Source organism: Microcoleus sp. D3_18a_C4 (assembly GCF_036702415.1).
Classification (GTDB): domain Bacteria; phylum Cyanobacteriota; class Cyanobacteriia; order Cyanobacteriales; family Microcoleaceae; genus Microcoleus.
The window spans coordinates 1-54,538 of sequence record NZ_JAUBTI010000038.1 but is presented as its reverse complement, the minus strand read 5'-3'; the positions used below and the strand labels follow the sequence as shown (position 1 = coordinate 54,538).

General features: G+C 44.9%; 49 protein-coding genes. 24 read left to right on the top strand and 25 right to left on the bottom strand.

Going from position 1 to position 54,538, the window contains the following annotated elements; genetic code table 11:
• Positions 1-686: 686 nt before the first annotated feature.
• Genes ltrA through iscB form a run of 3 tightly spaced genes read left to right on the top strand, consistent with a single transcriptional unit; the run spans position 687 to position 3,646 of the window.
• Entirely contained in the window at positions 687-2,315 is a 1,629-nt protein-coding gene (gene ltrA, locus QUB16_RS17990; RefSeq protein WP_333318105.1) for a group II intron reverse transcriptase/maturase, read from the top strand.
• Position 2,316: 1 nt separating this feature from the next.
• A complete protein-coding gene (locus QUB16_RS17985; RefSeq protein WP_333318109.1) occupies positions 2,317-2,400 on the top strand; it encodes an HNH endonuclease in 84 nt (27 codons plus the stop codon).
• Positions 2,387-3,646, top strand: coding sequence for an RNA-guided endonuclease IscB (gene iscB, locus QUB16_RS17980; protein WP_333318108.1), 1,260 nt, complete (start codon positions 2,387-2,389; stop codon positions 3,644-3,646). The genes QUB16_RS17985 and iscB overlap by 14 nt, the downstream gene beginning before the upstream one ends.
• 76 nt (positions 3,647-3,722) lie before the next feature.
• Here iscB and QUB16_RS17975 read toward each other — a convergent pair whose 3' ends face one another.
• From QUB16_RS17975 to QUB16_RS17960, 4 genes are all read right to left on the bottom strand, one after another.
• Entirely contained in the window at positions 3,723-4,775 is a 1,053-nt protein-coding gene (locus QUB16_RS17975) for an RNA-guided endonuclease InsQ/TnpB family protein (RefSeq protein ID WP_445251132.1), read from the bottom strand.
• Between the two features lie 31 nt (positions 4,776-4,806).
• Positions 4,807-5,403 (bottom strand): IS607 family transposase, encoded by a 597-nt coding sequence (locus tag QUB16_RS17970; protein ID WP_333318102.1) that lies wholly within the window; start codon positions 5,401-5,403, stop codon positions 4,807-4,809.
• Between the two features lie 233 nt (positions 5,404-5,636).
• Positions 5,637-6,338: an alpha/beta hydrolase gene (locus tag QUB16_RS17965; protein ID WP_333318101.1), complete on the bottom strand. Its 702-nt coding sequence runs from the start codon at positions 6,336-6,338 to the stop codon at positions 5,637-5,639.
• 339 nt (positions 6,339-6,677) lie between these two features.
• Positions 6,678-6,821 (bottom strand): hypothetical protein, encoded by a 144-nt coding sequence (locus QUB16_RS17960; RefSeq protein WP_333318100.1) that lies wholly within the window; start codon positions 6,819-6,821, stop codon positions 6,678-6,680.
• A 46-nt stretch (positions 6,822-6,867) separates the two neighbouring features.
• On the opposite strand from QUB16_RS17960, the gene hpsL reads away from it, so the two are divergent.
• Entirely contained in the window at positions 6,868-8,532 is a 1,665-nt protein-coding gene (hpsL, locus tag QUB16_RS17955) for a hormogonium polysaccharide biosynthesis protein HpsL (RefSeq protein ID WP_333318098.1), read from the top strand.
• Positions 8,533-8,673: 141 nt separating this feature from the next.
• Here hpsL and QUB16_RS17950 read toward each other — a convergent pair whose 3' ends face one another.
• The 4 genes from QUB16_RS17950 to QUB16_RS17935 all read right to left on the bottom strand — a co-directional run bounded on the left by QUB16_RS17950 (position 8,674) and on the right by QUB16_RS17935 (position 12,117).
• Complete coding sequence (locus QUB16_RS17950; RefSeq protein WP_333318097.1) at positions 8,674-10,050, bottom strand: DPP IV N-terminal domain-containing protein; 1,377 nt, start codon at positions 10,048-10,050, stop codon at positions 8,674-8,676.
• A 68-nt stretch (positions 10,051-10,118) separates the two neighbouring features.
• Positions 10,119-10,565, bottom strand: a complete 447-nt coding sequence (locus tag QUB16_RS17945; protein WP_333318095.1) for a hypothetical protein — start codon at positions 10,563-10,565, stop codon at positions 10,119-10,121.
• The gene (locus QUB16_RS17940) at positions 10,562-11,434 is read right to left on the bottom strand and encodes a ParA family protein (RefSeq protein ID WP_172192852.1); all 873 of its coding nucleotides are present in this window, start codon (positions 11,432-11,434) and stop codon (positions 10,562-10,564) included. The genes QUB16_RS17945 and QUB16_RS17940 overlap by 4 nt, the downstream gene beginning before the upstream one ends.
• Before the next feature lie 137 nt (positions 11,435-11,571).
• Positions 11,572-12,117, bottom strand: a complete 546-nt coding sequence (locus QUB16_RS17935) for a hypothetical protein (protein ID WP_333318093.1) — start codon at positions 12,115-12,117, stop codon at positions 11,572-11,574.
• Between the two features lie 160 nt (positions 12,118-12,277).
• Here QUB16_RS17935 and QUB16_RS17930 point away from each other — a divergent pair, with 160 nt between their 5' ends.
• On the top strand, positions 12,278-13,444 hold the full coding sequence (locus QUB16_RS17930) for a tetratricopeptide repeat protein (protein ID WP_333318091.1): 1,167 nt from the start codon (positions 12,278-12,280) through the stop codon (positions 13,442-13,444).
• A gap of 56 nt (positions 13,445-13,500) precedes the next feature.
• Here QUB16_RS17930 and QUB16_RS17925 read toward each other — a convergent pair whose 3' ends face one another.
• The 4 genes from QUB16_RS17925 to QUB16_RS17910 form a co-directional block, all read right to left on the bottom strand.
• Positions 13,501-13,767: a Txe/YoeB family addiction module toxin gene (locus QUB16_RS17925; RefSeq protein ID WP_332967907.1), complete on the bottom strand. Its 267-nt coding sequence runs from the start codon at positions 13,765-13,767 to the stop codon at positions 13,501-13,503.
• Positions 13,767-13,988, bottom strand: a complete 222-nt coding sequence (locus QUB16_RS17920; RefSeq protein WP_333318089.1) for a hypothetical protein — start codon at positions 13,986-13,988, stop codon at positions 13,767-13,769. The genes QUB16_RS17925 and QUB16_RS17920 overlap by 1 nt, the downstream gene beginning before the upstream one ends.
• A gap of 102 nt (positions 13,989-14,090) precedes the next feature.
• Positions 14,091-15,881, bottom strand: a complete 1,791-nt coding sequence (gene typA / locus QUB16_RS17915; protein ID WP_333168526.1) for a translational GTPase TypA — start codon at positions 15,879-15,881, stop codon at positions 14,091-14,093.
• A gap of 62 nt (positions 15,882-15,943) precedes the next feature.
• Entirely contained in the window at positions 15,944-16,165 is a 222-nt protein-coding gene (locus tag QUB16_RS17910) for a hypothetical protein (RefSeq protein WP_333318087.1), read from the bottom strand.
• Between QUB16_RS17910 and QUB16_RS17905 the strand changes: the two genes are divergently transcribed.
• The 3 genes from QUB16_RS17905 to QUB16_RS17895 are packed head-to-tail and all read left to right on the top strand — an operon-like array spanning position 16,154 to position 19,104.
• Positions 16,154-16,498, top strand: coding sequence for a type II toxin-antitoxin system RelE/ParE family toxin (locus tag QUB16_RS17905; protein ID WP_333293801.1), 345 nt, complete (start codon positions 16,154-16,156; stop codon positions 16,496-16,498). The two genes, QUB16_RS17910 and QUB16_RS17905, sit on opposite strands and share 12 nt — an antisense overlap.
• Entirely contained in the window at positions 16,470-16,856 is a 387-nt protein-coding gene (locus QUB16_RS17900) for a transcriptional regulator (protein WP_333318085.1), read from the top strand. The genes QUB16_RS17905 and QUB16_RS17900 overlap by 29 nt, the downstream gene beginning before the upstream one ends.
• 58 nt (positions 16,857-16,914) lie before the next feature.
• Positions 16,915-19,104 (top strand): pentapeptide repeat-containing protein, encoded by a 2,190-nt coding sequence (locus tag QUB16_RS17895; RefSeq protein WP_333318083.1) that lies wholly within the window; start codon positions 16,915-16,917, stop codon positions 19,102-19,104.
• A 33-nt stretch (positions 19,105-19,137) separates the two neighbouring features.
• On the opposite strand, the gene QUB16_RS17890 is transcribed toward QUB16_RS17895, so the two are convergent.
• Positions 19,138-19,578: a hypothetical protein gene (locus tag QUB16_RS17890; protein WP_333318082.1), complete on the bottom strand. Its 441-nt coding sequence runs from the start codon at positions 19,576-19,578 to the stop codon at positions 19,138-19,140.
• 248 nt (positions 19,579-19,826) lie between these two features.
• Between QUB16_RS17890 and QUB16_RS17885 the strand changes: the two genes are divergently transcribed.
• The 6 genes from QUB16_RS17885 (at position 19,827) to QUB16_RS17860 (ending at position 24,049) form a co-directional block, all read left to right on the top strand.
• Positions 19,827-20,039: a helix-turn-helix transcriptional regulator gene (locus QUB16_RS17885; RefSeq protein WP_333102589.1), complete on the top strand. Its 213-nt coding sequence runs from the start codon at positions 19,827-19,829 to the stop codon at positions 20,037-20,039.
• Positions 20,040-20,109: 70 nt separating this feature from the next.
• Positions 20,110-20,331, top strand: a complete 222-nt coding sequence (locus tag QUB16_RS17880) for a helix-turn-helix transcriptional regulator (RefSeq protein WP_333102590.1) — start codon at positions 20,110-20,112, stop codon at positions 20,329-20,331.
• A 225-nt stretch (positions 20,332-20,556) separates the two neighbouring features.
• Entirely contained in the window at positions 20,557-21,384 is an 828-nt protein-coding gene (locus QUB16_RS17875; protein ID WP_333318080.1) for a M15 family metallopeptidase, read from the top strand.
• A 226-nt stretch (positions 21,385-21,610) separates the two neighbouring features.
• Positions 21,611-22,189 carry a pantetheine-phosphate adenylyltransferase gene (gene coaD / locus QUB16_RS17870; RefSeq protein WP_333318078.1) on the top strand — a complete coding sequence of 193 codons (579 nt, stop codon included), beginning with the start codon at positions 21,611-21,613 and terminating at the stop codon, positions 22,187-22,189.
• Positions 22,072-22,758 carry a DivIVA domain-containing protein gene (locus QUB16_RS17865; protein WP_333318076.1) on the top strand — a complete coding sequence of 229 codons (687 nt, stop codon included), beginning with the start codon at positions 22,072-22,074 and terminating at the stop codon, positions 22,756-22,758. Before coaD ends, QUB16_RS17865 begins: the two co-directional genes overlap by 118 nt.
• Before the next feature lie 238 nt (positions 22,759-22,996).
• Positions 22,997-24,049 (top strand): acyltransferase, encoded by a 1,053-nt coding sequence (locus tag QUB16_RS17860; RefSeq protein ID WP_333318074.1) that lies wholly within the window; start codon positions 22,997-22,999, stop codon positions 24,047-24,049.
• A 14-nt stretch (positions 24,050-24,063) separates the two neighbouring features.
• Here QUB16_RS17860 and QUB16_RS17855 read toward each other — a convergent pair whose 3' ends face one another.
• Positions 24,064-24,795: a TIGR04283 family arsenosugar biosynthesis glycosyltransferase gene (locus QUB16_RS17855; protein WP_333318072.1), complete on the bottom strand. Its 732-nt coding sequence runs from the start codon at positions 24,793-24,795 to the stop codon at positions 24,064-24,066.
• 222 nt (positions 24,796-25,017) lie between these two features.
• On the opposite strand from QUB16_RS17855, the gene ubiG reads away from it, so the two are divergent.
• From ubiG to QUB16_RS17830, 5 genes are all read left to right on the top strand, one after another.
• On the top strand, positions 25,018-25,866 hold the full coding sequence (gene ubiG / locus QUB16_RS17850) for a bifunctional 2-polyprenyl-6-hydroxyphenol methylase/3-demethylubiquinol 3-O-methyltransferase UbiG (RefSeq protein ID WP_333318070.1): 849 nt from the start codon (positions 25,018-25,020) through the stop codon (positions 25,864-25,866).
• Positions 25,867-26,352: 486 nt separating this feature from the next.
• Positions 26,353-26,679, top strand: a complete 327-nt coding sequence (locus tag QUB16_RS17845; RefSeq protein WP_333318068.1) for a cupin domain-containing protein — start codon at positions 26,353-26,355, stop codon at positions 26,677-26,679.
• A gap of 162 nt (positions 26,680-26,841) precedes the next feature.
• Positions 26,842-27,360, top strand: a complete 519-nt coding sequence (gene fldA / locus QUB16_RS17840) for a flavodoxin FldA (protein WP_333318066.1) — start codon at positions 26,842-26,844, stop codon at positions 27,358-27,360.
• Between the two features lie 170 nt (positions 27,361-27,530).
• The gene (locus tag QUB16_RS17835; RefSeq protein ID WP_333318064.1) at positions 27,531-28,268 is read left to right on the top strand and encodes an alpha/beta hydrolase; all 738 of its coding nucleotides are present in this window, start codon (positions 27,531-27,533) and stop codon (positions 28,266-28,268) included.
• A 545-nt stretch (positions 28,269-28,813) separates the two neighbouring features.
• Positions 28,814-29,722, top strand: a complete 909-nt coding sequence (locus QUB16_RS17830; RefSeq protein WP_333318061.1) for an alpha/beta hydrolase — start codon at positions 28,814-28,816, stop codon at positions 29,720-29,722.
• Between the two features lie 81 nt (positions 29,723-29,803).
• Here the strand turns inward: QUB16_RS17830 and QUB16_RS17825 are convergent, their stop codons facing one another.
• The 5 genes from QUB16_RS17825 to QUB16_RS17805 all read right to left on the bottom strand — a co-directional run bounded on the left by QUB16_RS17825 (position 29,804) and on the right by QUB16_RS17805 (position 35,876).
• Positions 29,804-30,247 carry a DUF4079 domain-containing protein gene (locus tag QUB16_RS17825; RefSeq protein ID WP_333288570.1) on the bottom strand — a complete coding sequence of 148 codons (444 nt, stop codon included), beginning with the start codon at positions 30,245-30,247 and terminating at the stop codon, positions 29,804-29,806.
• A 194-nt stretch (positions 30,248-30,441) separates the two neighbouring features.
• A complete protein-coding gene (locus tag QUB16_RS17820; RefSeq protein ID WP_333318059.1) occupies positions 30,442-31,236 on the bottom strand; it encodes a WecB/TagA/CpsF family glycosyltransferase in 795 nt (264 codons plus the stop codon).
• A 440-nt stretch (positions 31,237-31,676) separates the two neighbouring features.
• Complete coding sequence (locus tag QUB16_RS17815) at positions 31,677-33,047, bottom strand: O-antigen ligase domain-containing protein (RefSeq protein ID WP_333318057.1); 1,371 nt, start codon at positions 33,045-33,047, stop codon at positions 31,677-31,679.
• Between the two features lie 107 nt (positions 33,048-33,154).
• Complete coding sequence (locus QUB16_RS17810; RefSeq protein WP_333318056.1) at positions 33,155-34,276, bottom strand: glycosyltransferase family 4 protein; 1,122 nt, start codon at positions 34,274-34,276, stop codon at positions 33,155-33,157.
• Between the two features lie 439 nt (positions 34,277-34,715).
• Entirely contained in the window at positions 34,716-35,876 is a 1,161-nt protein-coding gene (locus QUB16_RS17805; RefSeq protein ID WP_333318054.1) for a glycosyltransferase family 4 protein, read from the bottom strand.
• A 1,069-nt stretch (positions 35,877-36,945) separates the two neighbouring features.
• Here QUB16_RS17805 and QUB16_RS17800 point away from each other — a divergent pair.
• Entirely contained in the window at positions 36,946-37,206 is a 261-nt protein-coding gene (locus tag QUB16_RS17800) for a hypothetical protein (protein WP_333318052.1), read from the top strand.
• A gap of 12 nt (positions 37,207-37,218) precedes the next feature.
• Complete coding sequence (locus QUB16_RS17795; protein WP_333318106.1) at positions 37,219-37,452, top strand: ATP-binding protein; 234 nt, start codon at positions 37,219-37,221, stop codon at positions 37,450-37,452.
• Between the two features lie 28 nt (positions 37,453-37,480).
• On the opposite strand, the gene QUB16_RS17790 is transcribed toward QUB16_RS17795, so the two are convergent.
• The 3 genes from QUB16_RS17790 to QUB16_RS17780 form a co-directional block, all read right to left on the bottom strand.
• Positions 37,481-38,161 (bottom strand): CPBP family intramembrane glutamic endopeptidase, encoded by a 681-nt coding sequence (locus tag QUB16_RS17790; RefSeq protein WP_333318050.1) that lies wholly within the window; start codon positions 38,159-38,161, stop codon positions 37,481-37,483.
• A 280-nt stretch (positions 38,162-38,441) separates the two neighbouring features.
• Positions 38,442-38,987, bottom strand: coding sequence for a hypothetical protein (locus QUB16_RS17785; RefSeq protein WP_333318048.1), 546 nt, complete (start codon positions 38,985-38,987; stop codon positions 38,442-38,444).
• Between the two features lies 1 nt (position 38,988).
• On the bottom strand, positions 38,989-40,323 hold the full coding sequence (locus QUB16_RS17780) for an AAA family ATPase (RefSeq protein ID WP_333318046.1): 1,335 nt from the start codon (positions 40,321-40,323) through the stop codon (positions 38,989-38,991).
• Between the two features lie 74 nt (positions 40,324-40,397).
• Here QUB16_RS17780 and QUB16_RS17775 point away from each other — a divergent pair, with 74 nt between their 5' ends.
• Together QUB16_RS17775 and QUB16_RS17770 are read left to right on the top strand one after the other, a co-directional pair.
• Positions 40,398-41,987 carry an Hsp70 family protein gene (locus QUB16_RS17775; RefSeq protein WP_333318044.1) on the top strand — a complete coding sequence of 530 codons (1,590 nt, stop codon included), beginning with the start codon at positions 40,398-40,400 and terminating at the stop codon, positions 41,985-41,987.
• A gap of 73 nt (positions 41,988-42,060) precedes the next feature.
• Positions 42,061-42,888: a YwqG family protein gene (locus tag QUB16_RS17770; RefSeq protein WP_333318042.1), complete on the top strand. Its 828-nt coding sequence runs from the start codon at positions 42,061-42,063 to the stop codon at positions 42,886-42,888.
• 349 nt (positions 42,889-43,237) lie between these two features.
• Here QUB16_RS17770 and QUB16_RS17765 read toward each other — a convergent pair whose 3' ends face one another.
• From QUB16_RS17765 to ftsH3, 3 genes are all read right to left on the bottom strand, one after another.
• Positions 43,238-43,759 (bottom strand): L,D-transpeptidase, encoded by a 522-nt coding sequence (locus QUB16_RS17765; protein WP_333318040.1) that lies wholly within the window; start codon positions 43,757-43,759, stop codon positions 43,238-43,240.
• 101 nt (positions 43,760-43,860) lie between these two features.
• Entirely contained in the window at positions 43,861-44,499 is a 639-nt protein-coding gene (locus QUB16_RS17760) for a bifunctional 4-hydroxy-2-oxoglutarate aldolase/2-dehydro-3-deoxy-phosphogluconate aldolase (protein WP_333318038.1), read from the bottom strand.
• A gap of 979 nt (positions 44,500-45,478) precedes the next feature.
• Positions 45,479-47,317, bottom strand: a complete 1,839-nt coding sequence (gene ftsH3, locus QUB16_RS17755) for an ATP-dependent zinc metalloprotease FtsH3 (RefSeq protein ID WP_006633639.1) — start codon at positions 47,315-47,317, stop codon at positions 45,479-45,481.
• A 509-nt stretch (positions 47,318-47,826) separates the two neighbouring features.
• Between ftsH3 and QUB16_RS17750 the strand changes: the two genes are divergently transcribed.
• A complete protein-coding gene (locus QUB16_RS17750) occupies positions 47,827-54,126 on the top strand; it encodes an FkbM family methyltransferase (protein WP_333318036.1) in 6,300 nt (2,099 codons plus the stop codon).
• The last annotated feature ends 412 nt before the right edge of the window (positions 54,127-54,538 follow it).

Sequence of the window (54,538 nt, the reverse complement as noted above, 5' to 3'; positions counted from 1 at the left end):
TTAAGAATTGTTTTATAAAAAAAAACTGATGCACAAATATGATTTTCTGTCAACTTAATTTAGATGCGTTTACCCTGACCCGTTTACAATCATTGCGCGACGTAGTTAAGCTACGTGTTATGAGTGGAGAGCCTTCTCTCCCAACGGATTTCGTCCCGTTGTCCCCACGTAAAAGGGTCACGCTACCCCGGTCACGTTAGTAGTAAATAATGAACCTAATGGAATGCAGACCACGAAAGTAGCCTCATCTAACAGCCTCGCGTTGGAAAGGAGCAAGGGGAAGCACGAAAGGGTTAATCACCAGTAACCATCGTTTGTACACTTCGTGATGAATAAAGAGTGAAATAAGGCTGAAACACTCTCACCAAAAGGTAAGTGGGTAGAACTAGAGTTGATGATTCTCTAGTTCGACGAAATATAATCCCACCGGAGCAGAGATGGAACCCGACCCGTGACGAATCTCAAACACATAGAACTGCGGAAAGCCCTATAGGTTCTCAGTACAAGTCGAAGTCTGAGTAAGCCAACCGTAAGGAAAGCAGAATACTTAGAGGGTAAAGGATGCCAGAAAAAGCGAATGCTGTGGGTAATGCCACAGATAGGAGTTCAAGATTTGCTCCAACTCAAAGGAAGCCAAATTCTGGCAGGTATTTAACGATAAACCAATGTAAGGAAATCAAACTTCTGTGAAAGATAGATTCGGTAACGAAATCGGAACAGACGCATTACCTGAGAAATGGGTAGACCTGAATTGGAAAGCTGCTACAAAGGTGGTGAGAAATCTCAGACAGAGGATTTATCGTGCGACTCAGAGGAATGAGTGGAATCAGGTCAGGAGCCTTACTCTACTCATGTTAAAAAGTATGTCCAACCTGCTACTTGCAGTTAGACGGGTCACTCAAACTAACCAAGGGAAGAAAACAGCAGGAGTGGATAACCAACTTGCTCTCAACCCTCAGATGAGAATCCAACTAATACACGAAATCCTGAAGCTGAACCCTTGGAAAGCAAAGCCTGCTAAAAGGATATACATTCCAAAAGCAAATGGTAAAAAGCGTCCTTTGGGGATACCAACTCTCAAGGATAGAGTGATGCAAGCAGTGGTCAAAAACGCACTGGAGCCGAGTTGGGAAGCCTTATTTGAAGCCAACAGCTATGGCTTTCGACCAGGGCGAAGCTGTCACGATGCAATAGAACAAGTTCATACCCGATTACGAAAGGGAGGCGATGAATGGATTCTAGACGCAGATATTAAAGGAGCATTTGACCACATCAGCCACGAATACGTACTCAATGCTATTGGAGAAATTCCTAGCAAAGAACTAATCAAACAGTGGCTAAAAGCAGGTTACGTGGAGGCTAACAAGTTTAACCCAACAGAAACAGGCACTCCCCAAGGCGGTATCATTAGCCCACTTCTGGCTAACATCGCCCTAGACGGACTGGAAGGAGAAGTATTATCCAACCACCAGAAAGTCAAACAGAGCAAGAGTGGGGAATACAAAGGCAAAACCTACTACACAAACAGGTATTATCCTAGATTTGGGTACATCAGATATGCCGATGATTTCCTTGTCACAGCCGAAACAAAGGAAGACTTGGAAGCCGTTATGCCTGAAATAAAGGAATGGCTGAACAAGCGTGGACTAGAGCTAAACGAAGAAAAAACCCGAATCGTAAATAAGCGAGATGGGTTTAACTTCCTTGGTTTTACAATCCGAAGCTACTCAGACGGAACGACGCTCTGCAAACCTCAAAAGGATAAGATGATTGCCAAACTCAGAGAAATTAGAGGATGGCTCAAAAGACACAAAACGGTAAAACCGGAAGAAGTCATCAAACATCTAAACCCTATACTAAGAGGATGGGCGAACTATTACAGGCACTGCTCCAGCAAGGAAATCTTCGCTACATTCAACCATAGAATGATACAAATGCTATGGCAATGGTGTAAAAGACGACACCACCAGAAACATCTCAAATGGGTAAAGAACAAATACTTTACCGTACTGGGAAATGACCACTGGACATTCTTTGCCGACACCAAGGATAGAACAGGAAAAAGAAAGAGACTTTATCTCCTGGATGTAAGTGACATCCCAATCCTGAGACATACAAAGGTTGAAGGCACAGCTAGTCCAGATGACTCAACCAAAGTAGATTACTGGAAGAAACGCCAATCAAAACTGGGTAGTAGCGTATGGGCTAAAGGCTCAAAGCTCTACAAAGTGGCTCAATTCCAGCACTGGAGATGCACGCTCATGCGGAGACTACCTGCTAAACGGAGAACAAATCCACACTCACCACATAACTGAAGTGACAAATGGAGGCACAGATGAAATCGACAATCTTATACACCTTCACCAAATTTGTCACAGGAAGGTTCATGGTACTAAATAACCTCGGAGTCCAAGAATGCCAGAGCCGGATGATGCGAAAGTGTCACGTCCGGTTCGTTGGGGAGGGGGATACGGCGACGTATGCCCTCTTACCCGACCTGAAAAAATCAGTCAATGATCTACCAAGACCAATCGAAATTCGCATCGATCCTGGTAGCAAAACTACTGGCATAGCTTTGGTTCAGGAAACCCAGGTCATTTGGGGTGCTGAACTTATCCATCGGGGTCAAGCTATCAAGTCTCGACTTGAAACCCGTCGGGCTGTCCGACGCAACCGCCGTAATCGTAAAACTCGTTATCGCCAGCCACGATTCTTAAATCGTGTTCGTCCGAAAGGTTGGCTGCCTCCGAGCTTACAACACCGAGTATTAACGACTATGACGTGGGTTTCTCGCCTTCGCAAACTAGCACCTATCCAATCAATTGCTTTCGAGTTGGTAAACTTTGACACTCAAAAAATGCAGAATCCAGAGATTTCCGGCGTTGAGTATCAACAAGGGGAATTGCAAGGTTACGAGGTTAGAGAGTACCTACTCGAAAAGTGGAATCGGAAGTGTGCTTACTGTGGTAGCGAAAACTTACCATTGCAAGTTGAGCATATTAGCCCACGCGCCAAGGGTGGCACTCATCGTGTTTCCAACCTTTGCTTGGCTTGCGAAAAGTGCAACATCAAAAAAGGGACTCAAGACCTTAAGGATTTTCTTAAGAAAAAGCCCGAAATTATTAAAATAATAATGAGTCAAGCTAAAGTATCGTTGAAAGATGCCGCAGCAGTTAACGCAACCAAGTCCGCTTTGTTCCAAGCTTTAAAAACTACAGCGATTGAACCTATTTATGTAGGGCGGGGTTCTTTAACTAAGTTCAATCGGACTAATCTGAAGTTTCCAAAAGCTCATTGGATCGATGCTGCTTGCTGTGGAGATGTAAGTCAAGGTTTAACTTTAACTATCAACCAACCGTTGCTAATTAAGGCAATGGGTTGGGGTAGCCGTCAAGTCGTACAGACTGATAAATATGGGTTTCCGCGTCCGGGGTATAAACCCAAGAAAAAGGTCAAAGGTTGGAACAGTGGCGATATTGTTTCAGTGATTGATGGAAAGCATCAGGGAGTTAAATGCAAAAGAATTAAAACCACTAGGTTTAAAGGTAATTTTGATATTCGGGTGAACGATAGTGTGATTAGCGTTTCTCGAAATCAACTTAAACCTGTTCATCGCAACGATGGGTACAACTACTCGTTTGCGTGAGATTGTAGGGAAATGTCCGAGAAAACAGTGAGAGTTTTCACAAAAGTCCTAACCGACACTTTTTTGCTAACAAATGCTAACAAAGGCATAAGTTAAGAGAATCTCTTAACAAAGGCGTGTCAACCAATGCCTCGCCCGTGAAAATCCCGCGAGCACCATTTAGATCCCGATCCATCTTCAATCCGGTGGCTGCGGACTTGATAGTTCTAGCGCCACCTAGATTTTTGACAATTTCGCCCGTCCACGACACCGTTTTTGAGGTATAAGCTTCGTTGCAGTCAATCACGAGTTTGGAATTTTCCCAAGCTTTCCACTTGAGGAAATTCTTAAATTCGTAATGGCTTAGAGTCAACATTTGTCGCACCGTTTTGTTTCTCAACTTACGGTGTGACTTCGATACCATTTGAGAAGTCTCGAACGTAGGTAGTAAAATTACATCAAAATTATCAACTAAAAACTTAGCTACTTTGTGATGTAACTCTCTGCTCAAGTTCTTGATTTTGCAACGAAGCCTACTGGCTGCTTTCTTGAATCTTCTTTTCTGCCGACTGGGAGCTTTAGAAATTTTTGATACCAATTTGTCCAACCGAAAACACAGTTTCTGGATGTACAAATTAGAATCATTTCCAAGCCAGCCATAGGAATCTTCAGAAAAAAACGTCATGAACGTGCGGACACCGGGGTCTAAGGCAACGACGCGACCTTGTTTATCGGTCTTGGTTGCTTGCACTTCTTCAGAAACAATTAGGTAGTATTCTCCGTAAGTAAGAGTCAACCTCCCATCGCTGAAATTCGTAGGCAAGGATTCTGTTAATTGACACTTACCTAGAATCGAATGGTAAACACCACAATTTTTTACAGCCGACTTCGGCACATAAATAGATTGCTTGGTATCTTTTCTGCTGCGAAATTTGCATTTGCGGAGTTGACCATCTTTCTTGAAACCCTGCTTAGCAGCCTTAACTGCTGAACAGGCATCTTTGATGGCAATCGATTTGATCTGGAAAGGTACAGGTTTTGCCCATTCTGGCAAACTGTTAAGTATTCCAGTTTTGATTGTCATCCAGTTAGCTTTTGCACCGCGTTCTTGGAGGTATTTTATGGTCGTGTTGTAGACAAAACGACTCACTCCAAACCACTGCTTGATTAAAGCTTTTTGCTCAGGATTTAGGAATAGCCGGATCTTCCTTGATTTTCTTGCTGTAACTCCTGAGTCCGTGCATTCTGCAACTGAAGACGTGAAGGATGGCAAGAAGATCGCTTGTGAGTTCGGTCTCTGGGCAGTGAACAGTTTTGTCAAGAACCATGATTTGTCCACCGTTTTGTTGAACCATGAACTCGAACAATTCAAATCCAAATCTACACAATCTGTCGCGACAGGCAACAACAATCGTGAGCTGTTCGCCGCGCATAAATCTGACCAGTAGGGCTTGCAGTCCTTTTCTTTTGAAGTTGAGTCCCGACCCGACATCTTGGATGATTTCGGAGTCGGGGTACTGCTGTCGCAGGTCGTCAACTTGTCGAGCGAGGTCGTCTCGCTGTTTGGGGGAACTGACGCGACATTCGCAAACAACGGTAGTTCTAGTTGCACCGCGCTGGTAGGACTCGACATCGTAGAGTCGTTGCCCTGCTTCGTTTTTGATGCTTTTGATTTTCCCGGAGTCTGCATATTTTCTTAATGTATGTGGATGCAAGCCCAGAAATTCGACTGCTTTTCTGAGCGGAATGTATGCCATGTAGCTAATAGTAGCATACATTAATAAATATAAGCAAATACTTTACTGTGCGTCAACCCTCTTGGGGGTTGGGATAGGGGTAGGGCGGGGGCGGGTTTGGTCTCATATCATTTCCGGTTACACCGGAATGAGGTTGACGGTTGACGGTTGACTCGATTTTATGATTCTGATGCAACCGGAAACGATATCAAAAGTGTCTGCAGAATGCCACAACAGCCGCTTCAACCCGCCTTTAGGCCATTTTTATGATTTTTTTACCAAAGCCCTCTGACAGGCGTCACCGGCTGCGGTGCGGGTGCTGGCAAGGGGGCGGCGCGGCGCGGCGCTGGAGGCGGAGTTGTGGGCTGCACGCTGCGGCGAGGTTCGATCGGACTTTCGGTGGGAGTTGTTTCAGTTGTACGAGTTGTCGATCGCGTCACATCTTCAAGCAGGCTTCGCAGAGTTCCAGCTATACTCTGAACTTTCCCAACAGTGGTGCGAAGGCTGGCAACATCTACGTAAACCTCGTTGAGAGGATACTTTTTCAGGATTTCTAGCAGCGATACCTTACCGTCGTCCCCGGCTGCCAGCATCACCGCTGCCCGCAAAGCTTTCCCGCTTTCTGTGCGGCGCTGAGTCCGAATTGCTTGACCGATGTCGTCAGTGATTTTTTCTCCTGGGGTGCTGTAAACTACCCTCGCCAGATTAGCAGGCTTTAAACCAATTTCTAAACCCATGAACCCCCGCAGCATTTGCGCGTCCATTTTGGAGAACCGGATAATTTGTTGGAGGGTTGGCGTCGTCGTGCCGTTTTTAGCAAAGTCTTCTAAGTCGCTGATATTGATGCCTTGTCTGATCGGGCCAAATGTGAGGACAACTTTTTCTGCCCCTAATGCTCTACTGCTGCTAGATAATATGCTCCCGCTTGCTCCTAAAACTAGGGCAATGCCGATCGATACAAATTTTGTTAATTTCATATTCACCGCTAGATTAAAATTATTTTTTCGAGATTTGTACATTATAGATGGCAGCAGTTATATTCTACAAGGTCGCCCGTCTAATTTGTGCCCGCGTCACACCCACAATCTCGACCGAGACTTTTTCTCGATCGTGACTTTAAAAATAAGTTACCACATCTGCCGAAATCTGTTCGCTTCTATTCCTTCTGCCTTCTACCTTCTACATCTCCAGCCTTCTATATCTGAGTGTCTTCCGCCTTCTACATAAGTGTTTTAGAAAAATTCTAGGAACCGCCCTGACGGGAGGACGTTCTTAATTGCACAAACATAAGGACTCGATTGCTTCTTCTTTGTCTCTTAGGCAACTAAATCCCTCTTCCTTCTTCCCTCCTTCTTCCCTCCTTCTTCCTTCTTCCTTCCATCTGTTACATCCGTTACATCCGTTACATCCGTTACATCCGTTACATCCGTTACAAAATCCGTTGCCGAACTTTCTTCCATCCGTTACATCCCGTACATTGCTCGTTGCCGAACTTCCTTCTGCTATATGTTGAAAACCCAGGGCAAATCCAAAAAATCCAAACACAAGCATAGCGAAAAAACAACAGCGCTAAGCAAAAAAGAAGTAGCAGCACAAAAACGCAAAACTTCACAAAAGCGCAATGAATTGGTGCAGGCGATCGCCATAAGCTGCTTAGTCACCGTTGCTCTCAGCATTCCCCTGTTTTTCGTAGCCGGCCCTAAGATTGCTATTGCAGGAGGCGCAGCCGCAGCCATCTTGCTGCTTTCCTACAAATACCCCCGTCAAGCTTTGTGGACTTTTCTAATTTACCTGCCTTTCAGTGGTACAATTACCTACGCAATTGGCGGCGGCAATCCTGCATTTCAAGTAGCCAAAGATGCTTTCTACATACCAGCTCTCATCGCCCTAATTCAAAGCTGCAAAAAGAAACAGTTGCCCCTGTTCATTCCCAAACAAATGCTTTCTACCTTCAGCATCCTGTTGATGATGGCAATGCTGACTTTAATTTTTGTCAACGGGGAGATGCAGCTCAACCCTAGGGGCGGCGACAAACCAATTCTGCAAGGAATTCTCGGCTTAAAAGTATTGATAGGTTACATACCGCTGATTGCTTGTACCTATTATCTGCTCCGCACTAAGAAGGATTTGGTGTTTTTTAGTCGAATGCACATCGTTTTGGCGATCGTTTGCTGCCTTCTAGGTTTGATTCAGTACCTCTTGCTGCAAAGTGGAAAGTGTGCGGGAACCAGAGGCATGATCGGACAAGAATTATATAAAGCAACGCTGGAAGCTAGATGTTTTGTCGGCGGTTCTTTGGTGTTCAGTCCCGAAGTCAAGTTTATCCGCTTGCCCGGAACTTTTGTCGCGCCTTGGCAGTGGGCGTGGTTTTTAATTTCTAATGCTTTTTTAACCTTTGCCTCTGCCTTTTGCGACCCTTCATTCTGGTGGCGAGTGATCGGTTTATTTGGCATGGCATTAGTATTTGCCAATGCAGTTATTTCCGGTCAAAGAGCTGCTTTAGTTATGGTTCCCGTTGCTACGGCAATCCTGCTAGTTCTCACCGGTCAATTAGTTAATTTAAAACGATTTATTCCCATCGGTGCAGGACTGGCGATTCTGCTATTTGTCGGTGCAGCTCTTAACCCGGGAATTATCGAGCAGCAGCGGGAGAGTTTTGTTAACCGCTGGAATGCTGCACCGCCCCAGCAGTTTCTCTTTAATCAGTTCCAGCAGAGCCACAATTTTATCATTGACAGACCTCTCGGTAGAGGTGTGGGACGAGCAACTAATTCAACGCGAATATTTGGTGCTACGCAGCTAATTGAAACTTTCCAACCTAAGTTGATCTACGAACTCGGTTATCCGGGAATGATTGCTTTTCAAATCATGGTTTTACACTTGGCTTTTCTAACTTTTAGAGCTTACCGTTCTGTAAAAGACAAAAGTTTGCGGAGTTACGGAGCTAGTTTTTGGGTGTTTGTTGGATTTATTACGATCAATACTCAATACTATCCGCTGGATGTAGATCCCGTGTCCGTGTATTATTGGGTTTTAGCTGGGGCGATTTTAAAGTTGCCAAAAATTGACAAACAGGTGCAGGATGAAAAACACCAGGAACTTGAGTCAAATGATTTGCCAGTTCACCAGCCATTAAAGGAGAAAAAAATTATTGCATCTTCCCCAATTTGAGAATATTTTTGAGTGTTGAGTTGGGTGGATTCTTTCTTGTTCAGTAACCCGCTTTCGCTCCAAGGCGATCCAAAGATAGCCCGCCCTTCTGGGTTTATCTGTGCTAAAACTCACCCCTACAGCATATTTGGGCTCTTAACTTTACTGCGGTTGCCAAACCGGATGGCTAGCATTCAAATCCTTGTCGTTTGTCAATTTAGTCAATGCCGAACCGTCCCGATTAATTACATACAAGTTGCTTTTGTCGCCTTCGGTTTCATTAAATATAAAAGCGATTTGCTGGCTGTCAGTAGACCAAGCTAATTCGGAAATTTCCGACGGTTTTAGCCGAGTAGCTAGTTGATTTAGCTGGTTCCCGTCAGCAGTGATTGTGTAGAGTTTTTGATTGTTGAAATCTCCGGCGACGAAAGCAATAAATTTGCCATCCGGCGACCACGAAAGTTCGTCGTAGTTTCGGGGTTTTTGGGTGAGGTTCTTGGCTGTCCCCCGGTTAATGTCGAGCAGGTAAATATCTTGCTGTTCGCCTGATGAATCGCCGGGTTTATTGTAATAGTAAGCAATGCGACTGCTGTCGGGCGACCACAATAGTTTGCCGTTGTAAACCTCATTTTGCGGGTTGTTTGTCAAATTTTTGAGGTTGGTTGCATCGGCATTAATTGTGTAAATTTGCTGTTTGGGATAAGCGCCGAACAGGAAAGCAATTTTTGTGCGATCGGGCGACCAAACAAGTTGACTGCCGCCAGATATATATTCGCCGGCACTTTTAGTTAGTTTGGTCATTTCCGATCCGTCGGCATTCATTTTGTAGATATTTTTATCCTTGACAAATGCTACCTGCTGACCGTCCGGCGAAAGGTAAAATTGTGATGAAATTTCCTTTTTAGGCGGCTCTCCTCCTACTTCCAAATTCCTAACTAATTGAGTTCCTTGGATGCCAGAAGTGTCGCTTGTATAAAGTGATTGGCTGCCGGGAGAATCAGAGGTAAAACCGTCGCAAGAACGGGCAAAAACAAGTTTCTGGCTGTTGGAAAACCAAGCTATTTCAAAATGAGCTGCTTTGCAAGCATCCCCAGCAAACTGTTTAGTTAGTCGAGAACCGTCAGCATTGACTGTATAAATGTCGGTATCGCCACTCACGAAAGCCAGTCGCTGACCGTTGGGCGACCAAACTAGGGTATAGCTAACATCTATGTTTGGGGCAAGTTCGCGGCGGGAGGAACCGTCAGCATTGACCCCAAATAAACTTGTTCTAAACTCGCTGCCGCGCATCTGGAGAGCCACAAACGCCAGTCTGCTTGGTTTTTGGGCGGCGGTTGTCGGAGGGCTTTGAAGGCTCAAAAACAAGGCGATTGAGAGTGTTAGGGAGATGAGGCCGATCGCACTTATCGGCCATAATTTATGGAAGGTGAAAAGTTGCAGAATTTGCCACAAGCTTTTCAGGGGCGGCCAAGATGCCCAACCCCTACTCCCCGCACTCAACTTAAACTCTTGTGGAACAAGCTTTTGTGGAACGGGCATCTTGCCTGTTCCATATCTCAGGGGGAAATGCAAGTTAAAACGCATTTTATCGATTCCTCTGCTAATTTTCAAAGTGTTTGTCTGTCTATATGCCGCGACAGCCTCAAACTCTGTTTAATTCTGCCAATAATTAGCTCAAACATTTTTTTGCGGGACGGATTCTTGCTGCTGGGCGGCATCCCTAACTCGCAACACATCAAGTTCAAGTCAGTTGCACTCATTGCCAACAACTTTTGCCTCACCTCTTCTTCATTACCCTTCTTAGCTTGTAAACGCAGTTCTTCATAAACTTCTAGAACATTGGCAGCCGATAAATTAGCAGGTTTATTAACATCAGCACCCGTGGGAATATCCGAAGTTTTTGAGCCAGCAGAAATCACTCCCCGCTTGACTTGAGTCTCAAGCCTGGTTAATTTTCGAGCAACGTCCCGCAAGATTTCCTTAAGTTCGCCAATTTCCTCAACTAACCCCCCGCTTGCTTGTTCGGAAGCAGCCAAAATTTCTTTTTTACTCATTTCAGATACTCCTCACACTCGCGCCATAGTTTTTCAAATTCTCTCACTAATTCTCGCGGCAGTTCTCCCTCATTAATCGCCCGTTTTAGCCCGACGCTTTCCCGAATCGTCGATTCTAAAAATCTAACTTCTATGTTATTATCTTTTGATATCTCATCGCAAAGTCTCTTTACTTCTCTCATGTAAAACTGAACTTCATTTGTCAGCAATCCTCCATAGGTTTTAGCTTTATTCATAAAGACTGCTATCTTGGGAAACGGATAAGGCTCAATCCGTTTCTGAAGCGAGTTTAAAACTAAACTCAATCCCCTAGAACCAAAATAATCGGGATTGACGGGAATTAATATTAAGTCGCAGCAAGAGAGTACGCTGTAGGTGAGGAGACTGAAGGAAGGCGAACAGTCAAAAAGCATCAAGTCGTATTTGGGGAGATTGGCAGAGTTGGCGATTTTGCCGATGAATCTGCGGATGAAGTCTTTAACACTTTTCCCCTCAAATCCATCGATATCCAACCAATACAATTCTTCAACTGAAGGGACAAAATGTAACTGTTCGTCAATCTGATAAATGGTGTCGAAACCAACGGGAAATTTAAAATTCTGTCCGGCTTTTTTAAAGACTTCTAGAGCGTCGTAAATTGTAAGTCTATGCTTGAGAGATTGTTCGTACCACTTACCAAACTTATCATCTAAATGACCTGTATTTTCGTTAAGTCCGATCGCCTCTGTGAGCGACATTTGCGGATCTAAGTCTAACATCAAGACTTCTAAGTCGGTTCCTTGGGATATAATATTTCCCAGACTCCAAGTGACGGTGGTCTTTCCGACACCGCCTTTGAAGTTGATTACGGCTATTGATTTAGGACTCATGGCTGGCTTTATTTGGATTTTGCTCAATTTTTTATTAAAACATAACGATCGCCCAATTAGCGTTTGCTAAGTATTATTACTCGAATAATGGCGATCGCCTTGAGTAGGCGATCGCCAGATTAACAGCGAGTCTCTTTTTAGAAAAGAACGTCAGGAAACTTGAAAACGTGACTAGCAATATTCCGCACCTTTGCTAATGGAACAGGTAATCCAGTTACACTGTAGCCTCGATTTGGTACTACTTTCTGCGGGAGTTCTGGCTGTTGCTGCAAAACTAACAACCTGAATTTACCCGGTTCGACGACCAATATCTCCTGTTGAGGAATGAAAAATATCCAGAGATCGGCTTGCGAAGTCAATCCCCAACAGGGACGGTTGCGATCGTCAAAAGCTTCAAAAAACAAGTTTCCAGTTTGCTTGGCTTTTAAATCGGTCTTATACTCAGCAGTTGCAGTTGAACCGTTTGGGCGAATTAGTACGCGGTCAATACCTGCTTTCTGATACTGTGGCAAATCTGAGACATCCTCAATGCGATAGCCATGAATCTGCAACCACTTGTCTACGATCGCCTCTCCTGTCTTTCCTACTTTCTTTTGAGTTTGGAAGTCGTATTCCTGTTTTTGGGAAAACGGGGGTAGTGGCTGGGAGAATTCGGCTTCGTTGTGCTGATTATTCTTGTACATGATTAATTCCGTCAGCTAAGTTTTGAGTAGTGAATCACTACATCCCTAGCTTCGCAGTCACACTTTTAAAGTTCAGCCTAAGTAAGGGATGACTTTGGTATGAGTTGGATATAATTTTTAATAGCATCAGCTAAAATGGTCACGAATAGGTAGTGAGACTATGGCAAACAGACCGCGGGCAAAGAGATCGCTCATAGCATCTGTAGCAGGCATCGAACAAGCCAGAATAGCTTTGACACACAAGGCTTGGGCTTATGAGAATTTGCAACAGGAATTAACCATAAGCCGTCAGCCTGTTGTAAATTTTTTTACTGGCAAGACCGTTGACCGCAAAATTTTTGTTAATATTTGTCTAAAGTTAGACTTAGATTGGCAAGCAATAACAATAGTCGATTCTCCTATCAGTCCACCTGAATCGAAGCTAGAACAGAAAGAATCAAGGAACACACAACCTGCAAATCCTGAACCCGAGCAAGTTGAGGAAGTGCTGGACAACTTTTGTGACGAGGTTGTGGTCGAGAGGGTGCGCTCGCACTCTCCTCTCTGTGCTGAGGATTTCAATAAACTGGGAATAAAAAAGGCTGAGGAAGGAGATTTTGAGGGAGCACTTGAAAATTTCGATCGAGCAATTAAGCTCAATCCTAATTATGCAGATGCCTACAATAACCGGGCTAATGTTCGCCATGAACTAGGAGACGATGCCGGAGCAATTGAGGATTACACAGAGGCGATATTGCTCAAGCCTAATTGTCCAGATTTTCACAGAAACCGCGGTCTTATTTCTTGTAAATTAGGTGATTACCGAGGAGCACAGGCAGATCACAGCCGAGCAATTCAACTAGCTCCTAGCAATGATCAAGTCTACAATAGCCGAGGTTTTACTCGTTTACAAATGGGGGACGTGCCAGGAGCACTTAAAGATTTCACCCAAGCAATTGAACTAAATCCTGATTATGCCCTTGCTTGGAATAATCGAGGCGATGTCTACTTCTTGGAATTAGACGATCTGCAAAGAGCGCTTGATGATTACACCCAGTCAGCTTGGCTGAACCCCCATAATGAAAAAACCTTCTACAACATGGGGGTTATTCACTTTAGGTTGGGGGAAAAAAAGAAAGCGTGTGAGGATTACACTCAGGCAATTCAGCTTGAAGGGAAATTTGCTGAAGCTTATCACAACCGAGGCATTGTCTACGGTCAGTTGGGAAATTACGAAAAAGCAGCTCTGGATCTTCACCACGCTAAAAATTTATATCATGTACAGGAAAAAGAAGAAAATTATCAAGAGGTACTTGATCTAATAGAAGAACTTCAGGAAGAATATTGAGAGCGATCGCCTTTAGTAAAGGGAGAAAAAAAGCGATATGTACATTGCTTAAAGCTTCATTCACTGTAATGATTCTTACAAGCTGCGATCGCAATTTCGACCTCCGTAACTTGGTAAACCAAACGATGTTCGTTATCAATGCGCCTCGACCAAAAACCACTTAACTCGTATTTGAGAGGTTCAGGTTTGCCCAATCCTTCAAAGGGCGATCGATCTATATCTTTAATCAATTCTACAATTTTGCGATAAATCTTTTTGTCTAATTTTGCCCATTCATTAAAATCTGCAAAAGCAGAAGATTCAAAAATAATTCTTCTACTCATTACAAATCCTGTAAATCGACTTCAACTAAATTTTGTCTGTCTTTAACATTTTCAATAGCTTTCAACAGTTTGGTTTTATTGACTTCCGATTTCAAAAGATATTCGGTTTGATCGCATTCTGAGACAATTATTTCAATCTCTTTATCTCCAAAAATCGCTTTAATTTGTTCTAAAAAGTTACGATCTAGTTCACTGGCTTTTAAACGATAAACTGTTGACATCGTTTTTACCTATTTTTGATTTCGATAAAAATTAATATTGCCTTTAAATACAGTTTGAAGTTGACACTAAGGGCTGGCCAAATTGCCAGCCCTTAATTTGTTTTAGCGTTTGACCAACTTCTTAGAAACCTTCCGCAAGCGAATTGATTGTGGCGTTACTTCCACCAATTCATCCTGACCGATGTACTCCAAAGCACGTTCCAAACTCATATCGACTGGTGCTTGCAATTGCGCCAATTCTTCACCGCCAGATGCGCGGTGGTTTGTCAACTGCTTCGACTTGCAAATATTCAGCTCCATGTCATCATCTCGGTTGTTTTCTCCGATAATCATCCCTCTGTAAACCTTGGTTCCGGGGGTAATGAAAAACACGCCGCGGTCTTCAGCATTTTTCAGTGAATAAGTAGTTGCAACTCCTTCTTCAAAGGAAATCAATACTCCGTTGCGACGGGCGACAATTTCTCCACCGAGAGGGCGATAGTCGAGGAAGCTGTGGTTCATAATTCCAGCGCCGCGAGTCAAGCGCATGAACTCGCCTCGGAATCCAATCAAACCGCGAGCGGGGACTGAAAATTCGATTTGGGTGCGACCGGTGCTGCTGACGTGCATATCTTGCATTTCTGCTTTCCGCTGACCGAGGCGTTCGATGCAGCCGCCGACTGCTTCTTCGGGTACGTCTAACACCAAACATTCAAAAGGTTCGCAGGGACGACCGCCGACTTCGCGGAAGATTACTTGCGGTTGAGATACTTGGAATTCGTATCCTTCGCGACGCATATTTTCGATCAGGATTCCGAGGTGGAGTTCGCCACGGCCGGATACGAGGAATTTGTCGGGAGAGTCGGTTTCTTCGACGCGCAAGGCGACGTTGGTTTGGAGTTCTCGCATCAGCCGATCGCGAATTTGTCGAGATGTCACCAAACTTCCTTCTTGACCGCAGAACGGCGAATCGTTCACAGAGAAAGTCATCTGCAAAGTTGGTTCGTCTACCTTGATTAAAGGCAGCGCTTGCGGGTCGTTGGGGCAGGTAATTGTCTCGCCAATATAGGCATCAGCAAAACCGGCAACGGCGACAAGATTACCAGCAGAAGATTCTGGGATATCAATCCGCTTCAGGCCTTCAAAGCCCATCAATTTGGTAATTTTTGATTTGACAAGCGCGCCACTTTCTGTGATTAAGACTGCTTGTTGACCAATTCTAATCGTGCCGTTGTGGATGCGACCGATGACGATGCGACCGACGTATTCTGAGTAATCTAAGGTGGTTACTTGCAGTTGCAGCGGCTTGTTGGGGTCGCCTACGGGGGGCGGTACGTGGTCGAGGATTTCTTCAAAGAGGGGCTTCATATCTACCCCTTCGTCTTCGAGGTGTTTTTTGGCGTAACCGCTTAAGCCGGAACCGAAGAGATAGGGAAATTCGCACTGATCGTCGTCAGCACCTAGTTCGAGGAACAGATCCAAAACTTTATCGACGGCTTTGTGGGGGTCTGCTCGCTCGCGATCGATCTTATTCACAAAGACGATCGGGCGCAAGCCTTTTTCTAGGGCTTTTTTGAGCACGAAGCGGGTTTGCGGCATCGGGCCTTCGTTGGCGTCTACGATCAGCAGACAGCCGTCAACCATGCCGAGAACTCGTTCGACTTCTCCGCCGAAGTCCGCGTGTCCGGGGGTATCGACGATGTTAATCAGGGTTTCTCCGTACCTGACGGCGGTGTTTTTGGAAAGGATGGTAATGCCACGTTCGCGCTCGATGTCGTTGGAGTCCATGACGCAATCTGGGATTTCTTCCCCTTCGCGGAAGATCCCGGACTGTCTGAGGAGAGCGTCCACAAGGGTGGTTTTGCCGTGATCGACGTGAGCAATGATGGCGACGTTGCGAATGGGAAGACTCATAATGCGTCTGGAACGTTAAACGGATCTAACTAAAGATTTCTTAATAATTGTAGCGCATCGAGTCAAGGGCCGATCGAGCGCGGCTGTAAGATTGGAGTGCGATCGTCGGTAAAATCAAGATTATGGAAGCGCAACCGAGAGAAATGTAGCGTTACACTACCCCTGACGGCAGAGTTCCTTTCGATCGGCGATTTTGAGTTTGCCCTGGTGAAGAAGCTTTGATAGGGGGCGATCGCCGATATTAAGATGAGGGTGCAAGTTCGATCGACTTTATGGAAGTACAACCGAGGGAAATTCAGCGTTATATCAGACAAAATGGCACAGTTCCCTTTGCAGAATGGTTTACAACCCTGCGGGATGTTAACGCTAAAATTAGGATTGATAAAAGGCTTCAGCGGGTTAGCGGTGGCAACTTAGGAGACTATCGCTCAGTTGGCGCAGGAGTCTGGGAATTAAGGATTGACTATGGCCCGGGCTACCGAATCTACTTTGGACAAGCGGGATCTACGATTGTTCTTATCCTGTGCGGTGGAGATAAAAGCACTCAAGACCAAGACATTGTTAAAGCTCAGGAATACTGGAGAGATTATGAAAGACGCCAAAGTGCCGACGAGTGATAGTTATCATTCTTTTAAAATTTCCAATTTCAAAGACCCAAATTATGCTGCTGCTTACCTCTCACTGATCTTTGAAGAAGAGGAAGAAGGCGATTTAGAGATGGGAATAATGCGAAAATCGCTTCGAGATGTATTTGAGGCTCTGGGCGAACCAATTATGTCTGATGAGGAGGCCTCATTGCATCTGGAAAAATTAGATGTTTTGTTGTCGGGAGAAGGAAGTGCGACAATTTATGCTTTGGCAAGTTGGCTGAATGCTCTGGGATTGAAGTTAACTGTTGCGGTTGATGAAGGGGATAAAGGGGAAGAGGAAGATTCTGTTGGCGCTGCTGAATTGGCGGAAGTTGGTAATGTTTGATGAGATGCCCATTTCCCAAACATGGCTTTTTAAGTTTTTTTGATTTTAGGGGAGCACTATGTCAGAAACCGAACTAGATTTAGTATCAATAGCCACGAGAGTATTGCAGCTTGAAGAAGAGCAAGTTATTCTGAAAAAATATCTAGCCAAACTTAAGAGGCAGTTAGAGGCACAGGAACAGCGATTTAACGATCGCCCTGAACCGCAAATGCTAGAAAGTTTGACTGCTGAAATTGCGTCCCTGCAACAGCCGTGTGATTTGGGAAATGGCGATAGGTCGGTCAGTGCTGAGCAGCCCATCGAGCTTGACACCGAGACACAAAAGCAAAAGTCAGACTTTCAGTATCAGTTAGTATGCGATCGTCCCAACAGTCGCGCTGTGTTGATGGAAGCCCTATCACTAGCTCAAGAGCGGTTGATTATTGTTTGCCCTTGGCTCAATTGTAACAGCATTAATGATGAATTGCTGCAAAAATTTAGAGAGTGTTTGAACCGAGGATGTTTGATAAATATTGGGTGGGGTTATCTGGGAGACAGGCAAAAAATCGGCAAGGGATGGCGCTACAATGCTTTGGCAGATTTGCAAGAATTAGCCAGCGAATATCCCGATAAATTTTGTCTCTCTTTATTGGGAACTCACGAAAACTTTTTAGTCTGTGATTCTATTTTTGCCATGTTGGGCAGTCATAATTTGCTGACTAACAGCGACCAAAGTGCAGAAAAAGAAGTGGGGATTCGCACGAATGACTGCCAAATTGTCAAGCAATTAATTGAGCGATTTGACAGCAGCGAAGTATTAAATGAGGAGGATATAGAAAGGCGGTTTCTAGCGAGTTCGGATTACCTGGATCGAGCCGATTATTTGGAAGGATTAGCGGTGGAGGCTGAAGATATTGCTTTAGAGGATAGCTGTGAGGATGTGGAGGATGAATCTGAGGAATGTCTGGAACCTGTTGTTAGTGTTGAGGATTTTTGGCAGCGTTACAGTGAGGGAGAAAGAGATTTTACTGGAATTAATTTAGCGGCTGCTGATTTCAGGGGTAAACGTCTAGATTCTGGTGTTAATTTGAGTAATGCTAATCTGAATAAAGCTAATTTGATTGGTACAACTTGGCAGGCTGTAAATCTTAGTGGGGCAATTTTGAAGGGAGCAGATATGAGGGATGCACGTTTTGATGGCACAAATTTTAGTCAGGCTAATTTATCAATGACGAATCTCTCGAATACAAATTTATCCCGCACCAATCTGCATCAGGCCAACTTAGTCAACGCCAACCTTTCTCAGGCTAATTTATCTAGTGCCAATCTGCATCAAGCCAACTTGGTAAATGCCAACTTGTCTCAGGCTAATTTATCCAGTGCCAATCTGCATCAGGCAAATTTAATCAATGCCAACCTCGCTCAGGCTAATTTACAATCAGCTAAACTAGAAAATGCAAAATTGAGCAAGGCGAGTTTAAGAGGAGCAAAACTAGAAAATGCAAATTTTAGTGAAGCCGATTTGAACGGTGCAAACCTCAGCGGATCTCACGTTAGCCAACATCACACACGACCCAAATTCACAACTGCAAACCTGGCTGAAGCTAACTTGAGCGGGCTATACTTGAGGAAAGTAGACCTAAAAAATGCTGATTTGACAAATGCAAATCTGAGTAATTCTAACCTTTTAGAAGCCAACCTCGATCGAGCAAATCTCAAAGGAGTTCAGCTTCAAGGAGCGATTTACAATGAAGCAACTTTATTTCCTACTGATTTCGATCCCGTGAAAGCGGGCGCTTACTTAATTGCTCCTTATGTATCGCTGCCAAATGTCGATCTAACTGGTAGGGACTTGAGCAGTGTTAACTTGATGGGAGCCAATTTACAAGGTGCTAATTTGATTTCTGCACAATTGAATAGTTCTAATTTGAGAGATGCGAATTTGAGTGGGGCCAAACTTCAGGGAGCAAACCTAGAGGGCACAAATTTGAGCCGATCTAATTTAAGACAAGTTAACTTGAACGATGCAAGATTGTCTCAGGCTGATTTAACCACAGCAGACTTAACTGAAGCTGACTTGCGGCAAGCTGATTTATACGGTGCAAAGCTGGGTGGTGCTGATCTAATTTCAGCAGACATCCGTGCAGCAAGATTAGACTATGCAGACTTATCTGGCGCTAACTTAACGGGTGCAAAAATAGGAGGAGCAAACTTGGGAAATGTTAAACTCACTGGTGCAATTATGCCAGATGGAGCTACTCACGAATAAAATTAGTTAAGGGGTTTGCTCAACAAACTCTACTCAACAAGCCTCAATACACTCTTTCACCACACAATAAATATTCCGCAGCCCCTCTACCTGGGATGCTAACAACCCTTGCTTAATCTTACCTACTAATTTGCCCCAGTTGTAGAGTTCTTCCACACTACGAGACTGGCGAAATTTCCCCTCATAAAAATCTACCCAAAATATCGGTGCTTGATGTTGGCTGCTTCTCCAGCGTTTCCGCCACCGAATGCAATCTTGCAGCGTCGGCGGTTCGACTCCTAAAATTGGGGGCATATCTCCGTAGCTGACAAACCGACTAATCCCAACTCCGACAACGTGGATGACGTAAGCCCAGCAGCGAATGTCCCGAATCTGTTCTGGCTTGACTTTCAAGACTTTGGCAACTGCTTCTTTGGTTACAAAGCGAGAGAGTGGATTTATTTGCTTGGCTTCTGAGTTTTGTTTTGGTATCATGGTTGGTGAATCCGACTTTTTTGGGGTGACTCCGACTTTTGTGGGTGAATGCGACTTGATTTTGGGTGAATCCTACTTTTTGTTGGTGAATCCTACTTTTTGTTGGTGAATCCTACTTTTTGTTGGTGAATGCCAAATTGTCGGTCATTTGAATAAATAGCTGTTCGCTCTTCAGTTTTCGAGGCCGGGGGGCGATCGCTATTTATGATGTAAATATTTTAAGGCCAATACTGGCCTATTGTCAAGAAATGGGATTGGTTAAGTTGCGGATTCGAGAGCTGGCGGCCGAGAAGGGTTGGACTTTGACAGAGGTTTCTGAGCGATCGGGAGTTCACTACAGCACGCTTAAGAATTATGCTCGTTCGCCGGGGTTAGCAACGGTTGACGTTACTCATTTGCAAAAATTAGCTCGAACTTTTGACCTGTTGATTGAAGATTTGTTTGATGTTGTGGAAGATTAGGCCCCGTCCTGCGGTTGCGGTGGTCGGCGCTTTATATCTCATATATAGTGTGAGGTGAAATTTCACCCTGATGTCAAGAGGCGAATTGGTTAAATTGCGGATCAGAGAGTTTGCTGCTAGGGAAGGCTGGACGCTAAAGGAAGTAGCCGATCGCTCTGGAGTATCCTACAATACTGTTAAAAGTTATGCCCGATCGCCCGGTATGGCAATGGCTGACATCGGTGCTCTGCTAAAATTGGCGCGGACGTTTGATGTGTCGATCGAAGAATTGTTAGATTTTGTGGAACAGTAACAAATTACACTTAAAATAAACCAGCGCTACCAGCGCCAACCAGTTCGGCCTCGCAGGGACGATCGACTGTGGGCCCAAGCAACAAATGCGAGAGTTGGCGGATGGGACGGGGCGAGGTCAGAAAGAGATGATATACTCTCAGCGGCAATTGTAGCTGTTCGATCGCCCATATCGGTCTACAATTTGTAACGTTGAGCCTTATTGAAGTGCAGGAGTGGAGCTGGCTTGGATAACGCTAGTCTGTCAAGAAAACCCGCGCAAGCCTCGGAGCTTGTCGCCGACGAAATTCCAGAAGCAGTGCGAGACCACCCATACCCAGAAGCAGGGCAGAGTCAGTCTAAGAAAAAAGGGCTGATTTGGAAACTGCTAGGGTTGGCCGCACTAGCCTTTGGGGTCAGCATATGGCTGCACCTCAACTTTAACTTGTTCCCAGCCACCAGTCAGGCAGAGCAAACTCAACAAGACTCAGCGCCGACAAGTTCAGCGTCTCCGTCTGTCCCGAGTCCAGCTACCACTCCAAAAGTCCCCGCAATCCCAGAAAACCTGCTGGGACACTTGCCGTACCCAGAAGCACCAGCCAAAGACTTGGTAAGCGTCACCTCCGACGGTAGCGTCAAACTCCGCTCCTCAGCAGCAGCAAAATATCAGGAAATGGTCAACGCCGCTGCAGCATCAGGCATCTATTTCGCTCCCATATCCGGCTTTCGCTCCCTGCAAGACCAACAGCACGTATTTTTTGACGTGAAAGCCGAACGCAGGCAAAACGCCAGCAAGCGAGCCGAAGTCAGCGCTCCTCCAGGTTACAGCGAACACCACACCGGTTATGCGATCGACATCGGCGACGGCAGCGCCCCGGAACACAACCTCAGCCCCAGTTTTGAAAATACCGAAGCATTCAAGTGGTTAGAAGCCAACGCCGTCGCCTTCAGCTTTGAAATGTCCTTCCCCAGAAACAATCGCCAAGGCGTCAGTTACGAGCCTTGGCACTGGCGGTTTGTGGGCGACAAGCAAAGCCTCGAAACTTTCTACAAAGCTCATTCCATGAAAAAGTAGAGGCAAGAAGGAAGAAGGAAGTTCGGCAACGGATTCGCTCGACGGATGTAACGGATGTAACGGATGTCAGTCCGATGTCCGTCAGAAGAAGGAAGAAGGAAGAAGGAAGATTTTCCACATCTCCGGCTTGGCCACTCTCCCACTCTCCCAGTGCCCCACTCTCCCACTCTCCCATTCCCCCACTCCTCCACTCCCCCACTCCCCCCCACTCCGTTGAGCCAAACTCGTGATTGCAATCTATCCAGGCAGCTTTGACCCCATTACCTTCGGTCACGCAGACATTATCGAGCGGGGATCTAAACTGTTCGATCGGGTAATTGTTACCGTAGTCAGAAACCCCAGCAAAACCCCTCTCTTCACCGTAGAGGAACGGATCGAGCAGATCCTGCGCTCTACCCAACACTTGCCAAACGTAGAAGTAGACAGTTTTGAGGGTTTGACAGTAAACTATGCTAAGATTCGACAAGCCAAAGTGCTGCTGCGGGGGCTCCGGGTATTAACAGATTTTGAAATGGAACTCCAGATGGCCCACACCAATAAAACCCTTCTGGGTGAAATTGAAACAGTTTTTTTGGCAACTTCTAACGAGTACAGCTTTTTAAGTAGTAGTGTAGTTAAAGAAATAGCCAAGTTTGGTGGCTCCGTAGATCATCTTGTTCCGAAACACGTCGCCCTAGATATTTACAAATGTTACGCCAGCAGGAACCAACTCGCATCGAACCCGACATTACCGGACGCGGCACTGAGAACGAATCACCTCAGAACACAGCCGTCTTCGGAGATCCCACCCGAACCGCAGGAGTAGACATCCAGCGGGAATTGAACAGGCTTGAGGAAATTGTTCTCGACAGCCCCCGAATTCCTATGACCAGACGCACTCTGGTGGATGAAGAACAGTTGCTCGATCAGTTAGACTTGGTGAGGCTAAATTTGCCGATCGCCTTTCAGGAAGCCGAGACGATCATCCGGCACAAGGACGACTTGCTTCAAGAGGCGGAACTTTACGCTCAGGAAGTGATAGAAGCAGCAGAACAGAGAGCAGCAGAAATTTTAAACGATATGGGCCTGCTCCAGCAGGCGAAGATAGAGGCAGATCAGTTGCGGCAGCAAGTTTTGCTCGACTGCGAGGCAATTCAGCAGGCCACGCTGGCGGAAGTCGAACAAATTCGCTACCAGGCTCAAGAGGAATTGGAAGAGATGAGAGTCAGGGCGATGGCTGAATGCGAGGAAATTCAAAACGGAGCCGATGATTATGCTGACCAAGTGCTCGATAATATCGAGCACAAGTTAAGCGATATGCTGCGCGTGATTCGCAACGGGCGCGAGCAGTTGGATAGTGTTTCTGCGTCGCACATCCATCACAACAACGGTTAGCGAACAGTGAACTCATTGCTTGAACATTTCTAAAAATCTACCTAAATTAGGTAGATTTTTTTTCGCAATAGTCTCTATAGTCTTTATTCCTCAATCCCCGCACTCGGTGACTTATTTTGGCAGACATAAGTTTTGTGAAGATTGGAGCAAGTTTAACATTTTATGCTAGAGTTTGGTAAAAACTGATCAGACAAAAAATTCCTCATTTGATTCCAATTTTTACAATCTAATTGTTACCATGCAAAAAGTTTCTAATCGGTTCGCTGAATTTGATTTGCTCCGAGCTTTAGCGATCGTCAGTGTTGTGATTACTCATGCTGGGTTCCTCGCATTTCGCGAGCGCAGAATTTTATTTGTGGCGATCGATACATTTCAACTATTTTGCGTACCTGCATTTTTACTGTTGAGCGGTTTTTTTCTCACCAACAAACTGGAAAATCAAAATAATCCCGCACTGGTAGTCAAAAAAAGACTGTCCAAAATTATACCCCCTTATCTGTTTTGGTCAGTAGCTTTGTACATCTTAAATAATTTGGGAGAAATCCAAAAATTTGATTTACTTTCATTACTCAGAGATATCTTGACTGGTTCAGTGATGCCTCCCTATTACTTCATAGTTGTGATTGTTCAATGCTACGGCTGGTGGTGGCTTCTCGTGAAATTAAGATTTTTAGAGCCCCGAAAAGTTTTGGCTTTGGGCTTAACAATTCAAGCAATTTTTACAATCTTCTTCTACTTAACCGCTTTCCAATACATATCAATACCTCTACCTTTGATGGAGCGCTGGATTTTTAGTTGGATTTTGCCATTTTCAACTGGTCTATTTTTGGGAGGCTCGTATGACAGAATTCAACCCGTTCTCGAACGGAAAAAAATGCCAATTTTAGGGGCAACAATCCTTGTTTATCTAGCGAGCATTTGGGAATATTACCTGATAAGTGGAGTGAATTCGGAGGCATGGTTTCTCCGCTCGTTTTTTAAACTATCTGCTCAAGGATACGCAATTTTGTTCGTATTATCGATCCTCGCATTTTCTAAGAGTATCGCACTTCCCAGTAGAGTATCTGGGTTAGTCAAAATATTGGCTGCTTATTCATTCCCTATATATCTCCTGGATGCGACAGTACTGAAATATGTGTTGTTAGTGTTTTATAAGTTTATTGACCCGGTAAATCCCCTGCTGAAGCTCGGCTTTTTAGTTACGGGGACTTTGTTAGGTTGTTGGGCGATTATTTACCTGTTGGAAAAAGTTTTGCCCAAAAATTACAGGTCGTACATTTTGGGAATTTAATCAAATTTTCGGTTTCAGCGGATGTCTTCATAAAACTGCTTGAGATACCTTGGGGAAACGCCAAAACCCCACAAAAAACCAATCGAAAGATAAATCGCAATAGCTTTAAATTCGCCCCAATTCGCAACTCGACGATCGCTACTTTCCACTACCCGATTGACTAACTTAAGTCTCCCCCGTCGCACTAACTTCAAACACAAATCCGCTTCCTCCATAATTGGCAGCGCAGCATCGAAACCCTCGCATTCCCAAAAATCGGTACGGCGACAAAAAATAACTTGGTCGCCAAACAGCAGGCGCAATCCTTGGAAAAATAAATGAGGTCGAAATAACAGCGGCGCGTAATAAGTTTTCAGGTAATTGTGGATGGAAAAACCCCATCTTGTTTGCTGCGAACCAGCCATCAGGGAGATAAACCCGCCGCCGGAAATTTCGGCATCGGACAAGGTTTTCTGGATGACGGCTACAATGTCGTCGGGAACTAAAGTATCGGCGTGGAGAAAGCACAGAATTTCACCGGTGGCGACTTGAGCACCTAAGTTCATTTGCAGGGATCGTCCGGCTGTACTGCTAGAAATAACGCGGATGCCGGCGGAAAGTGCGATCGCCGCTGTGTCGTCTTGACTGCCGCCGTCTACCACCAACACTTCCCAAGCGGGAGGATTAAGGATGCTGAGTTGGCGGAGGGTGCGTTGCAGACAAGTCGCTTCGTTGAGGGCTGGGATGATAATAGAAACGCGATCCATCTGGTTGAAATTTATGCCAGAGCTATTATAATAAAAAACTGTGGCGATTCACAACTAACGAGAAAATAGAACTTACGCGCGCGGATTCAGAAACCCGGTGTCTGCCTGCGAAATCGTCACGAAACCTCATAATTTTAACAAAAATTAGGTTGATGGGCGTCCTAGAAAATCAAGCCAAAGTGCAATCGCCATCTATATTTTCCACTAAGCAGGACTGGTAAAATGGTGCAGAAAACAGAAGTAAAAAATGATTTAGAATTTTATGAGGAAAATGCCGATAATTGGTGGGACGAAAATGCTAAAATTTATGCCTTATACCATCTAAACAAACCCAGATTTGAGTTTTTCGACAGACACGCGACTAATTGGCAAGGGCTGAAAACCTTAGATGTCGGGTGCGGCGGCGGCTTTTCTTGCGAGTTTATGGCCGAGAGAGGCGCTATTGTTTCTGGAATAGATCGATCGGAGAAATGTATTGTAGCCGCTCAAAATCACGCAGTTACCAGCGGTTTTGAGATTGACTACAGGCAAGGTTTTGCCGAAAATATGCCCTACGACGACAATACCTTTGATGTTGTAATCTGCGTGGATGTTTTGGAACACGTCGCCGATTACAAAAAAGTTGTGTCTGAGGTTCACAGGATTCTCAAGCCTGGGGGACTGTTCTTTTTTGATACAATTAACCGAACTTTTTCCTCGCAAATTGTGATGATTGGGCTGATGGAAAATATTTTGCAGGAGATTAGGCGGGGCGTTCACGATTGGGAAAAATTTATTACCCCGGAGGAACTATCTGTGGTAATGCAGGATATTGGTTTTGGCAAGATTGAAATTAAAGGTTTTGATATGTTTGGCGAAATTGGCGCTATGTTAGCAGCAATGCACGGGTTTTGGGAAGATTTTACACGCGGAAAGCAGGTGTTTCCTTCGGCGGGTATTTTCAAGCAAGTATCTCAAACTCTAACCTCTAATCTAGCTAACTATATGGATTACAAAAAGTCTGGGTTGTTTAAAATCAAAATTAATGAGGATCGGTCGATTATGTATGTTGGCGTTGGGGCGAAGAATTAGTCAGTTAATTGTTAACTGTTGTCATTAGGGGCGAGTGGAAGACGGATTTTTGCGATCGACAAATCCGGCTAAAACCCGCCTCTATTGCATTTTTTAGGGTACGCACGCAGCGGTACACCTTATCCTCTTGAGTGCAATACACCTATTCCGTAGGGAGACGGCACGACGCCGTATCCTTACTCTATTGCGGGCAATTGAGAATTGCTATATTGGCGATCGCACTACAAACGTATTTTCAAGAAGTAACTGCAAATAATTACCAACTATTTTTTACGTTAAGCCCTGGCGCTGCGCTGTCTGAACATCCAAAAACACCGCCCCGTGTGAATTTGGGGCTGCTTGTGCTGAGTGTAAACCGAGTTTTACAGCCTTGTGTAACAAATCTTAATGTTTGCCTCTTGACAATATATCTAAATTGCATGGTAGCTTATTGAATATAAATTGCAATAAGTGCCGGAAGTTAATAGTACCTGGAGGTCAATCACCGTGACAGCAGCAATAGTTTCCGCGTCAGCCTCGCGAATCAGCGACGGACAACCCGCCGACAGCCAAAAACTGATGAGTTTGGGTAAAAATTCCGAAATACCTGAGCTCGATAACTCCAAAGATGTAACCCTCGCCGTCTTAGAAGGAGGGGGAACTCTCACGGTGTGCGATCGAACAGTCACTTTAAAACCAGGAGTATTTGTGTTTGTACCCGCCGGCATCCCGCGCAGTCTAAAAGTACAAACGACGCTGAATCTGTTACTAATTGACTGCGAAGCAGACCCCGATATGAGCGAGTCCGCTTGGTTGATGAATTTTCAAATTTAACCCAATGAAAAAACAGTGTCCTTGCTGTCTTGACTCCCTAATTTATCAGGTTTGCCACAATCGCGTCTACTGTTTTTGCATGAATTGCAGGCAGGAAATGCCCAATCCTGAATCAAAAAAAATAAATCTCAAACCCTGTCAAGTTTCACCTTCGGAGTAACCATGTCGAAATCAATTGGTCTTTTCTACGGAACTACAACTGGCAAAACTGAGTCTGTCGCTGAAATGATTCGGGATGAATTTGGTGGCGATATCGTGACTTTGCACGAGATAGGCAGCATTGAAAATGATGATTTTGCTGAATACGAATGTCTGATTATCGCCTGTCCAACCTGGAATATCGGCGAACTGCAAAGCGACTGGGAAGGCTTTTTCTCAGAACTTGATGATATTGATTTTAGCGGCCAAAAAGTAGCTTATGTGGGAACTGGCGATCAAGATGGCTACCCGGATAATTTTATGGATGCAATGGGCATTCTGGCTGAGAAAATCACGAAACAGGGCGGCGAAACTGTTGGTTATTGGCCGGTAGACGGCTATGATTTTAATGAATCTAAAGCTGTAGTTGATGGGAAATTCTTGGGTCTTGCTATTGATGAAGATAACCAATCCGATCTGACGGAAGCACGGGTAAAATCTTGGGTATCTCAACTCAAGACAGAATTTGGGATCGAGGATTAATGGTGGGCGGGTTTTGCAATTACTCGTTACCAGGATCGGCCTGGTAACGCAGATCGGGGGGCTCTGCCTCCAATTTTACTCCGCGAGGCAAAGCCTTTGGACATCGGTTCCCAAGAAGAGCCTGGGAACCAGTTAAAATTATTAATAGCTCAATTTCCCCCTTGAAAGTGATGAGATATACTTCAGATGATGTGCTGTGGCTAAGTGCCAGTCCGAGTTTGCAATTATTCAATCTTTCTCTCCTTAACTACCTAAATCAGTCAGTACCAATACAAATATGGGAATACGAACAAACGCAAGATGAAGCTTGTTCTTTAGATGTCGCCGTTGAGCTACTACATCACTATTTGAAAGCGCGGAATCGCCCAATTCATCTAATCGGTCACAGTACCAGCGGACTAATTGGTTTAATGTATGCCCGCCGCTACCCTCACAAAGTCAGCTCTTTGGGACTCTTAGCTGTCGGCTTGCCATCTGCTATTAATTGGCAAGCTCATTACTATACACATCTTTCTGCTTTTTCCTGGAGTCGCGAACAAATTTTAACTCAAATGGTTGGCGATATGCTGGGAGAACAAAATCAGTATATCAATCAAAGATTTGTATCATATTTTGAAAAAGATTTAGCACTTTCGCCTTCGCCTCACTCGTTATTTAGTACGACCAATTTATCCGATGAGGGGGTAGAAGTACCTTTGTTGTTATGCAGTAGCAAGACAGACTTTGTAGTATCTCCTATTGTCATGCGCCGCTGGCTTAAGTTTCTGAAAAAAGGCGATCGACTTTGGGAATGTCCAGACGGCAGGCATTTCTTTCACCACTTCTATCCAGAACAATTGGGCGAAAAAATACTGGATTTTTGGCTGTCTCTACACAGTCGGCAAGCAATTTTAACTTTTAAATTTTAGGTCGAAATTGCTATTCCCTGTTCAATTGACAACGAAAATTTATGTGGCCAAGACTAGATAGATGTCGGAAATTTCGGGCCATTTTGGCAGACCTGCTTCTACAGTTTGGCCGCAGTTCCCCCAGTTTATTCCGCCAATTTTAGTTGGTAGGGTTTTGAGGGATGGAGTTTGAGTTATCATCAGTTTCTTTTTGAGATTTTAGAAGAATTGTAAAAATTATTTAACATATATTCAGATGTTTGAGTAAATGGTATGCTAATTTTATTGGATTTGTCAATTAGTTTTTTTGAATGAACCGCAGAGGCTTTCTTGATGCAAAGGAAGGTAATAGTAGATTAAAAAGGAATTATTGGCAACAATTATAAAATATTTTAACATCGGGTTAACAAACTCAGCCTTAGCCGGGGCAGAGGGATACTCAGTATCGATCGAATTTTAATGACTCGCCCCAACTCCTAAAATAGCGATCGAGCAAGCATATATACTTAAATGTTAGGGCGGACAGAGTGGCATCGCCCCTACCGATTCACAATTTATCAAGAATTATGCCAGCAAGTTTTCTGCCAAAATCGATCGCACAACTCACAGAATCTACCTCAATTGCCTTAGCCCAAAGCATTCAACGGGAGGCAATTACAACTCCCCTATCTTCGGGGCCAATTGCCACAACCTACGTGCGGCAAGGCAGCGGCAACACACCGATTTTGCTACTTCACGGCTTCGACAGTTCCTTGTTTGAATTCCGCCGCCTCTTGCCGCTGCTGGCTGCCGAAAATGAAACTTGGGCGGTTGATTTGTTGGGTTTCGGCTTTACAGAAAGATCGGCGGGTTTGGCATTCAGCGCGAGGGCAATTGAAAGTCACCTTTACTATTTTTGGAAAACGCTAATTTCGCAGCCTGTAATCTTAGTCGGTGCTTCAATGGGAGGTGCAGCCGCAATTGATTTTACTCTCAATTATCCCGAAGCTGTAAAACAATTAGTGTTAATAGATAGCGCAGGTTTTGCCATCAGTTCTAATAAGGGAAAGTTTTTAATTCCTCCTTTAGGATATCTGGCAACTTCATTTTTACGCAATCCCAAAATTCGCCAGCGAATTAGCGTCAATGCTTATTTCGATAAAAATTTGGCTTCTCTAGACGCTCAAACTTGTGCTGCTTTGCACTTGGAAATGCCCAACTGGAATCAAGCTTTAATTGCGTTTACCAAAAGCGGCGGTTACGGTGGTTTTGGGGAAAAATTATCGCAAATTCAGCAGCAGACGCTGATTTTGTGGGGAAAACAAGACCGGATTTTGGGGACGGCGGATGCGGAAAAGTTTGCAAGGGCGATCGCAAATTCTCAACTAATTTGGATACCCGACTGCGGGCACGTTCCCCACTTAGAAAAGCCCCAGATTACCGCGCAGCATATTTTAGAATTCATCACAAAAAGCGGACTCACGCAAAAAAATTAAACCTAGGGTGCGCTGCGGCGCACCTTACATATATGTTTTCCCTGGCACATTTGGTATAGTTTGAGGTCAAATAGACAGGTTTCAAACTTTCGGCAAATACTTTTGTACTATCGTCCATCCTGTCAGCAACACAGTCAGAAACCCCCCAAACAAGGCCACATTAGTGCCGATGTGGAGGGGACGCGCCCAAGGATGTTTAGGGCCAATTTGCAGCCCGCTTCCAACAGAAACCAACACCAAAGCCACAACAGCTAACCCCGCCGGTAAATGAGCCGAGTGACCCAAATTGCCGTAGTATCCTAGGGTACCGACTACACCAATTCCCAGCAGTAAAATTACCAAAGTCGCCATCCCCGCACCAGTGGCTAAATGAAAGGGACGCAGCCATTTTGGGCGCGGTTGTTTGGTACTCCTAGCGGCAAACATCCACGTTCCAGTAACGGCCAGCAACAGGTAAGCCAACAGGGAAACACCCATTGACCAAGCCGCTATTTTCCACAACCACAAGAAAGAAGGCAGATTCATCGGTTGCATCCCTAATTAGGATTTTCCACAAAAGGTTTCTTTCCGATTTTACCTGCACTTGAAAGCAAAAATGAATTATTTTGAGAGAAAGTGCGATCGGACTATCCACAGATTGCATCAGTCTTACCTTGAAGTCAAGCCCACTTTCTCCGATACTCAGCTTAATTTACGCTAGAGATTTGTGGCTCACCTTTTTAGGAGCCACCTTTCCATTCTAGCTGGCTGCTTTTGCTCTCCATGAAAGGCATTTTATAAAACCCTAATTTTTGTTCTAAGATTAATCGGAAAAAAGGCAGACCTTCAATCAAATATCTTTTCCACAACCTTCTCGGTTCACTTAACAGTCGGTACGCCCATTCTATGCCGACTTCGCTCATCCATTTGGGGGCTCTGGCTTTGCAACCAGCTTCAAAATCAATGGTTGCACCTACGGCTAAGAAAATTTTGACGTGTGTTAATTGGCTCCTGTATTTAACCAGCCACTTCTCTTGCTTGGGCGCTCCCACTCCTATAGCCAGAACTGTCGCTCCTGATTTATTGATCGCATCAATTATTGTTTCACATTCTTCCTCATTTTTTTCAAAGCCAAAAGAAGGAGAAAGTGCTTCAACCACTATTTCTCTACCAATTTTTTGGTTAATTTTTTCCTGGGCTTTCCTAGCAATACCTTCAGCAGCTCCTAGCAAAAATATTTTAATCTTCTCGTTATCTTTGTGATACCTATAAAATGCAGGAAACAAATCAGAACCCGAAATCTTTTCTTTGAGAGGAGTACCCAAAAACTTGGAGGCATACATCAATATTTGACTGTCGCAGACTCTATAAGTAGATGTATTGTAAGCTTCATAGAAGTCGCGGTCATACTGCAACTTAATCAAGTGGTCTACATTGGGTGTAAATACGACACCACCTTCGCAGTCGAGTTTCTCAAACAACTCTGTTATGGACAAGTTATCTATCGAGACATTCAATAAATTAACTGTTTTCATGTATTATTCCCTTCCCGCTTTATATTAAACTACAACTCAAACTATTATAACCCACAATACAGGCTCGTGTTTTCACTACTGGGGCGCTTCAGTGAATATACTTTTCTAAGTATATCCTCGTACACCCTACCTGTCCAGTCAGGATTTTTAAAGATTGTGTAAAGAATCAGCTCGTTTTAGAAAAAGTGTATAAAGCCAATTTTTAAGTTGACAACTCGCAACACAGTTTTAATAAAAAAGCCATCCCGTGCTAATACTTGTTGAAGCACGGCCAATGAATGTAAAAAAGAGTGTATGAGATTAAAATTTTAACCGAGTGACAAATATCTCGCAACTTCCGAACTTGATTTCATGCAAAAATGGTAGATTTGGTAGTTTTTGTCTCCAGGGAATGCAAGATAGTTTCAAGCTTCAAGTGAAGCGGCTCGCCTTCATGAAAATCATCCTGATTTTTGGTGAACCAGCGACTGTCTTCTTGGTGGCGAAGTGGTTTTCTTGGTCTTAAGACTTTCTGGAGCTTTTAAGACCAGACCCGATATTCCTCCAGCAATCATCGCAAAAATCGGGTTAGTCATAGCGTTCAAAACACAGTCAAACACGTACATAGTTAAGGCTACTACTAGGGCGGCTGCGGGTGCTACTTTGGGATTAGACCAGGTTCTGGCGGGATACTTGGACAGGCAAAAGACGATAACAGGAAGTAACAAAGAAGAAAATAAACTAGCTAAACCGACTGCACCGTTGGTGCCAAATGCAATAATCCATAAGCTGTCGGTGACCGAGATATCATTACCGTACCCGTCGTACACGCGGTTTCCGCCGGAATCGCCCCAGCCAAAAAGAAAGCTTTGCCGCGCTTTTTCCCCCAAAATCTCTTCCATGTCAAATCTAAACTTCAGAGAGGCGGCTCGTTCTTCGCCAAATATTTGAGTGATGAAGTCAATCACGTCTTTGCTAGAAAATTGACCCGATGCAGCTAGGTACAGATAAAACACTATATATCCAATTATGAATAGTAGGGGCAAAGAGGTGCGAAACCACTTGGCAGAGAATAATACGATCAACGCGAATACAAATAAACTGTAGGCGCCAGTCGAACGGCACAGGAAAAAAGCGATAGTTAATATAATTGCTAAAGTCTTGATGTTACGCCCCATAAACTTTTTGAGCGTCCCAGTTTGCCAAAGCCAAACTGCAATTAAGGCGGCTGTCATCATCCACAGGCCCACCATCAAACCGTGCTGCATAAATACTACCGGTCTCCACCCCCCCAAACGCCTTGCTTGACCCCAGTCCTCAAAGGCATTTACGCCGTAAACCATTTGGTGCAGAATTGGGCCCCTCACCCCTTCAATTAAAGTAAAAGGCATGTAGGCCAACCCACCTGCAAAAATCCCGATCGCCAATTGTCGCAGCCCGTCTAAACTACCCACATACAAGCGTCCTAAAAAATAAGGCAAACCCCAAGTAACGATTTGGTTGAAAGTCGGAGAAATCGGGCTGCCACCATTACTAACTTGTGAAACAATTGGGCACAAACACCAAATTACCATTGGCACGTCCAGCCAACCGGGCTTAAAAGATGTGAGGCGCGCAGTATCGTAGATAAGAGTCCCCAGCAAAATGCCATAGCAAGCTGCAGAGATTTTGGTATACGCTGGCAATATGGGGATGGGATAAGAAGCTTGTGGCAAAAAAAGCCACGCTGCTACAAAACTTATAATTACCGCCCGCTGAGCCGGAAACCTCACAAACAGGTAAAAAACGAGTGGAATAAAGCCGAACATAGCAAGTGGGATTAATGCAACCATAGGTCTTTTTTGGCAGTAAAATTGTAGAAAGACAACTCAAATTGCCCGATAAAAAAATTCTCGCTTAAACGATCGCCCAACCCCAATCTTTTCAATCAACCTCAATTTTACGTCTTGTTCGTTAATTGTGCTTGACGTTCCAAAGCAGTGTATAGTGCCGCCTCGAAGAGATTAGTTGCATCCTCCCAAGAATAATTTATTACCGTCTCCAAAGCAGTCTCGGACATTGCGCGCCATTCGGCATCAGGCAAGTGACAAATCTGCTCGATCGCTTTTGCCATATCCTCTGGGTCTTCTGGCTTGACAAGTATGCCACCCCCGCCAGCAAGTAGTTCCGGAGCCGCACCAGCAGGAGTGCCGATGACTGGAGTGCCGCAAGCCATAGCTTCTAAAATTGGCAAGCCGAAGCCTTCGGAGCTGCTGGCAAACAGCCAAGCATCGCATTTGCTGTAAAATTCTTTTAGTTGGTCTTGAGTAGGTGCTTTATTATACTCAGTACCCGGGGGCAGAAAATTGGGAGGAGGAGTATCGCCGGAACCAAAGGCAACTAAACGAAGGTTAGGAATTTTTTCAGCAGCTATAGAGAAAGCTTTCAGGGCCAGAGCGCAGCCTTTCCAAGGAGTTGTAGTATAGTACATCCCGACTGTGGGAACTAATTGCTTGCCTCGCGGCTGCTTCGCTCGCGACTGGGGGTCGTAAAACTGTTTGGTGTCCACGCTGGGAGGGACGAGAGATACAGACAAATCGCCGTATTTATTCCGAGCTATGTCGGCCAGCCACTGGGCCACAGCGATTTTGTGCATCGGCAGCAGCCAAGTTGCCTCTACTCGACCTTTTGGTAGGTAGTCAAAAGCCTCATAATGTTGGAGAAAATATACTTTCGTTCCTTTGCTGGGAGAGAGTTTTGCCACCCACTCGGCAGTTTCCCACCAAGTAGCCATGACAATATCGGCATCAGGTACGTCCACATCGGTAATTGGGCGGTTGGTTTCGAGAACTCGACTTTCGACCTCCACTTTATCAAAGTGAGACTTTGGTGTCTTGGGAGGGGACTCCCAACTCCTACCCCTCAGCAACGAGCGCAATTGTTGGATCAAAGCCGGTTGCCACGGGGGTTGAGAGACGATAAATATTTTGTGTCCTCGCTTTTGCAGCAGTTCTGTGTAAATAGATAACACCCTCATGCCACCTGTAAGACCAAGGGTAGGAAGGACAAAAGTAATTTTCATGAGTAGATGCTGAAGATTGATACTGGTTAAAACTCCTCCATAACAAAAACTTCGCACTTACCAGCCTCTGTTTGCCTTTTGTGGGGGGTGCGGCTTTCTGCAGGAGGGATCGTCACTTGATAGTCAAGCCGATCTTACTTTGTCGTCAGGGACTTTTCCCAATTACAAATGGGCAGATGTTTGACGACAAGACAAGTTTAACCGGTAACGGAGCCAGCCTTAAAACCTCCGTTGCCCTCTGGTTCAGATTTTGGCAGATCAATTTATAACCAGTATTCCCTCGTCGCTGCAGTCAGAATTCGTCTCTAGACTGCTGGGTAGAAAACAGGATATGGGCGATTTTAGTTTTGGCAGAAGCACCCCACCAAACGATATTGAGTTTCTGCTGAGAATCCCGCCCCACAGCGAGTGGCTAGCGCCGAATTTCAAATGGCTGGAGTTAGCAAACCGGAATTGGTGGGTTTGCCACTACTGGGTCGGCATAGGGAGAAAAGGAATCTATGTTAACCTCGCGCTGCTTAGATTTGTCTACAGCAACTTTCAATGCCGCTTCAAAATGAGCCGCGGCATCATCCCAAGTATAATTGTTCACCTTGGCATAGGCGGCTTCGGACATGGCTTGCCACTTGGAATTTGGCATCTGACAGATACGCTCTATGGCTTTTGCCATTTCTTCGGGATCTTCTGGTCTTACAAGTATGCCAGTACCGCCGCTCAAAATTTCAGGAGCAGCGCCTGCGGGGGTACTGATGACGGGAGTGCGACACGCCATCGCTTCGATAATGGGCAAGCCGAAGCCTTCTGAGCGGCTCGCCAGCAGCCAAGCATCGCATTTGCTGTAATAGTCTTTGATTTTGTCTTGGTCGGGTTGAATTACATACTCGGCATTGGCCGGTAAGGGCAATTCCGAGGAGGGGGCTCCTGTACCGAAGGCAACCAAACGCAGGTTGGGGATCTTTTCGGCTGCTAGGGAAAAAGCTTTGAGGGCGATGTCGGTTCCTTTCCAGTAGATTGTAGAGTACATTAGGCCAACTGTAGGAACCGATTGTTTGTTGCGAGGACAGGCGTAAAATTGCTTGGTGTCCACGGTAGGAGGAGCTAAGGAAACTTGGTCATCGCCATATTTAGTCCAAGCTAGGTTAACTAACCACTGAGAGATCGTAATTTTGTGCATGGGCAGCATCCAGGTTGCTTCTACTCTTCCTTGAGGTAGATAGTCAAAAACTTCGTGGTGCTGGATAAAATAAGCTTTGGCTCCTTTGCTGGGAGAGAGTTTGGCTACCCACTCGGCGGTTTCCCACCAGGTTGCAACTACTACGTCAGCATCAGGTACATCTTTGTCTTCTACCGGGCGGTAGTGATCGGTAATTTTCTGTTCTACACCTAAGTTATCGAAAAATGAGGGTTCGTTTTCAGGTGGGGAAATCCAACCGCGTCCCCGCAGCAGCGACTTGACTTGCTGGCGCATACTCGGTTGGGGGTGGGGTACAGAGATGACGAACACGGAGTGTCCTCGCTTTCTCAAACGTTCTGCGAAAATAGATATTACTCGTATTCCACCAGTCAGAGACAGAGTAGGAAGAACAAAGGTGATTTTCATTTTTAAGTCCCGCTGAAGACTCCGACTCGCTTACGACGCTGCTACCAGCGCTGATTTTAGAGTCCTAAAGGAAAGAGGGGCGGGTGAATATTAATTACCGCTTTCCTGGTGTTTACATATAATCCAACCGAGTGACTGTTCGCAACACCCCAACATCTATCTGCCAAAACTTCACTGTCATTGGATTGATAATAACGATTGATGCGATCGCGAAACAGTTCCTATAGGGATAAGTGACCGATCGGCGAAAGTTCCTCCCGAAGATGGATACCTCATCAAATAGGAGCTTTTTTCGCGACAAACACCAAGCTAGACAACACCCTCTATTAAACATAACATCATTTACTATCCAACGAACAGGGATGTACGGGAAACCGAATATCAGCCCACTTTTAATGTGGGGATTAAGGTAGCATTAACAACAATAGGCAGGATATTGACATCGCCTTTGACCAAATTTTATACTGCATTCAAGAGGGAAATTCTTACCTTGAGAATGGTGATTTTCCCATCGCTATAACACATCTAAATATCGATCGGTGGCTGTGATTTTTTGGTAACGCTACTGTCGGTATTGCGTGACATAATATCCTATTTGGTCAAGATTCAGAGATGGTGGTTTTCTCAGATACCTGCAGGGGCGCGATCGCCCGAATCAGCGTCTGGGACGCGCGAAAGAGGGGAGAAACCCTGTTTTTCAAGCGATATCCCTCGCCCTCACTTGTCGTATGTTCCTGAAAAAACCTGGTTGATGCGTCCACTGTTTGAAAAAATAGGTTGCCCAATCGTGCTACAGAACATAGAGTTTCACCGATATAAATTTAATTAGCTGCCTGAGTTTTAAATGTGTTAATAAAAGGCGATCGCCTGAAAAAGTTGCCACAAGAGACTGCTACTGCGGGGCAGAGTATATGTAGCGTTCCTGCCAATTCCAGTCTAAGTAATAACCGTAACAAAACTTCAGCAGCAAATTATCAAATGACCCTATAAAGATCAAAGGAATACTCAAGGTTGATCGCCCTATATCCTGCAAACCTTAACTCCTAAGCAGTAGCAGCAGCTTCGTGGTATGTATCAAACGATTTCGCAAAAAATTGGATGTTATGAAAGCATAATTTTTCCTAAGTTGGCAATTCCAGATGACAATCGGTGCGATCTTGGGGGCCGGGCCGCCGATGCTTGTAGCGATATGTTGGCCAGTTTTCATGCAGCTAAAATTATGCGATCGCAAGCAAAACAAAACCTAGAATTTAAAGCAGATGCCTTAACGGAAAGCATCTGCCGGTGGGAAGATATGAACGTTCGATTATTGCACAGCATCAGTCAATAGCCGAGTTAGGATATTCCGGCTGCTGAAGAATGGATTAGTTTCACAGTCAGCGATACTGGAATTGGAATCAAGCCAGAGCAAATTGAGAGAGTATTTCAAGCTTTTAGGCAAGCGGACGAGTCTATTACTCGCCGATACGGCGGTACGGGTTTGGGATTGGCAATCGCCCAGAAATTCTGTCAGATGATGCGGGGAGATATTAGTCGGGAGAACGAGTTGGGAAAAGTGTCAATTTTTACTGTATAATTGCCGACGATAGTCGCTGAAAAAGCAGCTAGTTAAAGAGGATTTGCCAACCAATAATTGCCAAGGCCAAATCTGCGATCGCGTGGCTGATATAACTCGACCAAAGCGAACGGTAAGTCAGATAAGAGTGCGACCAAATTATCCCGGCGGCGAAGACAGCTAAGGAGCCTAAGAGCACAGCCTGCCAGTCGCTGTAAGCTGCTATTACAAAAATGTGGTGGAGCGTGAAAAATAGCGAACTCAGAAATATTGCTTTTGTGCTCGGTATGAGAATCTCGCACTTGTTGCAGACAAACCACCGCCAAGTAAATTCTTCAATCAGCGAGTTAACTAGCACAAAATATGCTTCAACAATTAAGTAAATATTAGCGCTGCTAATACCTAATTGGTACGATTTTTCTTTAGCAACTACAGGATCGATCCAGTGCTGACCAAAAAGGCTATAGATACCCAGAATTACCGCAAACATGAATATTCCCCAAATAGATCCAGCCAGCAATTCTTGGCGCTTGGGCAGGGATAAACGCAGCTTTTTGCGATCGACAAAAACAGACCACGCGATCGGAAAAACCAACAACCAAACTTGACAAAAGACTGACAGTGTTTGTCCCCAGCTTCCAGGGGTAATATACAAGGCTGCTATGATACCAATACTAGCCGCAGGGACAAGCAGTGTTAGAGCCAATAGTGCTGTTTTGCGATCGCCCATATCCAGCATTTTGCACGATTTATTTGAAAATTGGATTAATATCAAAGGTAAAAAATTTGTGGCGGCGGACAGGTGATACCACTTTCAAAAAAAAATGCAACTGTAGGCCCGCGATCCAAACCCTTATGCAGTCAGTCATTCCCAATTCTTTAATCTAAAATATAAAATGGTAGGAGTTTTGTGCCGCTTATAAAAGTGGCTCGCCTTTGTGGCAACGAAAAATTGGTAAAATGGCGATCGCACGGACGATCCTACTAACCCGGAATTACTCTAAATCTACTCAGTTGTCTGCTTTCTGAAATCCGAGCGATCGTTCTATTTCATGTTCAGCACCATTTTGCAGCCAATCAAGGGGTTTTTCTGCTATTTGGGCGGGATTTACCCATATAATATCTTTAAGCGGATCAATATCTACTGCTACTTTAGCAAAACTTTGTCTCACTTTGTTATCAAGTGAAATTACTGTGCGATCGGTAGCGATCGCAGCTTCCACCAACCGCAAATCTTTAACCATTACTTCCCGCTCTTTATCGCTCTCGGCTATTGCTTCTACTTGACACCACAAATCATTATCTACCGCGATATCGCAGGGACATAATTTCTTCTTGGCCACCATCCGGCGCAGCCATATACGAGCAGATTTTGATTGATGTTTGTTCCACTCATCTCTAATATCTGGAGTCATCACAACTCGGTGAGAAAGATCCAAGACAGCTTCGAGAAAATCCCGACAGTAAACCGATATGGGATAAATTGCATCTTCTCCACCAGCAGCACGCGCAACAGAAGCATCTATTACCAGGCGTTTAGAAACTTTATCTGCCATGTTAACGTTTCCACAAAACAGCTTCTGCTGCATCCAAATAGCGGTTTTCTAGATGCAAAGAAACATCGCCCAAATCTTCAGGCCAATCTCCAAAAGCTCCCGTCTCGTCTAAATCGGCACTGCTGACTTCTGTAACACCATCGTCGCGCCGTTTAAACCAGTGAAGTTTTACTAAATCCGGTAATATTTTACCCTCGGCAACTAATGATTGAACTGCTAAAAGCAGCAATTCGCTGTGAGTTTCTATAACTACTCGCACACCTCTATTTGCAGAATCAACTAAGATTTGTGCTAAAGCAACTTGAGCGCGAGGATGCAAGTGAATTTCCGGCTGTTCTAGGTAAACTAATTGTCCTGGTTCTGCTACAAGCAAGGCAACTAAAACAGGCAACGTTTGCGATACTCCCAAGCCAACATCAGCAATACTAACAGTATCGCTTGCACTCCCGCTGCGGGATAAACGACCTACTCGCAGTTCAATTTGTACGTCATTAATCTGTCTGGCTTCAACTTTCCAGTTAAGTCCTAAGAACTCTAAAGCTTGACCCAACTCGCTCAGTCGATCGTCTTTTGTTTCTTGCCAGTAATTAACTATACTAGCAAGATAATTTTCAAAAAGGCCCGGAAATTCACTGCTAACTCCTGCGGTATTGTAGGTGCGTTCTGGATTGCCTCTCAACCCCGGAACGTGGACTATGCGGCGAATATGTTTGGAGAAATTTGCCGAATAGGGTGAATCAAACAGACTGTCGCCAAATTGCAAATCTAAAAAACATCGGACATTACTCACGCTCACTCCTGCCGATTTTATCTCGATATTATCATACAATAAATTGTAATATTGAGCATAATATTCGGGAAGAATTTTCACCAATTCTTGATGCTGCATTCCGGGAAATATAGTAATAGTCTCACCACTGTTATAATTAGGAATACAGTAAGTCGCTCTAAAAACTTTAATTCCGTGCTTTGGCTGCTTTCTAAATAAGTTGATCAAAAAATTATCGTTATCTATATTCAGCCTGACAGAAAACTCATCCCTGTATTTTTCGGGAGACAGTTTAGACAATATCTGTTCTGCTGATGTAAATTTAACATTAGGCCCGTCAAGTTTCAAACCACCGGGGTCGTAAGGGGCTTCTAGCGTTTGCTTCATCAGCAATAGCGGCTGCATAATGCTAGACTTACCAGAACTGTTGGCACCGGCTAGAATTGTCAGCGATCGCACTTCAATCTGGCACTCTTCGTAAATAGACTTGTAGCCACAGACTGCAATTTGAGTAATTCCCTGTACAGGCTCTTCGTTCTCGGTTTCAAAGAAAGTGGATTCAGTCATAATATTATGTTGGTATTTGCGGCTCTAAATACCATAATATAATTTAATCCCTAGTAGCTGTGTATTTTGGCTGAATGACGATCGCAATTGACTTTGGAACTAGCAACACCGTCGTCGCTCGCTGGAATCAAGCCCTCCAGCAGCCCGAAACTTTGAAATTACCGGGATTGTCGGCAATCTCGGCTCAAAATCCGCCCCTAATTCCCAGTTTACTCTACGTTGAGGACGCTGCTCAAAGTAAAGTCATACTCGGTCAGCAAGTCCGCGACAAAGGCCGGGATTTGAGTGGAGATTCTCGGTTTTTTCGCAATTTTAAGCGGGGAATTGGCACTTCAGTTCAGGGTTTCGTGCCGGAACTTGACGGGAAACTTATTACTTTTGAACAAGTAGGTGAGTGGTATTTAAGCCAAATTGTAAACTCAATTCGCGAAGTGCCTTTGCCGATCGACTCTTTGATTTTTACAGTGCCGGTAGATAGTTTTGAAGCTTACCGCCATTGGTTGGGCAAAGTGTCTCAATCTCTGCAAGTAGAACAGGTGCGGATGTTGGACGAACCTACGGCGGCTGCTTTGGGTTACGGTTTAGCCGATCGCGAAAATCTGTTAGTCATTGATTTCGGAGGCGGCACACTCGATCTTTCTTTGGTGCGTTTGGACGCTTCATCCAACAAAAAGCCCCTCGGTTTTATTCTTAAGTGGGGCGAAAAGCTATTAGCTGAATCTTCAGCGCAAAAAACAAAAGTTGCCCGTGTTTTGGCTAAAGCCGGACAAAATTTAGGCGGTTCTGATATTGATAATTGGCTGGTTGACTATTTTGTTCAAACAAAAGGGCTGGCAAAATCTCCGATTACAACGAGATTGGCAGAACGGTTAAAGATTCAGTTGTCTTTAGTGAATCAGGCAGTTGAGGTTTATTTTGATGACGAAAATTTTGAGAGTTACGAATTAGAATTAGACCGATCTCGTTTTGAATTTATCCTCGGTGAACATCAGTTTTTTGACAAACTGGACGAGTGCATGAATCAAGTATTGCAGCAAGCGCGGCGCCAAGGCTTAGAAATTGGCGACATCGACGCAGTTTTGCTAGTTGGCGGTACTGTACAAATTCCCGCTGTCGGGCGTTGGGTGCAGCAATATTTTGAGCCGGCAAAAATTCGCTGCGACAAACCCTTTGAGGCGATCGCCCAAGGTGCTCTGCAACTGAGTCAAGGCATAGAAATCAAAGATTTTCTCTATCACAGTTACGGAATTCGCTACTGGAACCGCCGCGAAAATTGCCACAGTTGGCACAGTTTAATTAAATCCGGCCAGTCTTATCCGATGAGCGAACCGGTAGAATTAGTCTTGGGGGCTTCTTTAGAAAGTCAGCCAAGTATAGAATTAATTATCGGCGAATTGGGAGCGGAAACTGGTGGCACGGAGATATATTTTGACGGCGACAGGCTAATTACTCGCCAACTCGCGGGCCAAACATCGGTACAGCCGCTAAATGACAAAGACGGAGCACGCAGCATCGCGCAATTGACGCCGCCTGGGTATCCGGGGAGCGATCGCATAAAAGTTTTGTTCCGCGTTGACGAACAGCGCTTTTTGCGAATTACCGTGGAAGATTTGCTGACAAATGAAACTTTGTTAGAGGATAAACCCGTGGTGCAGCTAAGTTAAGGATAGACTTTACAGGTAAGGTGCGCTTCGGCGCACCCTACTGATTGCGTTCAAAACAAATTGTTAAAAGCAGATGAACTACAAACTAGAATTTCCACTCTCTCCCGAACTAGAAAAGTATCGCGACAGAATCGAAGCTACCATTAAACCTTACATCGAAATTAAAACCCAGAATAATGATGACGTTAATTGGTGGCAGAGTAAATTTGGGGGATTTCCTTATTTACCTAAAGGCTTTGAATATCCCAAAACTTGTGACGGTAAATATTTATTTTTGCTAGCGCAACTCAACTTTGATGAAATACCGCCTTTAGATGGTTTTCCCGATCGGGGGATTTTGCAGTTTTATATAGCCGACGATGAACCATATGGTTTAGAATTCGGCAATTCCGCCGATGTAGATAATCCCACAGTCGAAGACAGATTCAAAATAATGTATTTTCCTCAGCCAGACTTCAAAGTTGAAAACATCATTACCAATTATGATTTTTTGCCGGAACCCGAACTTTTTCCTATCTCAGGCTGTTGCAGCTTACAATTTACTAAAAAATATGCGCCGATTAGTACCAGTGATTACCAATGTACCGAAATTTTAGGCTCGGAAATTGATGAGTTATTTATGAATCAGGAAATAGAGGATGAATACCTAAAAATAGGGTCTTTTTGTGGTCATAAAATAGGTGGTTATCCTGATTTTGTACAAAATGATGTTAGAGAATATAGCAGTAAATGCGATCGGGAACACAAGTCAGACATTCTGTTATTCCAAATGGATAGCGATTGCAATGATACCGTAGATATCATGTGGGGAGATGTGGGTATAGGTAACTTTTTTATTGATGAATTAGCACTCAGACAATTAGACTTTAGTAAAGTTTTATACAATTGGGATTGTGGTTAATACCAATTATCTAAAGTCTTGCAACAATGATGAGTGTGGGTTTGTTTACGCTCACCCTGAGTGTAAGGTGCGTCGCTCAAAGATTGTGGATATTCTTTAAGATTTTTGATGGCGACGCACCCTACAGATACTGTGGCATGAGTTTTGAGAATTAGTATAAAAACAGCAGTAAAGTCAGCAAGCTAAAAAAACCAGAACTGATGAACTCCAATCGAAGAAACCGGGTTTTTGACCGAATATACGGCTTGTAACGCAGTATTTCGCAAAAAAACCCGGTTTCTGACCACCGGTGCATAAGTTCTAATAATGTTCGACTATGCCCGATGCCCGATGCCCAATTCCCAATTCCCTAAACCTGAGATTTGTGCACCACCACAGGCGTCCCCACCGAGGCCCATTCAAATAGCCATTTAGCGTGATTGACAGCTACATTTGTGCAGCCGTGAGTAACGGGATTGCCAAACAAATTGTGCCAGTAAGCGCCGTGAATTGCCATGCCTCCGTCATAATACATTGTATAGGGAACGTCGGGCACGTCGTAGTCCGCCCCAGTCATTCTAGTAACGCGGTGTTTGGTTTGAACGGCAAAGGTTCCCGTGCGGGTGGGAGTCGATGATTTGCCGCTGGAAATAATCACCGCGTAAACGGGTGTATTTCCTTCCCAAGCTATTAACCTTTGTCTTGACAAATCTATTTCAATCCAGCGTTCGCTGGATTGCTGCAACAGCATAATTTTATTGGCAATTATGTTGTGCTGTTCGCTGGCAAATGCGGTCATTGAACCGCCGCAGAATGTAGCAAAAGTGAGGGCGCAGCCGGCACAGAAAGTTCCAGCGCGACGGAAGTAAGTTGAGTTGATAATGCTGTTCATTTCTCACACCTCGTACTATTTTAGATTTTAGGTTTTAGATTTTAGATTGGCTTGTCCTATTTTAGATTGTAGATTTGAAATGTTGGATTTGGAAACTGGACTTAACAAGTTGTTAAGTTTTGGGAGAGAGTTCGGGCAATTTGGACGATCGCCCGCCAATCGCGATTTTCCACTAAGTGTTTAGGAAATAAGTCTCCGGCTAAACCAACGGCGATCGCCCCCGCGTCAATAAATACTTTCGCATTTTCCAGCGTTACCCCGCCAGTGGGAATTAAAGGAATGTTTCCCAGGGGGCCTTGCAGGCTTTTCAGGTAAGCCGCGCCTCCCAAAGCCGATATCGGAAACACTTTAACGCAGGTAGCACCTGCTTGCCACGCGGTGACAATTTCCGTGGGAGAAAAAGCACCGGGGACGATCGGCACTCCGGCGTCAACTGCTGTTTTAATCATAGCTAAATCGGTGTGCGGAGTAAACAGAAATTGAGCGCCGCAGTCTATTGCTTGCTGTAACTCTTCTAAGTTTAATAAAGTGCCGGTTCCAATACTAAAATTTGGGAATTCGGAGCGGAGTTCGGCAATTAATTCAGCAGCTTTGTGGGTATTCCACGTAATTTCAATAAACTGGATTCCTCCTGCTGCTACCGATGATGCCATCTGCCAAGCAAGTTCCTTTTCGGAGGAACGGATGACTGCGATCGCGCGGTGTTTTTTTAGTAGTGTCAACCAAAATTGATTATTCATACAAGTTTAGAGTTTAGAGTTTAGATTTTAGAATTCGGCGTGCTCCGTCGAAGGATTTTAAATTGGGCATATCCCAAATTTGAAACTCATATCATTCTGACTCGCATCTAATTTTAATACAGGTTGCTAACTTCGATATATGGCAATTTACAATAGACCTCTTGCAAAAATCCTTTTCCTCAATTGAGGGGACGGGCAAGATGCCCATCCCACAAGAGTTATTTTTTCTTGTGGGATGGGCATCTTGCCCGTCCTAATTATTTTTGCAAGAGGTCTAATATGCACGGCGTTCAATTTTTAACGGACAATCTAGGCAACAAAACCGCTGCAATTGTTGACCTCAAAAATCACAGAGATTTTTGAGCTGACGTGCTGGCTGAATGCGGCGAACCGACAGACTTTCAGTTGTTATATCAATTCCTGTTGTATCGGAATGATGAAACCGCTCTTGACACAGAGGATACAGAGAAAGGGAAGAGAGAGATGAATACAGGACGATGCCAACGGATTTGATATTAGTTGAGTCTCAAGGCTAAAAAAGTCGTGGTGCTGCTTGACTTCCAGTACCCAGACGATATCTGGGAGGATGTTGAGGACTGTGTGATTATTGAATATAGAAAAGATGAAAGAAGATTTCCCTGGGAATAATTTAAGCGCTAGCTGCTGGAAAAAGGTATGCTGAATGTCTGATATCATGTCCGATCGATTGACCATAATATCCCGGCCGGGCGGGTTTTTGAGATTGTCAATTATTGGCCGATATTATTGGTGAACCCGCCCCTACCTGATTTCGGGCGAAGCGACCGGACATAATATCATTCTTTAGATTAAATCTAAAATCCAAAATTTAAAATCTAAAATCGATCGATCGCACCAATAAAAAAATCGGGGAGATTCCAGACAATCCCAGAATCACCCCAATTATTGATTTCAAACTTTAGATTCCATCCAAAATCCGAAATCCACAATCCAAAATCAATTAGGCAATAGTCGCCATTTTCACATCGCTATTAGCTAACAAATTTTGCAATTCATCAGCATCCACAGTTTCCTTTTCAACTAGCATATCTGCCAAAGCATTAAGGACATGGCGGTTGCCAACGAGTACATCTTTAGCGCGACGGTAAGCTTGTTCTACCAACAAACGCACTTCATCGTCGATCGTCGCTGCGGTTTCTTCGGAGAAATCGCGTTCGGCCATGATATCGCGACCCATGAACATATTGCCTTGTTGGCGACCGAGAGCTACAGGGCCTAGCCGATCGCTCATTCCGAAGCGAGTCACCATTTGCCGCGCTACTCTTGCCACTTGCTGCAAGTCGTTCGACGCACCGGTGGTTACTTCTTCCTCGCCGAAGACAATCTCTTCAGCAATGCGGCCGCCCAAAGCTACCGCCATTTGATTTTGCAAGTAAGACCGAGAATACAAGCCAGAATCCATCCGATCTTCGCTTGGTGTGAACCAAGTCAAACCGCCAGCGCGGCCGCGGGGGATAATGCTAATTTTCTGCACGGGGTCATAATCGGGCATCAGCGCGCCGACTAAAGCGTGACCGGCTTCGTGGTAAGCTACCAAGGTTTTGCGCTTTTCGCTCATCACGCGGTCTTTCTTTTCCGGGCCTGCGAGCACGCGGTCGATCGCATCGTTGACTTCATCCATCGAGACTTCGGTCAAGTTGCGACGGGCGGCTAAAATTGCTGCTTCGTTGAGTAGGTTGGACAAATCCGCACCGGTGAAACCGGGTGTCCGGCGGGCGATTTTTTCCAAGTCCACGTCTTTGGACAAAGTTTTGCCGCGGGCGTGAACGTTGAGAATTTCTAGGCGGCCTCCGAAGTCGGGGCGATCGACTACAACTTGGCGATCGAAGCGACCCGGACGCAGCAGCGCCGCATCGAGTACATCGGGGCGGTTCGTGGCAGCAATCAAAATGATGCCAGTATTACCCTCAAAGCCGTCCATTTCTGTCAGCAACTGGTTCAGGGTTTGTTCCCGTTCGTCGTTACCACCGCCCAAACCAGCGCCCCGCTGGCGACCTACGGCGTCAATTTCATCGATGAATACGATACAAGGAGCGTTCGATTTAGCTTGTTCAAACAAGTCGCGGACGCGGGAAGCACCGACACCCACGAACATTTCCACAAATTCTGAACCGGAAATCGAGAAGAAGGGAACGCCTGCTTCTCCAGCCACTGCTTTTGCGAGCAGGGTTTTGCCAGTTCCGGGAGGGCCCACCAGCAGTACGCCTTTGGGGATTTTTGCTCCGACTGCGGTGAAGCGATCGGCATTTTTCAGGAAGTCCACGACTTCTGCGAGCTCTAGCTTGGCTTGTTCGATGCCGGCCACGTCGCCGAAAGTCACCTGAGTTTGCGGCTCCATTTGGACTCTAGCTTTGGATTTGCCGAAGTTCATGGCTTGGTTGCCGGGCCCGTTTTGCGCGCGCCGCACCAGGAAAAACAGTCCCACCAAAAGCAGAATCGGGAAGAACAGGCTGCTGAGGGCTTTTACCCAGAAGCCTTCGTCGCTTTGGGGCAGAACTGAAATATCTACGTTATTTTTGGTCAGGATGTTGATCAGTTCGGGGTCGTTGGGCAGGTTAACGAGTACCTTGTTGCCGTCCTGGGCTGTGACCAGGGCTTTGCTGCGATCGGAACTGATATTTATTTTGTCTACTCTCTTGCCTTCGACTTCCTGAATGAATTGACTGTACTTCCAAACTTCCCTACTTGGGGGCTGTTTGTCAAAAAATGCCGTTGCTAAGGCAATGACTACAATAGCCAGCAGTGCGTACAGGCCAGCGTTTCTCCACCGTTTATTCACCGAGGTCGATCCTCCTAATTTTTAGTCCCTGCGATTTGGGAATTTTTATTTATGTTCATCAATCTTAACGTAATTGTAACTTGTTTTTGTGTGGTGAGGAATCCCGGCCATGCTGTGGCGGTCTGAGGTCGCGGGAACGGAACAGCCCTGGGCGTCGTCACGAGATTGGGGTGTTGTCCTAATTTTTGGGTTTCTTCATACACTATAAGGCATAATTTGTCAAGATTATCAAAAGTGGTGGCGATCGCCACCATTCCTGTTTAGGGAGAAGATTTGGCGTATAACTGTGAATAAGCCTTGGAGAAATAGCAGTGCGATCGCTCGGATACCGCACAGGCTAGGGCAGACGATGTGCCTGTTTCCAAACAGGGAACAACTCAAAAAGTTTAAGCGTCAGCGCTTGGGCGCTCCATAAAATAATCCTGTAAAAGGTCAAAGTTTAAGATTGACGGTTAACAAAAGTCTTAATTTTGGCTTTCACTGGTGGCAAATAACAATAATTAAGAACAATGGACATTAAATTATCAAATGAAGTAGCTCTCACTTCTGGGTATCTCGACTTACAGAAGCTTTGCCAGCAATACTCTATTGCCCCGCGAGGTGTACTCCACATAGGCGCTCACGAAGGGCAAGAAATACAGGAATATCAAGTGATGGGCGCCCAAAAAGTGCTATTTGTGGAAGCTAATCCGTCTGTCTTTGAAAGGTTAAAAACGAATATAGCAGGGATACCTAATGTGTGGCTGGCAAACTGTGCTGTCAGCAACCAAAACGGCACAGTTAATTTGCGGGTGAATTCCCACGATATGAGCAGCAGCATTCTGCCGCTAAAGCTTCACAAGGAAATTTACCCCGGGATGGTGGAGGTTAATCAAGTAACTGTACCGTCGAGAACTCTTGACTCGCTACTGCAAGAAAGCCGACTGGATTCATCGGAGTTTAATATCCTGGTTATTGATATTCAAGGTGCAGAACTTTTGGCTTTGCAAGGGGCGAAGGAAACTCTAAAATATATTGATGCAATCAGTACAGAAGTTAATTGCGAAGAACTGTATGAAGGGTGCGCGTTAATCGACCAAGTGGATGATTTTCTAAGGGTTTATGGCTTTCAACGAGTAGCAGTAGCCTCTCCATCTCATCCATCTTGGGGGGATGCTTTTTATGTCAAAACCACAGTCAGCCCTCAATCTACTGATAATTTTAGTTTGAGGATATCGCCGGGAAACAACAGGAACAGTGTAGCAATATTAACGAGTATTGCACCGGGAAATATAGAAAATCAGCGGGCGGCTGTAGAAAGCTGGCGATCGCTTGGATTTGACGCTGTTTCGCTCAATAGCCGGGAAGAAATTAGCCAATTGCAGCCCATCTATGAAAATGTTACTTTTCATGAGGTAAAACGCGATGCGCGGGCAGAGGCTGGAAGACCGTTAGTGTATCTTGACGATCTGTTTGTTTATTTGCGCGATAGCGGTACAAAAATATGCGGAATTGTTAATTCAGATATCCGCTTGGAAGCCGATGGCGATTTGATTTCATTTATATGCAAACAGGCTGAAAATGCCGTAGTTTTTGGTTCGCGAACTGATGTTGATTCTTCCGAACTAGCAGGAGGAGAAATTTACGCTAAGGGATTTGATTTCTTCTTTTTTGACAAGGAATTATTAAAACTCTTTCCTGATTCCCAATTCTGTTTAGGTCTTCCTTGGTGGGATTTGTGGATACCGCTGATGGCTCAGCAAAAAGGGTTGACTGTCAAATATTTAGAAACTGCGATCGCTTATCATATCAAACACCCGGTGAATTACATCAACGATTTTTGGCAAAAGATGGGAATTCACTTTACAGGATTTTTCCAGCCTGATTTATCGCGGAAATTTCAGGAAATGCTGTCAAATAATCCCAATCAGTTACAAGCAGAACTAACAAGTGTCGCTGTGCAAGCTGTGCAAGTAATTGACAAAAATCAGCAGAGAATTAGATATGAAACTAGCGACCCAATCAATTTACAGCGCTCTGCCGTTGAGCGATCCCAGTCTGTCCCGTCGGCTTTTAAAGTATCTGCGATCGTTTCTACTTACAATTCCGAAAAATTTATTCGCGGCTGCTTGCAGGACTTGGTAGAGCAAACGCTGTACAAAAAAGGTCAACTCGAAATCATAGTAATTGACAGCGGTTCCCAAGAAAATGAACAGTCGGTTGTGCGGGAATTTCAAGCGAAATATCCGAATATTGTGTACGATCGCACTTCTGACCGCGAAACATTATATGCCGCATGGAATCGAGGCATTAAGCTGTCGCGCGGAGCTTACATGACTAATGCTAATACCGATGACAGACACCGCCCCGATGCCCTAGAAATCATGGCGAAATACTTGGATGAAAATGCCCCAGTAAGTCTGGTTTATGCTGACCAATTAATCACCAACACAGCTAACGATACTTTTGCAAAAACCCAAGCAGACAAGCGTTGGAATTGGCCAGCCTTTGACTATAGCGAACTCGAAAGGCGCTGCATTATTGGTTCCCAACCGATGTGGAGAAAATCGCTGCACGAAAAATACGGCTATTTCCGATCGGAATTGACTGTGGCTGGCGATTACGAATTTTGGCTGCGGATTGGCAAAACCGAAAATATGGTACACTTGCCCGAAATTCTCGGTTTGTACTATAAAAATCAACAAGGTTTGGAACATGGATCGCAATTATCCCAGCAAGAAGCTTACCAAATATGGGATGAATACGGCATCCGCCAACGAGGGATCGTACATATTTCTTCGGTTCCTGTCTCGGTTTTTGCCTCGGAACTGAATGCGTTACCTTATCGCACACCCGCACAGCCACTTATCAGCGTAATTATCCCCTGCTACAATCACGCAAAATATGTCAGAGAAGCTGTTGAAAGTGTTGTCAGTCAGACTTATCAAAACTGGGAGTGCATAATTGTCAATGACGGCAGCACGGATGATACCAGCAACTTCGCAAATTATTTAATTCAACTGTATCCTCAAACATCGATTCGCCTCATAGATAAACCCAACACGGGGCCCGCTGATTCGAGAAATGTTGGCGTTCAGCAGTCGTCAGGAAAGTTTATTTTATTCCTAGATGCTGACGATCGAATTCATCCGAATTTTCTAGAGGAGTGCGGGGAAATTTTATTAGCAAAACCGCAGGTGGGTTTTGTCTATACAGATATGCAGCACTTCGGAGCCAACTGTGATTTAGTGATCCACGGTGATTTCGATCCCAATCGGTTTTTGAGAGACAATCAAGCTCCCGTTAGTTCTTTATTTAGAAAGGGAATTTTCGAGGAAGTAGGCGGGTTGAAAAAAGTGATGAAGCTGGGATGTGAAGACTGGGAATTTTGGGTTTCTGCCTATGAAAAAGGCTGGTTAGGGTATCGATTACCTAAGCCTTATCTCTATTATAGGCAGCACGGTGACGGATCTAGCAGAACCCAAAAAATGGCTAGCGTTCGCGCAAAATTATACTTAATGAGAGCTCTCATTATTCACCTGCACTCTCAACTTTACCAACCCGAAGAAGTCCGTTGGTCAGAGGAAATTTTGCAGCAACATAGGCACTTAATAGCTGATGAATTAGTTCCCGAAAACAAAATAGCGCAACTTTTAAATTCGCTATCTCAATACTTGGGAGAGTATCAAAAAGACCAGTCTAACCCAGTAAGCCTCGCTAACATCAGCCAATGTCGTACGCAACTTACCAATTATTGGCTGAATCTGCCCCCCGATCAACTGGTAAATGCCTATGCCGGCGATGCAGGTAAGGCACATCAGATACTCCTGAAGAGCGACATTAAAGATGAACCGCTAACCCAGGCAGAACAGAGTTTTGTCAATGAATTAGCTGCAAATATTGCCAAAGGATTTAATGACCCAAAAGCCATCAATTACCTGCTAGCAGCGATGCTTTACCGACGTGCAGATCAATGGCAGATTAAGTACGATCGCGCTCAAATTCCCAACTGGTTTGCCAATGACTATCTCAAATTCATGTTGGGCAGTCCCAACCTGTTTCAAACAGTTGGAGAAGCAGACAACTACTATGAATTTATGCAGAGCTGGGTGAATTACATTCATAGCAATATATTCACCAATCCCGATTCGCAACTTTGGCAAAATATTGCCTTATTTTTCTCGCAAGTTGCGAACTTTATCCCGGTGTATTTTGCCACGGCAAACCTGCGCGATATTTACACCAAACGGGCGGAAATTATTGAGTTTTCGCTCAAAAATCGCGGTAGTTCCATTGATTGTATCTTCCCGGCGCGATCGCCAAATCGGACAAAAATCCGCCTCGGCATCATCAACGACCATTTCACGCCACAAACCGAAACCTTCGCTACCATCCCGGTTTTCGAGCATTTAAACCGCAACGAGTTCGAGATATACCTGTACGCACTCAACACCAGCGGCCACCAATTAGAACAATACTGTCAAAGTCGCGCCGACAAACTGGTTGCACTCCCGAAAGACTTTGCATCGCAAGTCCAAACAATCCGCGCCGACGACTTAGATATCCTGTTTTTCGGTACGAATTTAACAGCTATTAACAAACCGCTGACTTCACTAGCAATCCACCGTTTAGCGCGGGTACAAACGACATCTTTCTGTTCCCCGACAACCACCGGAATCCGGCACATGGATTACTACATCGCAGGCCAATTTACCGCGCCGGATGCTAGTTATCAAGAACAATATCGCGAACAGTTGGCTGTTCTCGAAGGCAGCGGTTTTTGTTTCAAATACGCAACCGAATCGGAAATAGCTACAGTTAAACCTACCCGCCAAAGTCTGGGGATTTCAGACAATACAACAGTTTTTATCTCCGGCGCCAACTTCTACAAAATTTTGCCGGAGTTGAGGGAGAGTTGGGTAAAAATTCTAGCTGCTGTACCCGATTCAATCTTGATTTTATATCCCTTCGGGCCGGCTTGGACTCGCACCTATCCAGCGACACCTTTTGTCAACAATCTGAACGCTGTCTGCGCTAAATACGGCGTCAATAACAACCGCTTGCGCTTCATAAAACAACTGCCTAGTCGCGCGGATGTGAAAGAATTTTTGCAGCTAGCAGATGTTTATCTAGATTCCTATCCGTATGCTGGGGCAACATCGTTAATCGATCCTTTGCAAGTAGGATTGCCGGCGGTGGTTGTGGAAGGAAATGCTTTGCGGTTCCGCCAAGGTTCGGCGATGCTGCGCGAACTGCAAATGCCTGATTTAATTGCTTATGACGAAGCATCTTACATTCAACTAGCCGTTACCCTGGGCACTAATCCTGAATTGCGGCAGCAAAAACGCCAGGAAATTCAGCAAAAAATGCAAGCTAATCCGGCTTGTTTTGACAGTGTGGCATACTCTGGGGCGATCGGCAAATTATTCCAAGAACTCTTTGGCAACTGGCAAACCAGCCACCTGGAAGCATCGCACAACTTACAGGATAGCATTCCCAAGCAGCCAGATTTCGACGAGATTCTCTCGAACACCGTCAACCTTTACCAACGAAACTCCTCAAACATCTCAGCAATATCTGAACTGCGTCAAATCCGCAAACAAATCGCTGATTTTTGGGTGAACGTTCCCGCCGAAAACCTCGAAACCGCCTACAAAAGCGCTTCAGGTAACAGCTATAAAATCCTGCTCAAGAGCGGCTTTCAACGTCAAGCGATGATAGAAAGCGAACAAATGTTTTTGCAGCAATTAACCCAGATTAGCAAAGGATTAGTGCATCCCAAAGCTGTCAACGCCTTGCTTGCCGCGATGCTGTATTTCCCGCCGGGAACCATGCGAATTCCCGACGCTCGCAACCGTTTGCCGCACTGGTTAATTGGGGATTACGAACAAGTTTTTGAGATGGAAGCCACCGTCAAGTCTGAGTCTACTTCTGACTTGCTCGCTCAATATATTCAATCCCCGCAATTTGCGAATCAACTGTTAGGATGCGTCAATCTTTACCGCATCGATCCGTCTGACGAATCGGTTGTTTTGGAACTCCGCCAAATCAGAAAACAAATGGCAGATTTTTGGCTGACTGTTCCTTCAGAGAAACTAGAAAATTTTTACCGAGGAGAGGTTCGCAAGGGATATCAAGCAATACTCGGATGTGGCTTGCAAGCAGAATCAATGACTGAAGCCGAACAGCAGTTTTTGCAGAGATTGACTGAAATTAGCAAAGGGTTGGTGCAGCCTCAAGCTATCAATGCTCTGCTGGGGGCGATGCTGTATTTTGTACCCGGTAAAATGCGGGTTCCCGATGCTCGCACCCGCTTGCCGCAGTGGTTGCTTGAAGATTACGAAAAGGTGTTTGAGAGCGCATTCGCGACAACAGAAAAACCACTTGTCAAACAAGATTATCTGCCGCAGTTTCTCAATCAATTAACTGCTGCGGTCAATTTTTATGAAATCGATCCGACGGCTGAATTGGTAATAGCAGATTTGCGGCATATTCGCAAGCAAATTGCCGATTTATGGCTGAGCGTTTCCGGGGAACAACTGGAACTTTTGTACCGGAGCGATTTTGGCAAGGGTTACAAAGCAATGTTGGGCAGCGGGTTTATTAACGAGCCGCTGCATGAGAGCGATCGCGAGTTTTTTAACTCGTTGGTTGTTGAGTTGAGTAAAGGGTTTGGAACGCCTAAAGCTGTGAATAATTTGTTGGCGGCGATGCTGTATTGTCGCCCTGGACAGTTGCGGGTTCAGGAGGCGAATACTTGTTTGCCTCCGTGGTTGTTGGCGGATTACGAGCAGTTGGTTGGGGGTGCGGTTAAGGTGGCTGTGGGGTAAACGAAGGCGGAGTAGGCGATATCTGTAGGGAAACGGCACTGCCCTTCTTCGTGTCAACTTAAGCTTTTAGTCCGCCAGTTCTCCCGCTCACCCGGCAGTCCGCCAGGGAATGAATTCCACGGGGCTTATAGCGAAAGTCCTCGCTTCAGAGGACTGAGAAGAAGAATTCTTAACTCATTAGTCCTCTTTGAGAGGACTTTCGCTTTGAGGCAGGGGTTTCAACCCTTGCCGGACTATGGGTTTTACCTTAAGTTGACACGACGAAAAGCACCGCGCCGTGTCCGTCTCAAACAAATAGATCGAGGAAGTATTTAACCCTGATTTAGGATCAATTTAGGAATGAGAATTAAATAACTTCCACAAGTTTGTGGGATGGGGAGCATCTCAGTTTTGCATTTACAGTGCGAGCGTC

Excerpts from the sequence above, each read along its gene's own strand:
- iscB (WP_333318108.1), top strand. The coding sequence starts at position 2,387 with ATGGTACTAAATAACCTCGGAGTCCAAGAATGCCAGAGCCGGATGATG.
- QUB16_RS17970 (WP_333318102.1), bottom strand. The coding sequence starts at position 5,403 with ATGTATGCTACTATTAGCTACATGGCATACATTCCGCTCAGAAAAGCA.
- QUB16_RS17965 (WP_333318101.1), bottom strand. The coding sequence starts at position 6,338 with ATGAAATTAACAAAATTTGTATCGATCGGCATTGCCCTAGTTTTAGGA.
- QUB16_RS17960 (WP_333318100.1), bottom strand. The coding sequence starts at position 6,821 with ATGGAAGAAAGTTCGGCAACGGATTTTGTAACGGATGTAACGGATGTA.
- hpsL (WP_333318098.1), top strand. The coding sequence starts at position 6,868 with ATGTTGAAAACCCAGGGCAAATCCAAAAAATCCAAACACAAGCATAGC.
- QUB16_RS17950 (WP_333318097.1), bottom strand. The coding sequence starts at position 10,050 with ATGCCCGTTCCACAAAAGCTTGTTCCACAAGAGTTTAAGTTGAGTGCG.
- QUB16_RS17945 (WP_333318095.1), bottom strand. The coding sequence starts at position 10,565 with ATGAGTAAAAAAGAAATTTTGGCTGCTTCCGAACAAGCAAGCGGGGGG.
- QUB16_RS17940 (WP_172192852.1), bottom strand. The coding sequence starts at position 11,434 with ATGAGTCCTAAATCAATAGCCGTAATCAACTTCAAAGGCGGTGTCGGA.
- QUB16_RS17935 (WP_333318093.1), bottom strand. The coding sequence starts at position 12,117 with ATGTACAAGAATAATCAGCACAACGAAGCCGAATTCTCCCAGCCACTA.
- QUB16_RS17930 (WP_333318091.1), top strand. The coding sequence starts at position 12,278 with ATGGCAAACAGACCGCGGGCAAAGAGATCGCTCATAGCATCTGTAGCA.
- QUB16_RS17925 (WP_332967907.1), bottom strand. The coding sequence starts at position 13,767 with ATGAGTAGAAGAATTATTTTTGAATCTTCTGCTTTTGCAGATTTTAAT.
- QUB16_RS17920 (WP_333318089.1), bottom strand. The coding sequence starts at position 13,988 with ATGTCAACAGTTTATCGTTTAAAAGCCAGTGAACTAGATCGTAACTTT.
- typA (WP_333168526.1), bottom strand. The coding sequence starts at position 15,881 with ATGAGTCTTCCCATTCGCAACGTCGCCATCATTGCTCACGTCGATCAC.
- QUB16_RS17905 (WP_333293801.1), top strand. The coding sequence starts at position 16,154 with ATGGAAGTACAACCGAGGGAAATTCAGCGTTATATCAGACAAAATGGC.
- QUB16_RS17900 (WP_333318085.1), top strand. The coding sequence starts at position 16,470 with ATGAAAGACGCCAAAGTGCCGACGAGTGATAGTTATCATTCTTTTAAA.
- QUB16_RS17895 (WP_333318083.1), top strand. The coding sequence starts at position 16,915 with ATGTCAGAAACCGAACTAGATTTAGTATCAATAGCCACGAGAGTATTG.
- QUB16_RS17890 (WP_333318082.1), bottom strand. The coding sequence starts at position 19,578 with ATGATACCAAAACAAAACTCAGAAGCCAAGCAAATAAATCCACTCTCT.
- QUB16_RS17885 (WP_333102589.1), top strand. The coding sequence starts at position 19,827 with ATGGGATTGGTTAAGTTGCGGATTCGAGAGCTGGCGGCCGAGAAGGGT.
- QUB16_RS17880 (WP_333102590.1), top strand. The coding sequence starts at position 20,110 with ATGTCAAGAGGCGAATTGGTTAAATTGCGGATCAGAGAGTTTGCTGCT.
- QUB16_RS17865 (WP_333318076.1), top strand. The coding sequence starts at position 22,072 with ATGTTACGCCAGCAGGAACCAACTCGCATCGAACCCGACATTACCGGA.
- QUB16_RS17860 (WP_333318074.1), top strand. The coding sequence starts at position 22,997 with ATGCAAAAAGTTTCTAATCGGTTCGCTGAATTTGATTTGCTCCGAGCT.
- QUB16_RS17855 (WP_333318072.1), bottom strand. The coding sequence starts at position 24,795 with ATGGATCGCGTTTCTATTATCATCCCAGCCCTCAACGAAGCGACTTGT.
- ubiG (WP_333318070.1), top strand. The coding sequence starts at position 25,018 with ATGGTGCAGAAAACAGAAGTAAAAAATGATTTAGAATTTTATGAGGAA.
- fldA (WP_333318066.1), top strand. The coding sequence starts at position 26,842 with ATGTCGAAATCAATTGGTCTTTTCTACGGAACTACAACTGGCAAAACT.
- QUB16_RS17835 (WP_333318064.1), top strand. The coding sequence starts at position 27,531 with ATGAGATATACTTCAGATGATGTGCTGTGGCTAAGTGCCAGTCCGAGT.
- QUB16_RS17830 (WP_333318061.1), top strand. The coding sequence starts at position 28,814 with ATGCCAGCAAGTTTTCTGCCAAAATCGATCGCACAACTCACAGAATCT.
- QUB16_RS17825 (WP_333288570.1), bottom strand. The coding sequence starts at position 30,247 with ATGAATCTGCCTTCTTTCTTGTGGTTGTGGAAAATAGCGGCTTGGTCA.
- QUB16_RS17820 (WP_333318059.1), bottom strand. The coding sequence starts at position 31,236 with ATGAAAACAGTTAATTTATTGAATGTCTCGATAGATAACTTGTCCATA.
- QUB16_RS17815 (WP_333318057.1), bottom strand. The coding sequence starts at position 33,047 with ATGGTTGCATTAATCCCACTTGCTATGTTCGGCTTTATTCCACTCGTT.
- QUB16_RS17810 (WP_333318056.1), bottom strand. The coding sequence starts at position 34,276 with ATGAAAATTACTTTTGTCCTTCCTACCCTTGGTCTTACAGGTGGCATG.
- QUB16_RS17805 (WP_333318054.1), bottom strand. The coding sequence starts at position 35,876 with ATGAAAATCACCTTTGTTCTTCCTACTCTGTCTCTGACTGGTGGAATA.
- QUB16_RS17800 (WP_333318052.1), top strand. The coding sequence starts at position 36,946 with ATGTATCAAACGATTTCGCAAAAAATTGGATGTTATGAAAGCATAATT.
- QUB16_RS17790 (WP_333318050.1), bottom strand. The coding sequence starts at position 38,161 with ATGGGCGATCGCAAAACAGCACTATTGGCTCTAACACTGCTTGTCCCT.
- QUB16_RS17785 (WP_333318048.1), bottom strand. The coding sequence starts at position 38,987 with ATGGCAGATAAAGTTTCTAAACGCCTGGTAATAGATGCTTCTGTTGCG.
- QUB16_RS17780 (WP_333318046.1), bottom strand. The coding sequence starts at position 40,323 with ATGACTGAATCCACTTTCTTTGAAACCGAGAACGAAGAGCCTGTACAG.
- QUB16_RS17775 (WP_333318044.1), top strand. The coding sequence starts at position 40,398 with ATGACGATCGCAATTGACTTTGGAACTAGCAACACCGTCGTCGCTCGC.
- QUB16_RS17770 (WP_333318042.1), top strand. The coding sequence starts at position 42,061 with ATGAACTACAAACTAGAATTTCCACTCTCTCCCGAACTAGAAAAGTAT.
- QUB16_RS17765 (WP_333318040.1), bottom strand. The coding sequence starts at position 43,759 with ATGAACAGCATTATCAACTCAACTTACTTCCGTCGCGCTGGAACTTTC.
- QUB16_RS17760 (WP_333318038.1), bottom strand. The coding sequence starts at position 44,499 with ATGAATAATCAATTTTGGTTGACACTACTAAAAAAACACCGCGCGATC.
- QUB16_RS17750 (WP_333318036.1), top strand. The coding sequence starts at position 47,827 with ATGGACATTAAATTATCAAATGAAGTAGCTCTCACTTCTGGGTATCTC.